This is a genomic window from Lentzea sp. HUAS TT2 (assembly GCF_051853195.1).
Lineage (GTDB): Bacteria > Actinomycetota > Actinomycetes > Mycobacteriales > Pseudonocardiaceae > Lentzea.
This window is the reverse complement of record NZ_CP196667.1, coordinates 278,315-334,322: the sequence shown is the minus strand read 5'-3', so window position 1 is coordinate 334,322 and position 56,008 is coordinate 278,315. Positions and strand designations below refer to the sequence as shown.

Here is a 56,008-nt window from a genome sequence, read left to right as displayed (position 1 = left end):
GGCTGCGGGCGTCCACGTCCGGCCTGTTCCTGCACTGGGGGATGCGGACGAACCCGGGCTACACCAGTTGCAGCGCTTGGGAAGCCGCCGTCACGGGTGGCGGGTGGAGTGCGCAGTACTGGGTCGACGAGGCGAAGAAGCTGCACGCGCAGTACCTCGTGCTGGCGTCGTTCCACAGCCGTCTCGGGTACGCGCGGGCGTGGCCGTCGGCGATTCCCGGGAGTTGCTCGACCAAGCGCGACTTCCTCGGCGAGCTGATCGACGCTGCGGACGAGGAAGGCGTGAAGGTCATCAACTACATGACCGACGACCCGCAGTGGCACGACGAGGGCGGGCACGAGTGGCTCGACTCCGCCGGGTACTCGAAGTACAAGGGCAAGTCGGTGAACCTGCAGGAGCGGCCGGGGTTCGGGCAGTTCAGCTACGACAACTTCGTCGAGGTCATGGCGCGCTACCCGAAGCTCGCCGGGTTCTGGATCGACAACGACAACGCGTACTGGGAGCAGAACGGCCTGTACGAACGGATCCGGCGCGACCGGCCGGACATGGTCCTCAGCAACAACAACGAGGACACCGCGATCATGGACACCATCAGCAACGAGCAGAAGACCGGCATGACGCCGAACTACGACTACCCGCAGGCGGTCTACACGGCGGCGCCGCGGCTCATCGAGGCGTGCTTCAAGCTGCCGAGCTCCGGTGCGTGGTGGTACTCCGGCTCGAACTCCGCCGTCGACTACAAGCTGACGCTGGGACGCCTCATCACCAACGCCGGCAGTGACGTCAAGGCGTTGATGGCCGAGACCGCGATGGTCAACGGCAGGTTCCCCTCGAACCAGGCCGCCTTCAACAACTTCACGAACACCTACCTCGGCGACATCTGGGAGTCGATCGGCGGCACGTACGGTGGCGGCTATCTCCACGGGGGCCTCAAACCGGGGTTCTGGAACGACGGCGCGCACGGCGTCACGACCGTCTCCAAGACCGACCCGAACCTGCACTACGTCCACGTGCTCACCACACCGTCCGGCAGCACGCTCAAAGTGCGCGACAACGGGTACAAGGTCAGCCGCGTCACGAACCTGCGCACCGGCGCGGACGTGACCTGGTCGCAGGCCGCCGGCACGATCACGCTCAACGGCATCTCGAACTGGGACCAGTACGACACGGTGTTCAAGGTCGAGACGGCCGGGCGTGAGGGGGTCATCCCGCCCTCGTCGTACACGATGAGCGCGTCAGCGAACGGGTCCGGCCACCCGGCCTCGCACGCGGCCGACGGCAACTACCAGACCTACTGGGACGCAACGGGTGCGGGCACCGTGTCGCTGCGCTTCGACCTGGGCTCGGCGAAGAAGGTCTCGTACGTCGCGCTGAACCAGCGCGAGGACTCGACCACCTACCCTGCGTCGAACTCCGCGCGCATCAAGAACTACAACGTCTACACGTCCGACGACGGTTCCAAGTGGACGAAGGTGAGGTCAGGGTCGCTGGCCAACCACCGCGCAGTGCAGTTCATCGACCTGCCGGCGAACACGACCACGCGGCACGTCCGGGTCGAGAAGACGTCCACGCAGGGCAAGGCGCAGCTGCGGGTCGACGAGGCGTGGCTGGGCCAGTACTAGCAGCGTGTCGCTGCTTAGTTGTGCTCCTTTTGAACCGGGCAGGTGGCTGAGCGGTGTGGTCGCTCGTCACCGAAAGCCCGGATGGTCGCGCTCTCACGCGCACGTGCAGCCGAGTTGGTGGTAGAAAACTGCTGGCGCAAGCGTTTGCTGATCACCTCAAGTACCGCCAACAGTGCAGGTGACAGCCATGAGAGCGCGATCTTCATGATCGAAGTCCGGCCACCTGCCGGCGTTCCTCCCACTCGTCGCTACTCCAAGAGACAGCTGCGACGCTCTACTGGCAGTCCAGCACCCGTTCGACGTTGTGCTCGGCGATCTCCCGCATCGCGTCCCGGTGCGGGAAGTCGCCGTCCAGCAACCGAAGCGGACCCTCCACGAGGGACAGGTGCTGTGCCAGCCGGTACAACGAGAGCCGTGCCGGGTCGAGGCCGGGCACCGGTCGGTAGTGCGGGCCGAACCGCAGCTCCAGGAACACGTGCTCCCACTCGACGTCGAAGAACATCACGCCCTCGATGTCGATCAGCACCGGCCGCCCGTCCGCCACGAGCACGTGATCAGGTCCCAGCTCGCCGTGGATCAGCCCGTACGACGCGCGCGGCTCGATCGCCGCGTGCCGTTGGCGCAGCTGGGTTTCCAGGCGTTCGCGCTCGGCCGCGATGCGTGGGACCCGTTCGCAACAGGCGTCCAGGTGCCCGAGTGCGCGCTCCAGCACCACGTCCGGCACCGGCGGCGCGTCCATAGGCTGCAACGCGCTCGGGCGGCCGTAGCGCGGGCTGGTGCGCCGGTGCATGGCCTCGAGGTCGTCCCACAACCGTTCCAGCGCCTCGGTGTCCTGGTCGAGCAGCTTCTCCAGGAACTCCGCCCCGAGGTCCTCGACCACGATCACGTCGGTGTCGACCAGCACCAGCCTCGGTACGCACATCCCGGCCTCGGACAGCGCGGTGTGCGCGGTGAGGAACAGGTCGCGCCCGCTCGCGTTGCCGAACAACGGGTCCTGCTCGTGCTCGGGCCAGTAGTCCTCGGAAGCACGCCAGACGTAGGCCACGCCCGTCGTGCCGTCGTCCAGCGTCAGCCGGTAGACGCCCTTCTTGCTGCCGCCGTGCAGTCGGGCTACGTCGATCAGCTCACGGCCGTACGCCGCCTGCGCGATGTCCGCGAGGTCGGCCATCCCCAGATGTGCCACGCTGCGGAACGTTAGTGGCAGGCGCGTGAAACTGGTGCCAACACTTCTGGGGCGGGCGGACACGTACAGACATGACGACCGAAGACGACCGCGCGTTGTGGTCGCAGGCCGCTGGGGGCAGTGCGCACGCCTTCGGAGTGCTGTTCGACCGGCACGCGAAGGCGGTCTACAACCACTGCTTCCGGCTGACGGCGTCCTGGGCAGAGGCCGAGGACCACCTGCAGGCCACCTTCCTGCTGGCGTGGCGCAAGAAGAGCCAGGTGGCGCGGCTCGAACGGGAGTCGGCGCTGCCGTGGCTGCTCACCGTGGCGACCAACGTCGTGCGCAACGAGCAGCGGTCCCTGACCCGGCGGGTGAAGAACCTGCGACGCCTTGACGAAGAGCGAGCGGTGCCCGACCACGCGGACATGGTCGCCGCACGGCTCGATGACCAGCAACGGATGAAAGAGCTGCTCAAAGCCGTGGAGAAGCTGCCGCGCAACGAACGTGAGGCGCTCGCCCTCTGCGTGTGGGCCGAGGTGTCCTACGAGGACGCCGCCGCCGTGCTCGGGATCGCAGCGGTGAGCGTGCGGGCACGGGTCAGCAAGGCGAAGGCGAAACTCCAGCAGCAAGCGCTCGTGCACGTCGGGGAGGACCGATGACCACCATGCTCCCGCCGGCACGCGACCTGCCCCCCGGCCGCCATGTCAGGATCCGCGCCCGGCTCGAACGGTCCATCCACCGGCGCCGGCTCGGCATGCGCTTCGGCACCATGGCCACGGCGCTCGCCGCGGTGGTCACCGCGGTGATGCTCGTGCTGCCCGAACAACCGGCCGGCGAGTACTGGTCGACCCGGCCCACGATCCCCGGACTGAGCGAGCAGCAGGCCGACGACATCGAGGAAGGCTGCCGGAAGGCGTCGGGGACCCCCGCCCGGCCGGTGCTGCGCCGCTACCACCAGGACGCCGCGGGAACGTTCGCGCTGCTCTACACCCCGACCGACGCGCTGGCGTGCGACCTCACCACACCGGGCAGCTACTTCTCGAACAGGTACCTGCCGGGCAGGAAGGGCTTCGACACGCGCTGGCTCAACGGGCACTTCTCGATCGACTACCAGAACCAGACGAGCGGGGACCGCGCCCGGCGGCCGGGCAGTCAGACCGTGGCGGGGCGGGTGGACTCCGAGGTCAAGCGGATGACGTGGTCGGTGCTCGGCAAGACCGTCGAGGCCGAGATCTCCGACGGCACGTTCGTCGCGCGGCTCCTGTGGCCCGCCGACTGGGACCACCCCGGCAACCAGGACCCGAGAGAGGCGCTCAGGGCCTACGACGCCGAGGGCAAGGTGCTCGGCGACACGCTCCTGGACCTGAGCTGGTGTTACGTGGACCCCGAGAACAACGTCGTCTCGGGCTGGTTCGACGCGAAGCCGGCGCTGGACGACTGCAAGCCCGCACGACCCTGGCGCTGAACGTCACTACCAACCGGTTGGCTCAAGCGACATACTGGTTGGTATGACGACTGTGGCGAACTTCGGCGGCACCAGCCACCACGCGGACCTCGACGGGCCCGTGCACTGGGTCGACTTCGGCGGACCGGAGGACGGCCCGCGCATCGTCCTCGTGCACGGGCTCGGCGGCTCGCACCTCAACTGGGTGCTGCTGGCGCCGTTGCTCGCGCAGAAGGCCCGTGTCACGGCCGTCGACCTCGCCGGGCACGGCCTGACGAACCCGGAGGGGCGCGAGACCACGGTCCAGGCCAACACGAGGCTCCTGGGCCGGTTCCTGCGCGAGGTCGTGGGGGAGCCGGCGATCCTGGTCGGCAACTCGATGGGCGGGCTGATCTCGCTCTTCCAGACCGCCTACGACCCCGCGCTGGTCAGGGGCCTGGTACTGGTCGACCCGGCGCTGCCGATGGTGTTCGGGACCCGGCCGGACCCGACGATGCTCAGCACGTTCTTCCTGTACTCGGTGCCGGGGCTCGGCGAGCGGTTCCTGGCGAAGTCGCGGTCGGTCCCTGCCCGCCGCCAGGTCGACCGCCTGCTGGAGCTGGTCTGCGCGGACCCGTCCGGCATCCCCGAGGAGCTCAAGCTCGCCAGCGAGCACCTGATCGGCGAGCGCGCCAAGGTCGACGGCCTCGACAAGGCGTTCCTCGCGGCCGCGCGCAGCGTCGTGTTCACGACGTCCAAGCGCGGCGCCTACTACGCGGCGATGTCCAAGGTCCGCGTGCCCGTGTTCCTGATGAGCGGCGACCGCGACAGGCTCGTCAACGTCGCCGCCGCCCGGTACGTCGCCCGCAAGTACCCGCACTGGCGCTACGACGAGTACGCGAACGTCGGTCACGTGCCCCAGATGGAGATCCCCGAGGTCGTGTCCGAGCGGGTCCTCGACTGGATGGACGCCAGCCGCCTGAGCACGTCCGCGAGCTGACCCAGGGTGAGCCGCTCCCGCAGCACGGGGGCGGCCCCGGTCAGCACGAAGTGGTCGTCGAGCTGCTCGACGCCCGTCAGCTCGATGCCGCGCGGCAGTTCCGGCACCGCGAACACGCGCGGGGGCAGCCACTTGTGCAGCCGCACGTGCAGCTCCGAGCCGACCAACCGGACGGTCAGCGGGAACCAACTGACCGGTTGCAACTCCGGGATGTCCGCGAAGTCCACCTCGACCCGGAACTCGACGGGCGAGGACACCAGGACCGCGGGCGGGTTCACGTGCACGTCCCGGCAGACGACGGTCGCGCGGCGGGCACGCCAGCGCGACCACCGCACGTTCTCCAGCTCGATCCGGACGTCGTCGACCTGGCCGAGAGCCAGTCCCAGGGCGCCCAGCCGCGCGTCGAGTCCCACCACGGTCAGGTGCAGGTCGTGCGCACCCGCCTGAACCGTCAGATCGTGTCTCAGGCCTGGGTCTCCGGCTTCACACCGTTGGTCGTCGTCTTGGCGGTCGCCCGCACGGGGCGGGGCTTGGGGGCGGGCTTCTTCGCCGCGGGCTTGGGAGCGGCGGGCTTGGGAGCCGCGGGCTTGGGAGCCGCGGGCTTGGGAGCCGCAGGCTTGGCCTCCACCACCGTCTGGGCCACCTCGGTCCTCTCCGCGGCCTCGGCGGCCAGCGCGACCATCTCGTCGAACCCTGCCCGGATGCCGTCCGCGAGCAGCTGCACGTCCGGCACACCGTCGAAGTCGGCGTTGATGCCGAACGTGAACCTGTCGAGGTAGGAGAAGATGCCGACGGTGATCCGGATCGTCGAGGCGACCGGCACGTACGGGAACATCTCCACCAGCGGGCGGCCGAGCATGTAGAGCGGGATGCGCGGGCCGGGCACGTTCGTGGTGACGGTCTGCAGGATCTGCTGCGGGAACCGCATCGCGGTCCGCGAGCCCAGCGCCATCAGCGTCGGCGCGGCGAAGTTCGACAGGTTCGTGATGACGTCGGCGCCGGCGGCCTGGCGCGAGCTCTTCAGGTCGTCCATCTGCGCGCGGATCGACGCGAGGCGCTTCACCGGGTCGGCCTCGCCCACGGGCAGGTTCACCAGCACGGCGCTGACGCGGTTGTTCAGCTCGTTGTGCTGGTCGGCCTTGCGCATCGACACGGGGACCATGGTCCGCACGACCATGCCCTCGGTCAGTTCGCCGCGCTTCTCCAGCAGGTCCCGGAAACCGCGCGTGATCGCCGTCAGGATGACGTCGTTGACGGTGCCACCGGCGGCGGTGCGGATCTGTTTGATCTCAGCCAGGTTCGCGCGCGCCCACACCCAGCGGCGGTGCGGTCCGATCGGACCGTTCAAGGAAGTCGCCGCACGCGTGACCAGACGCTTCGCCGTACCGGGAAGAGAACCGAGAACGGTCTTGCCGAAGTCCATGATCTCGCTCAGGGAGCGCACGTTCCGCGCCACGGCGGGCAAAGCGGACAGGTGCTGCACCGGCGTCACCACGGCGTCGCGCACCCCGTCGATGACCAGGTCCAACGTGGACGGCTGCGGCTCGGGCTTCCACTCCTTCGGCTCCGGGAGGACGCTCTCCTTCTTGAAGTCGAGGATGAGCTGCAGCATGTCCGAACCGGACACTCCGTCGATCATGCAGTGGTGGACCTTGGAGATGATCGCCCAGCGGCCGCCTTCGAGGCCCTCGACCAGCCAGGCCTCCCACAGCGGCTTCTTGTCGTCGAGCTTCTGCGCGAAGATCCGGCCGGCGAGGTTGCGCAGCTGGTCCTCCCCGCCCGGCGACGGCACCGCGGTGTGGCGCACGTGGTAGAGGATGTTGAAGTGGTCGTCGTCGACCCAGACCGGACGGCCGACGTGGAACGGCAGCGCCTTCACCTTCTGCCGGTAGCGCGGCACCTGGTCCATGCGCGCCAGGAAGAGACGGATCACGTCGCCGTAGGACGGGGCCGGCCCGTCGAAAACCAGGACGGAACCGACGTGCATGGGCACGTTCTCGTCCTCGATGAAGTAGAAGCTGGCGTCCAAACTGCTCATCCGATCCACTTGAAAAAGAGTAGAGGACGGATGCGTCTCAATCGACGTCCATGCAGGTGAGAGGCACTGCACAGCTGTGAGGTTGCCAACGTGTTACCTGCAGGTGGCGAATCGAGACTCGAAAGTACTGGCAAAAAGATCGTTCACGAAACATCATGGACCCACTGGGCAACGACGCCCAGGGCGCCGGCTCGGGGTTGTCGACGTGTGGGGAGGCTCCTATGTCTGCCGTACCTTCGGACGAAGTCTACGAAGTGCCTGCTGCTTCGCCCCTCCACCTCGTCAGAGGCTCCGCGCCCGGTTTGTTCTGGTATCTCACCGAGCCCACCCGCTGCGCGATCGACGTGAGCGAGTTCGTGGCCACGCGCTCGATGCTGCGGGGCGCGCCGTCCGGTGACGGCCACCCGGTCCTGGTGTTCCCCGGTCTCGGGGCGGCCGACTCGTCCACGGTGATGCTGCGCCGTTTCCTGTCCGGGCTGGGGTATCAGGTGAGCCCGTGGGGTCTGGGCCGCAACATCGGGCCGACGCGCAAGGCCGTGGACGGCATGCACGCGTTGGTGAAGAAGGTCTCCGACGCCTGCGGGCCGGTGTCCATCGTCGGCTGGTCGCTGGGCGGGATCTTCGCGCGCGAGATGGCGCGCGACCACCCGCACCGCGTCCGCCAGGTGATCACCATGGGGTCGCCGTACAACATGAGCGATCCCGTGCAGTCACGGGCGATGCCCGCGTTCGCGCTGTTCTCCCGGCTGCACATCCCGAAGGACGAGTTCCCGCCGCTGGAGTCGACGAGGCCGCCGATCCCGGTGCCCGCCACGTCGATCTACTCCAAGACGGACGGCATCGTCTCGTGGGAGTCGTGCGTCGAGGAACCGGGGCTGCGCAGGGAGAACGTCCAGGTGTCGTCCTCACACCTGGGATATGGCTTCAACTCCAGCGTTCTGTGGGTGGTCGCGGACCGGCTGGCACAGGCGGAGGGCACGTGGGCGCCCTTCGCCGCGCCGCCCGGGATGGCCCGCCTGTACCCGCGCGCCGCCTAGGCCCTCAGCACGGCCGTTCGTCCGAGTAGACGACCAGCGTCTGGTCGGGCTGCTCGGCGAGGTGGAACGCGGTGTAGGCGTAGTCGAGCGGCCCTCTTCCGGGGTGCCGCAAGCGTTTCCGGCCGCCGTGCCGGGGCTGCACGTCGTACTGGGGCCACCAGGAGCGCACCTCCTGGCTGGCCTCGTGCAGGTCGTCGATCAGCCGGGTGAACCGCTCGTCGGCGGGGTGCTGGCCGGCGAGCGCGCGGAGCTTGGCGAGCAGTCCGCGGGCCTCCACCTCCCAGTCGATCAGCACGTGCCGCGACCGCGGGTCCGTGAACACCCAGCGCGCGAAGCTCGGGTTTTCCTCGCCGAGATCGGGAAAGAGCTCGGCCGCGGCCTCGTTGTGGCTGAGCACGTCGTAGGTGGCGCCGATGATGAACGCCGGGTGCGGGTCCAGAAACCCAGGCACGGCAGCCACTTCCGGTGCCAGCTCGGCTTCGGGGATGTGCGGCCTGGTGTGGCCCGCGAGCCGGAACAGGTGGTCCTTTTCGGACTGACCGAGCCCGAGGGCGGCGGCGAGCGCGCCGAGCACCTGGTCGGACGCCTGGACGTCGCGGCCCTGTTCCAGGAACGTGTACCAGGTCGCGCTGATCCCGGCGAGTACGGCGAGCTCCTCGCGGCGCAGACCGGGAGTCCGGCGCCGGCCGGTGCGCGGCAGGCCCGCCTCGGCCGGGGTGAGCCGCTCGCGCCGGCTGCGCAGGAACGCACCGAGTTCGTGGCGCTGTTCGTCCGTTCGTCGCATCCTGGCACCTCCAGTACCAGAATAAAGGGGCTCTGGATACCAGGCTGAGCCTGACGCAGGCTGGGTTCATGGTTATCAAGGACGAAGTCGTGGCGATCACCGGCGCCAGCAGCGGGATCGGCGAGGCGACCGCCCTGCTGCTCGCGGAACGGGGCGCGCGCCTCGTGCTCGGCGCACGCCGGTCGGAGCGTCTCGCGGACCTCGTGGCCAGGATCGAGCAGGCAGGCGGCACGGCCGTGCACACGCGCACCGACGTGACCCGCCGCGAGGACCTGCACGCGTTGGTGGCACTGGCCCAGGAGCGTTTCGGACGGCTCGACGTGCTCGTGAGCAACGCCGGAGCCGGCCCGATCTCGCCGCTGGACGACCTGCGCGTCGACGAGTGGGACGAGATGGTCGACGTCAACATCAAGGGCGTGCTGCACGGCATCGCGGCAGCACTCCCGGTCTTCCGCGAGCAGCAGTCAGGGCACTTCATCACCACCTCCTCCACGGCCGCGTTCACCGTCGTGCCGTCCATGGCGGTCTACGCGGGCACCAAGGTCGCGGTGCGGTCGATCTGCGAGGGCCTGCGCCAGGAGGCTGGTCCGTCGGTGCGCGTGACCACGGTGTTCCCTGGCTTCGTGCACACCGGTTTCGCGGAGGCGTCGAGCAACACCGCTGTGCGGGAACGGATCGCGGGCATGCGCGACGAGATCGCGATCCCGCCGGCCTCGATCGCCCGCGCCGTCGCGTTCGCGATCGAGCAGCCGGCCGACGTCGACGTGAACGAGATCGTCGTGCGGCCGACTGCCCAGGGCTAGGACTACTTGGTCATCGGCTTGCCGTTCGCCGTGACGTTGGTGAACTTCAGGCCGTCGACGTTCTTGACGGTGTTGGTGGTGCTGCCGAGGCCGTCGAACTTCGAGTCGCGCAGGTCGAGGCCCTTGACGTGCTCCTGCGAGAGCCCGGACACGTCGAGGACCTTGGAAGCCTTGGTGCAGCTGGAGTTCGACACGGAGAACGGCCCGAACTTCGGCACGTTGCCGCCCGTCTGCGAGTTGTAGGTCGTGGTGACGTAGACGAACGCGCGCCCGAAGACGCCGGACACGCTGTCCAGGTTGATGTTCTGCGAGAACCCGCCGCGCTGGGTGTTCGACTTGACGTACAGCGCGAACTTGGTGGCGTTGACGCAGTTCAGCCGGTAGCCGTAGACGTTGCGGATGCCGCCGGTCTGCTCGGAGCCGCACGTGATGGCGCCCCAGTTGCCGTTCATGCGGCAGTTGACGACGACGATGTTCTGGCACGGCACGTTGATCCGCCGCCCGTCCTCGTCGCGGCCCGACTTGATCGCCACGTTGTCGTCGTGCGCGCCGAGGTCGCTGTTGGAGATCACGACGTGGTCGCACGACTCCGGGTCGCACGCGTCGGTGTTGTTGGCCGACGTCGTGGGATCGGTGTGCACGTCGTCGACCGTGACGTTCTTGCAGAGCGTGGGGTGGATCTGCCAGAACTTGGGGTTCTTCAGCGTGAGGCCCTGGATCAGCACCGTGTCGCAGTCGTAGGGCTCGATGAACGTCGAGCGCATGTTCTTGCCGGAGCCGGGGACCACGCGCTTCTCGGGCGGGGTTCCCTTGGCCACCAACGACTCCAGGTACGAGCGGTCGCTGCCCTTGTTCCAGCCGCCGGTGGCGCCCGCGTCGAGCGTGCCCTTGCCGGTGATGGCGATGTTGGTCTGCTTGTGCGCGTAGACCATGGGGGAGCGGTTCATGCACTCGATGCCCTCGTAGCGCGTGAGCACCGTCGGGAACTTCGAGGCGTCACCGGAGAACTTGAGCAGCACGCCGTCCTCGAGGTGGAAGTCGACGTTGCTCAGCAGGTGGATCGCACCCGTGACGTAGGTGCCCTTCGGCACCACCACGTGCCCGCCGCCCGCGGAGTTGCAGGCGGCGATGGCCTTCTTGAAGGCCTCGGTGTTGTCGGTCTTGTTGTCCCCCTTGGCGCCGTACGCCGTCGCGTCGAAATTCCGGTCTGGGAACGACGGGAGCTTCGTGTTGCGCACGATCTCGTTGGCGGCCGGCCAGGGCAGCTCCGGAACCGCGATCGCCGTCCTCGTGAGCAACGGGGTGGCGATCGCGGCCACGACGGTGGACTTCATCAACAGTCTGCGGTTGATCCTGCCGTCCATGCGACGTCCTTCTTCCGCGTCGAAGGGCACGGCGGCGGTGTTGCAGAAAATACTGTAAACGTTTGCAGCGGGTCAGCGGAAGGCGTTGCGCGTGTACGTCAGGCTGAAGGCGCCCTTGTTGGTGAAGTACCTGTCGACCACCAGCGCCGGATCGGTGGCCAGGTAGCCGCGGTAGATCGCGCCGTCGTTCTGGTCGTCCCAGCCCCACGGCGCGTTGGCCGCGTTGTCCTTGCCGTTGTCACCGCGGAACGTGCCGAACGACGAGTAGGTCTCCGCGTTGTTGCGGCGCGCCCACATCCCGCCGGCGTCCAGGGAGTTCACCAGCCGGTAGCCGACGCTGCGGTCGTTGCCGCCCGACGGCACCTCACCGGTCGCCGCGGGCTGGTAGACCACGCCGTCGCCGCCGGGGAAGTCCGCGCCGTTCCAGCGGTACAGGCCGTGGCCCTTGGCCTCCTGGAACGTGGCGGGGCGGCCGCCGACCAGCAGCAGCGTGCCGTCGATGGTCTCCGACCCGTTCCGGTACGGCGACCCGGCGGGCACGTAGGAGTAGAAGTCGCTGTGCGCCACCGTGACCGCGGCTTCGAGCGTGCCGAACCCGCTGTCCTTGCGGACGACGAACAGGGCGCCCTCCAGGTCGTTCTCGTGGGTCCTGGTGCCGAACGGGTCGGGCTGGTCGTCCCAGTCGCGCGGGTGGAAGAAGCTGTAGACGAGGAACCAGTGCGTGGACGTCTCGACCACCGAGTAGTACGCGGCGCCGGTGAGCTTCGCGAGCTGGGGCTGGTTCTCCCAGTTGTTCAGCGTGTTCCAGTCGCCGTCGAAGTCCACTGTGGACAGGTAGTCGGCGTCGTGGTCCGAGGAGTCGGTGTCCTGGTGGTGGACCGGGGCCCAGTGCAGTGCCAGGTCGTGGTCCGAGACCGCGGCCTGGGCGGGCGCGGTGAGGGCCGTGGTGAAGAGGGCGACGGCCAGCAGGGAGGCACGGATCGTTTTCACGACGCCGGAGGTTAGCTGTAGATGGTGACCGTCAGCCGGGGGTTCGAGCGAAAGTCCGTCGACTCGTAGGCAACGCGCGCGAGTGGCATCGAGCCGGCCGCCGCGGTCAGCGTCGTCTCGATCTCGTGGCGCTCGTCCTCGGTCAGGTAGGCCCAGAACGAGCTGTGCCAGACCACCGTGTACGTGCCGCGTTCCTCGGGCGGCACGAGGTTCTCGCGCAGCCACCGACCGGCAGGCGAGCGCGCCACCTTCACGCCGACCTTGGCCGCGAGCTCGATGGCGTCGTCGAGGTCCCACCGCAGCGCGTCGTGCTCCGGCGGGATGAACGAGTGCAGGATCATCGCGTGCTTGGGGTCGCCGGGATCGCGCGGCTGCAGGTCGCAGCCGGCCCTGTCGACGATCTCCAGGTTCGCCGGCTGCGGCCCGATCGCGGCCAGCCGCACCGGCGAGTCCTTGTCGCCCCACTCCCAGCCGAGGCCGAACCAGCGGTAGTGGTCGAGGATCAGGTTCAGTCCCGCGCACGCCCCGAGCTCGAGCAGCCGGACCTTCGGCGCCCCGATCATCGTCAGACCGCGCAGCAGGAACCCGGCCGTCTTCGGCTGGTGCTGCTGCACCGTGCGGTCGAGCGCGGCCAGGATCTCGCCCGCGTTCTCGACGATCGCGCGCCGTGCCGCGAGCCACGCCAGCAGCGCCGTCGAGTCGGACTCCCCGGCCATCGCGGCCGCGTGCGCACTGGCGAACCGCTGGCTGAGCTCCGGCGCCTTCCCCGACAACATCAGCAACCGCACGCCCGCGAGCGCCTGGATGCCGAACAACGGGCTGTGCACGGCGCTGTGCGAGCACAGCAGGTCCGACACCGGCCCGCCCCGGTCGAGCTCACTGGCGAGTTCGGAGAGGATGCGCGCGGACACCGGCGCGCTGGTGCGCAACCGCACCGCGAGCGTGCGCAGCGTGGAAGCACCAATGGCGGCCGCTGTCACGTTCCCTCCCTCTTCGGCAGGGCGACTTTACAAGGGCATGAACACATTGCTACCAACTGAGACCGCGCGTGCCGCCAGAAGGCGGTAGGTATCGTGCGCCGGGTGAGCGAGTTCCTGGAGCTGTCCGCGGCCGGTCCGGTCGCCACGTTGACGATCAACCGCCCGGCCAAGCGCAACGCGATGTCCTACGAGATGTGGTCGGCCATCCCGGGGCTCCTCGCGCAGGTTTCCGCAGATGAGACCACTCGGGTGCTCGTCATCCGCGGCGGCGAGCACTTCTCGGCCGGCGCCGACATCGCCGAGTTCTCGACCCTGCGCCGCGGCGCCGAGGGCGCCGCGCACTACGGCGAAGCGGTGCACAACGGCGAACGGGCTATTGCTGAGCTGGGCAAACCCACGATCGCCGCGGTCTCCGGTTTCTGCGTCGGCGGCGGCTGTGAGATCGCACTCGCCTGCGACATCCGGGTGGCTTCCGCCGAGGCCCGGTTCGGCATCACGCCCGCGAAACTCGGCATCGTCTACAACTTCACGTCCACCAAGGCGTTGGTGGACGCGGTGGGCCCGGCGTGGGCGAAGCAGATCCTGTTCTCCGCCGACCTGATCGACTCGGCCACGGCGCTGCGGATCGGACTCGTGAACGAGGTCGTGGAGTCTCTGGACGCCCGCGTGAAGGAGCTCTCCGAGCAGATCGCCGGGCGTGCGCAGGTGTCTGTGCGCGGGGCCAAGAAGATCATCAACTCGATCACGGACGGCGGGCACGAGGACGACTTCGTGCGGGCGCTGTACGCGGAGGCCGCCTCCAGCGCCGACTACGCCGAGGGCGTGACGGCGTTCCTGGAGAAGCGGCCTCCGCGGTTCTAGCCCTCCCTTAGCGGTGAAAGCGTCTGCAAGTACCACCAACTCTTGATCGAATCGCCGTTACCTACTACCAACTGAGCCGGCCGCGTTGTCGGACCGTTTCCGCGGACGCCGGAGTTGGTAGTAGGAAAACGCTGGGTGATCTTGAGTTGGTGGTACTTGCAGACGCCAGAGGCCGACCGCGAACTGGTGGCTCGCGGCGGTGGCTAGAACACCTCAGCGGCGATCGTGGTGTCCGCACCGTGCCCGGTGTGCACCACGGTCTCCCCGGGCAGCGTCAGCAGCTTCTCCCGGATCGACGCCTCGATCGTCGGCCGGTCCGAGAACGACCGCCCGGTAGCCCCGGGCCCACCCTGGAACAACGTGTCCCCGGTGAACACCGCGCCCAGCGACGGCACGTAGAAGCACACGGCGCCAGGCGAATGCCCAGGCGTGTGCAGCACGCGGATCTCCTCGCCGGCCACCGTGAGCACCTGACCGTCCTCCAACGCCAGGTGCGGGAGCACGCCGGTGTGCGTCAGGTTCCACACCACGTGGTCGGCCTGGTGCAACGCCAGCGGCGCCCCGGTCGCGTGCGCCAGATCCGGCGCGACCCGAACGTGGTCGTCGTGCGCGTGCGTCAGCAGAATCGCCACCACCCGACGCCCGTCCACGACCTTCAAAATCGCGTCCACGTCGTGCGGGGCATCGATGACCACGCACTCCGACGAGTCCCCGATGACCCAGACGTTGTTGTCGACGTCGAAGGTCTCGCCGTCCAGCGAGAAGGTGCCCGACGTGACGGTGTGGTCCACCCGAAGCGACATCAGAACACCACGACCGATCGCAGGACCTCGCCGCGGTGCATCTTCTCGAACGCGCCCTCGACGCCGTCCAGCGGGATCTCCTCGCTGACGAACGCGTCCAGGTCGAAGCGGCCCTGCTGGTACAGGTCCACCAGCATCGGGAAGTCGCGCGTCGGCAGGCAGTCGCCGTACCACGACGACTTCAGGGCGCCGCCGCGCGAGAAGAAGTCGATCAGCGGCATCTCCAGCCGCATGTCCGGCGTCGGAACACCCACCAGGACAACGGTTCCGGCGAGGTCGCGGGCGTAGAACGCCTGCTTCCACGTCTCGGGGCGGCCGACCGCGTCGATGACGACGTCCGCGCCGAACGAGTCGGTCAGGTCCTGGATCGCGGTGACCACGTCGTCGACTTCACGCGCGTTGATGGTGTGGGTGGCGCCGAATCCCTTGGCCCACTCCAGCTTCTGCGGGTCGGTGTCGACGGCGATGATCTTCGCCGCACCGCCGATGCGCGCGCCCGCGATGGCGCCGTCACCGACACCGCCACAGCCGATCACGGCCACCGAGTCGCCGCGGCCGACGCCGCCGGTGTTGAGAGCCGCGCCGACGCCGGCCATCACGCCGCAGCCCAGCAGGCCGACGGCGGCGGCGCGGGCGGACGGGTCGACCTTCGTGCACTGTCCTGAGTGGACCAGGGTCTTCTCCACGAACGCGCCGATGCCCAGCGCCGGGGAGAGCTTGGTGCCGTCCGCCAACGTCATCGGCTGCGACGCGTTGAACGTCGAGAAGCAGTACCAGGGCTTACCGCGGCGGCAGGCGCGGCACGTGCCGCAGACCGCGCGCCAGTTCAGCACGACGAAGTCACCGGGCGCCAGGTCCGAAACGCCTTCACCGACCGACTCCACGACCCCCGCGGCCTCGTGGCCCAGCAGGAACGGGAAGTCGTCGTTGATGCCGCCCTCGCGGTAGTGCAGGTCGGTGTGGCAGACGCCGCACGCCTGGATCTTCACGACTGCCTCGCCGGGGCCGGGATCGGGCACCAGCACCGAGGTCAGCTCGACGGGTTGTCCTTTGCCCCGGGCGACGATGCCCTTGACCTCTTGCGCCACTGCGACTCCGTCCTCAGTTGATCAGTGTCGTGCCTTCGAACTCGCCGAGAACTTCCCGGTAGAACTCAATCCCTACACCGTTGGGGTCGCGGATGTACAGGCTGTCCTCGACGCCGCGGTCGGGGCCCAGGTACTCGATCCCCGCCTCGTCCAGCTTGGACTTGATCTCGTCGAACCGCTCGGGGGACGTCGAGAGAGCCAGGTGCTGAACGGCACCGATCGTCTCGGAGAACGCCGGGTGGTCGTGGCCGGGGAAGTCGAAGAATCCCAGCAGGTTCTTGGCACCGAGGTCGAAGAAGAAGTGGCTGGAGCCGTTGTAGTCGCGGTTCTCCACGAGCTCGACCAGCGGGAAACCGAGGAACTCCTGGTAGAACTTGATCGTCTCCTCGACGTCCTTGCAGATCAGCGCGATGTGGTGGACCCCGCGCGTCGGCGAGCCGCCCCTCTCGGCCAGCGGCTTCACGTACTGTTCGCGCAGTTCGTCGCGCTTGGCCCGGATAGCGGCGAGCTCGTCACCCTCTGGCTGTGGCATGAGGGTCAGAGTAGTTGAGGATTCAAACGTCCGCAGGGCCTATCCGGCGACGCCCTCGAACTCCACCGCGCATCCGTCGCGCAGCTGCGCTGCCTGCAGGTATGCCACGCTCGTCCCGGGGCCCAGACGTGCCTCGACGCCGGCGAGATCACCGGGGCGCCGGGCGTAGATCTTCAACGACGACACGTCGTGCAGCCCGAACCCGTCCTCGACGCCCCACTGGGCGAGGTTCGCCGCGCTCATCAACTCCTCGGCGTCGTCGAGGGAAGGAGCCGAGAAGTACAGCTGCCCGTGCGTGTAGACCGCCCGCGCCCCGCTGGGCGAGATGATCGTGACGGGCTCGCCGGTGCGGCAGGCCAGGAGGTGGAACGCGATGCCGCCGCCGAGCGAGCCGACGACGGTGGCCGCGGCCAGACCGCTCCACGTCACCGGCCGCCGCGCGAACGCCTCCGCCTGGCCCAGCAGGAACTCCCGGTAGGTGCGGGGGCTGAGGTCCTGCAGGTAGTTCCACATCCGGAAGACGTGGGGGTACCCGAGCCTGCCGGCCAGTTCGAGCGCCGCCCGGAACGCCAGCCGCCCGGCGTAGGTGTGCTCGTCGCACGGCGGGATCCGCCCGGCGCAGAACAGGTACTCGCCGTCGTGCGCGTAGGCGATCGCCTTGTGTTCACCGGACTCGACGCCGCGCGTGGTCGTCCAGACCTCGGCGAACCCGGAACCCTCCTGCGCCAGGTGGACCGTGAGCTCCGGGTGCCCGGAGTCGACCACCGGGTTGAAGGACGTGCCGGCGAACCGCACGACGCCCAGCCGCGACCGCCCCGGATCGTCCGCGACGGCGGTCAGCGGCTCGAACGTCGAAGACAGCGCACGAGTCCGGAGCTGGCGAGTCATCACTGGCCCTTTCCCAGGGGAAGGGCCAGATTAGGACGTCACCCGATTGTGCGCATCTACCCGTCTTGATTGGACGGACAGGTGCTCAATCCTCTTCGTCGCCGGGCCATTCCCCGGTCAGCTTCTGGAAACCCTTGGCCCCGCCACGATCGATGGCGGCCTTGACCAGGCCGAAGATGGCTCCCTGCAACGCCGCGGCCATCAGCACCTCCGACCAGGCGCGGTTGCGCATCGTCGCGCTGGGCGCCTCTTTGTCGCCCGCCACGAGTTTCCAGATCTGGCCGAAGATCGCGGACGCGAGGAACCCGCCCAGCGCGCCGACCAGCATTCCCAATGGGCGGTAGAGAAACTTCACGAGGTCCTCCTGGAAATCGCCCAGATCGCCACGATGAGCGCGATCAGCGCCGCCGCGATGGCGCCGGGGTGGCGGCGTGCCTTCTCGACCTGCTCGGCGATGGGCTCGGGCAGCGAGTCGATCGCCTGGTTGGTCGCTGCGGTCATCCGCAGCCGCGTCTCCTGCGCCTGCTCCTTCACTCGGCCGGGCACGTCCACCTTGTGCGCCAACGCTTCCACCGTCTCGCCCAGCTCACGCCGGGTCCGCTCGACATCGCGCTGGAGCTCTTCCTTGGGGTCGCTCATCGGTGCGCACTCTCCTTGATCGTCGCGATGTCCTGCTGGACGTTGTCCATCGCCTGCCTCGGCACCGGGGGAGCGGCCTGCTTGACCTGCCCCTTGCCCACGAGCGCGAAGACACCCGCGAACAGCAGAAGGGCGGCCGCGACGATCAACGCGGCCGCCCACGGCGGTACTACGAGTGCCAGCAGCAGGATCAGGCCGGCGACGACGCTCAGCCCGCCCCACCACGCGAACACGCCGGCCGCGCCGAACATCCCGGCGCCGACACCGGCGTGCTTGCCCTTGTCCTTCAGCTCCGCGACGGCGAGACGGATCTCATCACGCGCGAGCCTGCTCACCTGCTCGGACAGCTGGTGGACCAGCTGTGCGGTCGACGTGTCGGTGTTCATGCACCTCGACTACCCCGAGCGGCGTATCGCCAATCAGCCCTGCTGGGCCTGGGCCTCCGCCACCTTCGCGTGGACCTCTTCCATGTTCACGTCGCGCGCCTGCTGGATCAGGTCGTTCAGCGCGGGGGCGGGCAGTGCGCCCGGCTGCGAGAACAGCACGACACCTTCGCGCACGATCATCAACGTCGGGATCGACCGGATGCCGAACGTGGCCGCGAGCTCCTGCTGCGCCTCCGTGTCGACCTTGCCGAACACGATGTCCTCGTTCTTGTCCGACGCGGCCTCGTAGGTCGGTCCGAACGCGCGGCACGGACCGCACCACTCGGCCCAGAAGTCGACCAGGACGATGCCGGAGCCGTCGGAGTCACCGACCACCTCGTCGAAGTTCTCCTTGGTCAGCTCGACCGTCGCCATGTTGGTCCTCCTAGTTCGCTGGGGGCACCCGTACCAACGGAGCGGACCTCGATGGAATTCCCCGCGTGCGCCCGGTCACGCCTGGTTTCAACTTTTTGTGGACGTCTTCAACTGGACGTTGTACGGTCCCCGCCATGAAGCCGCGCCTGCTCGTGACCTCGCTGCTCGTACTGGGGCTCGCCGCCTGCGGGTCCACGTCTGACCCCGCTCAGACGTCCACGCCGCCGTCGTCCGACCTGTCCACGGTCAAGAAGGACGACGCGCTCGCCGCGCTGCTGCCGCCCGAGATCGCCTCGGCCGGCACGTTGAAGGTCGGGTCGAACATCCAGAACCCGCCGAACAACTTCTACGACCAGGACGGCAAGACCCCGATGGGGTCCGAGGTCGACCTCATCAAGGCGATCTCCGCGAAGCTCGGGCTCAAGGCGGAGCACAGCGACATGGCGTTCAGCTCGCTGATCACGAGCCTCGAGACCGGCCGCGTCGACGTGACGATGGCCGCGATGAACGACACCGCCGAGCGCCAGCAGAAGATCGACTTCGTCGACTACTTCACCTCCGGCATCACGATCATGGTGCAGAAGGGCAACCCGCAGGGCGTCAAGACGGTCGACGACCTGTGCGGCAAGGGCATCGCCGTGAACCTGGGCAGCTCGCAGGAGCAGTTCGGCAAGGAACGGAGCCAGAAGTGCGTGGCGGCGGGCAAGGCCGAGGTGACCTTGAGCGTCACCGACAGCGACACCGGCAACCAGAACCAGCTGCGCACCGGCCGCGTCGCCGCGATCCTCAACGACCTGCCGACGGCCGTGTACGTCGCGAAGACCGCGGGTGACGGCCAGTACTTCGAGGTCGTGCCGCTCGCGCCGATCAACGGTGGCCCGTACGGCATCGGTGTCGCCAAGAAGAACGCCAAGCTGTCCGAGGCGATCAAGGGCGCGCTGCAGTCGCTGATCGACGACGGCACCTACGAGAAGATCGTCACCACCTGGGACATCAAGCAGGGTGCGATCACGAAGGCCGCGATCAATGGCAAGTGATGTCCGTGAGGAACTGGTCGTCGTGCCGCTGCGCCACCCCTGGCGGTGGTTCAGCGGCGCGGTGATCCTGCTGGTGCTCGCGGGTCTGGTCTGGGCGATGTCCGAGGCGCAGATCCAGTGGGAGGACGTGCCGGGGTTCTTCACGCACCCCGTGATGCTCGAAGGCCTGCTCAACACCATCGTGCTCGCCCTGGCGGCGCAGGGTGGCGCGATCGTCCTCGGCGTGATCGTCGCGCTGATGCGGCTCTCGGCGAACCCCGTCGCGCGGTGGTTCGCGGTCGGCTACATCTGGCTGTTCCGCGGTCTGCCGGTGCTGCTGCAGATCCTGATCTGGTTCAACCTCGCGCTGGTGTTCCAGAACATCAGCATCCCGGGGCTGTTCTCCGTGCCCACCAACGTGGTCATGACCGCGTTCGTGGCCGCGTTGCTGGGGCTCGGCCTGAACGAGAGCGCCTACATGGCCGAGATCGTCCGCGCGGGCCTGAGCAGCGTCGACGAGGGCCAGACCGAGGCGGCCAAGTCGATCGGCATGACGCCGCTGACGACGTTGCGCCGAGTCGTGCTGCCGCAGGCGATGCGCGTGATCATCCCGCCGACGGGCAACAACTTCATCAACATGATCAAGGGCACCTCGATGGCGTCGGTGATCGCCTTCCTGGAGCTCATCCACGCCGCGAACAACATCTCCTCGCGCAACCTGGAGATCATGGAGACCCTGTTCGCCGCCGCGGCCTGGTACCTCGTGATGGTGTCCGTCGCGTCGATCGGGCAGCACTACCTGGAGCGTGCTTATGGCCCTCGTTGAGGCGGTTGGGGTCCGCAAGTCGTTCGGCCACACCGAGGTGCTGAAGGGCATCGACCTGGAGGTCGAGCGCGGCGAGGTCGTCTGCCTGCTCGGCCCGTCGGGTGCGGGCAAGTCGACGTTCCTGCGCTGCGTGAACCACCTGGAGACCATCGACGCCGGCCGGATCTGGGTCGACGGCGTGCCCGTCGGGTTCCGCGCGTCGGGCGGGAAGCTCTACGAACTGCGCGAACGCGACGCGGCCCACCAGCGGCGCGACGTCGGGATGGTGTTCCAGCGGTTCAACCTCTTCCCGCACCGCACGGCGCTGGAGAACATCATGGAGGGCCCGGTCCAGGTCCTCGGCCGTGGCCGTGCGGAGGTGCGCGCGGAGGCGTTGGCGCTGCTGGAACGGGTGGGGTTGTCCGAGAAGGCCTCCGCCTACCCCGGATCGCTGTCCGGCGGTCAGCAGCAACGTGTTGCGATCGCGCGTGCTCTGGCGATGAAGCCCAAGCTGATGCTGTTCGACGAGCCCACGTCCGCGTTGGACCCGGAGCTGGTCGGCGAGGTGCTCGACGTCATGACCTCGCTGGCCCGCGACGGCATGACGATGATCGTGGTCACTCACGAGATCGGCTTCGCCCGCTCGGTCGCCGACCGCGTGGTGTTCCTCGTCGACGGCGCGGTGGTGGAGTCCGGTACACCGGCCGACGTGCTGGACAATCCGCAGCAGCCGCGCACGCAACAGTTCCTCGCAAAGGTGCTCTGAGTTGATCGACGCCTCGTACCTCGCCCAGTTCCGCGAACCGGAGGGGTATCTCGACTTCGCCCGCTTCGGCCCACCGTCCCTGGCGGTGGTGACGGCGACCTCGCGCCTGGTGGAACAGGCCTCGCTGGCCGGTCCATCCACTGTGGACACCCTGATGCGCGAGGAACAGCGGGTGAAGGCCGCCGTCGCGCGGCTCTGCCGCACCGACACCGACCACGTGGCCCTGGTGCCGAACACGTCGATCGGCCTGTTCCAGGCGGCCTTCGGCCTGTCCGGCACGGTCATGTACTCGGCAGCGGAGTTCCCGTCCAACACCTATCCGTGGGTGCGGGCGGGACTTCCGTCGGTCGTGCTGGACGGCCCGGTGCACCCCGCGGCCGTGGCGACTCATCTGACCGCTGACGTCTCCGCTCTGTCGGTGTCCGCTGTGGACTTCCGCACCGGCTACCGCGCGGACCTGTCCGTGCTGCGCGAGGTCGTCGGCGACCGCCTGCTGATCGTGGACGGCATCCAGGGCTTCGGCGTCGTGGACGAACCGTGGGAGCTCGCCGACGTGCTCGTCGTAGGCGGCCAGAAGTGGCTGCGAGCGGGGTGGAGCACCGGTTTCGTGGTGCTGTCGGACCGCGCCCTGGAACGGCTCTCGCCCGTCCTGTCCGGCTGGACCGGCGCGGTGGACGCGGGCCTGTTCGACGACTCGGTGCACGCCGCCGCCCCGGACGCCGCCTCGTGGAACATCACGAACCTCTCCCCGGTCGTGTCCGGCGCCTTCGCGGAAGCCCTGGAACTGGTCGAGCTGGCCGGCGTTCCCTCCCTGGACTCGGCTGTGCGTGAGATCGTCGCGGAGGTCGAGGAGATCGTGCTGTCGGCCGGCGGCAAGATCGTGTCCGCCCGCGAACGCCGCGCGGGCATCCTCGCCTTCACCATGCCCGAGGCCGCCTCGGTCGTCGGGGAGGCGTTGAACGCCTTCGGGATCACCGCCACGGTCCGCCCGGAGCACGTCCGCCTCTCACCCCACGCGACTACTTCGCGGGGGACGTTGGAGAGGCTGCGAGCAGCCCTGAAGTCGTTGTCCGGCACGGCTTCCTCACCGATCCCGGCCGCGCTGTCGGCGCTGGTCCCGACCATCGACAGCCTGGCCTCCGCGCTGGGCCCGGACACCGAGGTCGTCGTGCACGACCTGACCCGGCTGCCGAACTCGATCATCGCGATCGCGGGTTCGCTGACCGGCCGTCAGGTGGGCGGGCCGATGACCGACCTGTTGCTGGGCCTGGTCCGGCGCGGCACGACCACCGACATGCCCGGCTACGAGACCTACGCACCGGACGGGCGGGCGATCTGGTCGTCGACCACCTTCGTGCGGGACGCCGCCGGTGTTGCTGTCGGGTGTCTGTGTGTCAACAAGCTCGCCGCCCATGAGGCTTCCGGTCCGGTGGAGTCGTTTCCACAGGACGTGGACACGCTTCAGCGCGTGCTGGTGGAGAAGGCGATCGCCGACGTCGGCGTGCCTGTCGAGCTGATGAAGAAGGTGCATAAGTCGCAGGTCGTCCGAGTGCTGGACGAGGCCGGGTTCTTCCTCATCCGGGACTCGGTCGACCACCTGGCGGGTGTCCTGGAGGTCACCCGGTACACGATCTACAACTACCTCAACGAGAACCGAGGGACCTGAGCAGGTGCTGCCAGGCGGGGACCGAGAACGCGAGGACGTCGCCGCTCGCGTTCTTCGAGTCCCGGACCAGCGCGTTGTGGGTGAGCGAGACCTCGACGCAGTTGCCATCCTCCGCCCCGCCGCTGTAGCTGCTAGTACGCCAAGTGCGGTCCTGAGTCATCGGAGTCCTCTCGCGGTGAGCTGACGTAGTCCGCCAGCTTGCTCCGCGATTGTTCCGCACTCAAGGCGAGTTCATCCAGCAGGCCGAAGAGGAGTCGAGTGCGTGCGATGGCGCCAGGGTCTTCGACGAAGACGTTCGCGAGATTGGTCTCGCTGAAGACGAGCGGTCGCACCTTGTCGAACTCCCACATCACGAAGCTGGACGCGACGATAGGAGCGTCTTTCGGCACGATCCGGATGATGTGGGGGTTGAACAGCAGCCTGGCGTACTGATCTTCCATGACCTCGGCGTTGCCGACCTGCAGATCCAGCGCATGCTCATGGACGTAGAACACGCAAGTCGGCCGATCGTGTCGGCGTAGGATCGCCTGACGCTCGGTTCGGTACTGCACGAGGTTCGGGATCCGCTCCTCGGCGACCATCCCGGTCATCCGGTAGACGTAGGCGGCGTACTCGGGGGACTGCATGAGGCCCGGCATCGCCAACACGTCGTAACTCGTGATCGCCGTGGCTGTCGCCTCCGCCAGCACCATCGTCCGGAGGTTGTCGGACACCTGCACCCGGTACTCTTCGAAGGCGTACTGGTAGCGGCGCTTGAAGTCGTTGATGAAGTCGATGTCCTTGCCGCACATAGACAAGTACTGGATGAGGTCGACCTCGCTCGCCTTCGCCCTGCCATGCTCGACCGTTGAGACCTTGCTCGGGTCCCAGCCCAGCTTCTCGGCCATCTTGTTGCCGACGAAGCCCGTGCAGGTCTCGCGGATGCGCCGGAGCTCGTCACCCAGATCCCGGCTGTACGCGGTGGATGCAGTCATACGCCGACGCTATGGCTTGTAGTCAATACAATCAGCTGCTCGTTCGGGTGAAAACAGTCCCGGTCCGGATTCGCGTTCCGGTGGAGCCCCGGGACTTTCCCGCAACTTACGTCTTCCCTCACCGTCATCCCGGCTTTACCGTTCCAGGTGTGAGAGCGCTCTCAAAGGTGAGATGGCGGCGCGGACTGGCCGCCGTAGCGATTGCCCTGTCGTCATTGGCGACGGTCGAGGCCGCATACGCGGCCGACGACTACACGCAGAACGTGACCGCGATCGACGCGACTCAAGCCCGGATCAACTTCACGCCGACGACCCCTGCTGTCTACGTCGACGTGCACTACCTGATCTCGGGGCAGGCGCAGCAGAACTTCCGGATGACCAACAACGCCGGGACCTGGCAGAAGACCGTCGGGTCGCTGTCGTCCGGCACGGTGATCGACTACTGGTTCACCTACGAGAAGTCCGGGCCGCAGTACGACACACCGCACTTCAGCTACACCCACAACGGCGCGTCGCAACCGGTCGCGACGCCCACGTTCAGCCCGCCTGGCGGCACGTACTCGACCGCCCAGACGGTGACGATCTCGACCGCCACGTCCGGCGCGACGATCCGCTACACGATCGACGGCTCGACGCCGACCGGCAGTTCGACCCTGTACAGCGGCCCGATCTCGGTGCCCAGCAACAGGACCATCAACGCCATTGGTATCAAGTCGGGTCAGGCGAACTCGGCGGTGGGCTCCGCGTCGTACGTGATCGGCACACCGGTCGCGACGCCGACGTTCAGTCCGCCGGGTGGCGCCTACGCGTCCGCGCAGACCGTGACGATCTCGACGTCGACGAGCGGCGCGACGATCCGGTACACAGTGGACGGTTCGACGCCGACCACGTCCTCGCCGGTCTACAGCGGGCCCATCTCGGTGCCCAGCAACAGGACCATCAACGCGATCGGGATCAAGTCGGGGCTCGCGAACTCGGCCGTGGCCAGCGCGACCTACACGATCGGCACGCAGCAGGGTTGTACGCAGTCCGACAACCCGAACTTCGGGCCGAACACGCGCGTCTTCGACCCGAGCATGTCGGCGACGAGCATCCAGACGCAGCTCGACATCGACTTCAACAACCAGAAGGACACGCTGACCGCGCAGATGGCGCCGCGGCGGGTCGCGCACCTGTTCAAGCCCGGCACGTACAACGGCATCCACGACGACGTCGGCTACTACACGTCCGTCTCGGGTCTCGGTCGCAACCCCGGCGACGTCGTGATCAACGGTGACGTCACCGTGGACGCGTTCAACGAGTCGGACAAGGGTGTGGCACTGCAGAACTTCTGGCGCTCCGCCGAGAACATGGCGGTCGTCCCGAGCAGTGGCACCAACAGGTGGGCCGTCGCGCAGGCCGCGCCGTTCCGCCGCATGGACGTCCGCGGCAACCTGGCGCTCTACCCGGCGAGCTACGGGTTCGCGTCGGGCGGCTACACGGCCGACACCCGCGTGTCCGGCCAGACGGCGTCGGTCTCGCAGCAGCAGTGGTACACGCGCGATTCCAACTACGGCAGCTGGAACGGCGGCGTGTGGAACATGGTGTTCTCCGGTACGCCGGGCGCACCCGCGAACACGTTCCCGAGCCCGCCGTCGACGAACCTCGCGACGACGCCGATCTCGCGTGACGTGCCTTATCTCTACCTCGACGGCAACCAGTACCGCGTGTTCCTGCCTTCCCTGCGCACCAACGCTTCCGGTGCGTCGTGGGCCAACGGCAGCACGCCCGGCACGTCGTTGCCGATGAGCCAGTTCTACGTCGTGAAGTCCGGCGACACCGCCGCGACCATCAACGCGGCACTGGGTCAGGGCTGCAACCTGTTCTTCACGCCCGGCATCTACAACGTCGACCAGACGATCAACATCACGCGGCCCAACACCGTCGTGCTGGGCATCGGCTACGCGACGATCGTGCCGCAGAACGGCGTCACCGCGATGCAGGTCGCGGACGTCGACGGCGTGCGGATCAAGGGCATCCTGTTCGACGCGGGCACCACGCTGTCGAACTCGCTGCTGACCGTCGGCCCCGCCGGCTCCTCGGCCTCGCACGCCTCCAACCCGACCACGCTGCAGGACGTGTTCTTCCGCGTCGGCGGTGCGGTCGCGGGCAAGGCGACGAACAGCCTCGTGGTCAACAGCAACAACACGATCATCGACCACAGCTGGATCTGGCGCGCTGACCACGGCAACGCCGGCACCTGGGGCTGGAACGAGGCCATCGGTGACACCGGCCTGGTCGTGAACGGCAACGACGTGCTGGCCACCGGCCTGTTCGTCGAGCACTACCAGAAGTACCAGGTGATCTGGAACGGCAACGGCGGACGGACGATCTTCTACCAGAACGAGATGCCGTACGACGTGCCGAACCAGGCGTCCTGGATGGCACCCAACGGGGTGACGGGCTACGCGGCCTACAAGGTCGCGGACAGCGTCACCACGCACGAGGCGTGGGGGCTCGGCAGCTACTGCTTCTTCAACGTCAACCCGTCGGTGCGGGCCGAGCACGCGTTCGAGGTGCCCAACCGGTCCGGCGTGAGGCTGCACAACCTGCTGACCGTGTCGCTCAACTACCAGGGAACGATCACTCACGTGATCAACGACGTGGGAGGAGTGACACCACCGGGCACGGTGCCGGTGAACGTCATCAACTACCCGTAGTGCTGCCCTGAAGTGCGGCCCGTCACCTCCTCCTGGTGACGGGCCGCACCGCTGCCGCCACCTAAGATGCGTGGCATGTCGATCGACCGGGGTGCCGAGTTCGCCGAGTTTTGGGCTGAACGTCACCTGTGCACGCTGTCCACCGTCCGTCTCGACGGGACTCCGCACGTGGTGCCGGTCGGCGTCACGCTCGACGCCGAGGCCGGTGTCGCGCGGGTGATCACGTCCGGCGCGTCGTGGAAGGTCAAGCACGTCAGCGAGGCCGGGTACGCGGCTGTGTGCCAGGTGGACGGTCGCCGTTGGTCCACGTTGGAGGGTCCTGCGGTCGTGCGCGACGACGTGGAATCCGTGCGCGAGGCCGAGCGGCGGTATGCGTTGCGCTACAGGAAGCCGCGGGTCAACCCGGAGCGCGTCGTGATCGAGATCCAGGTGAAGCGTGTCACCGGGACCGTCTGACGTCGTTGTCGTCGGCATCGGTGCCGACGGGTGGGACGGGCTGTCGCCCGCTGCCCAGCAGGCGGTTTCCCGGTCGCGTGTGCTCATGGGGTCGCGCCGCCAGCTGGATCTGGTGCCGGGGGAGTTCGACCGGGTCGCGTGGCCGTCGCCGCTGGTACCGGCGTTGCCCGCGTTGTTCGAGAAGTACCGCGACGTGTGCGTGCTCGCGTCCGGCGACCCGATGTTCCACGGCATCGGCACCACTTTGGTCCGGTTGCTGGGAGACCGGGTGACGGTCATCCCGCATCCGTCGTCGGTGTCGCTCGCCTGTGCGCGGCTCGGGTGGGCGTTGAACGAGGTCGAGGTCGTGTCCCTGGTGGCCCGATCGGCTGACCTGCTACGCCCCGTGTTGACGCCGGGACAGCGCGTGCTCGTGCTCGGTGGTGACCCGGAGACCGTTGCGGCACTTGCTGGACCGATCATCGTGCTCGAACAGCTAGGTGGTGCCGCCGAGCGGGTTTACCCTTGGTCCGGGCAGGACTCGGACCCGCTGTGCGTGATCGCGATCGAGTACGGCGGGAGCGCTCTCTCGCGGGTTCCCGGACTGCCTGATGACGTTTACGAATCCGATGGCCAGCTGACGAAGCGAGAGGTGCGGGCTATTTCGCTGTCGAGATTGGCTCCGCTGCCGGGGCAGCTGCTGTGGGACGTCGGGGCCGGGTCCGGGTCGATCGCCATCGAGTGGGCGCGCACGCATCCGACGTGCCGTGCGATCGCCGTCGAGCAGTCGGCCGAACGCGCAGAGCGAATCGCCGGTAACGCTGCGTCTCTGGGTGTGCCGGGTGTGGAGGTCCACATCGGACGGGCGCCGGACGCGTTGGAGGGGCTGGAGAAGCCCGACGCGATCTTCATCGGTGGCGGCGTGACCGTGCCCGGCGTGCTGCAGGCCTGCTGGGACGCTTTGGCCGCGGGTGGTCGTTTGGTCGTCAACGCGGTGACTCTGGAGTCCGAGGCCGTGGTGGCGCAGTGGTACGCGCGGCTCGGCGGGGACCTGGTGCGGATCGCGGTGAACCGCGGCTCGTCGGTCGGCAAGTTCACCGGCTGGCGGCCGCACATGCCCGTGACGACGTGGAGCGTGACGAAGTGACCGTGCACTTCATCGGGGCCGGGCCTGGTGCGGCGGACCTGATCACGGTGCGGGGGCGCTCGCTGATCGAGTCGTCGCCGGTGTGCCTGTACGCGGGCGCGCTGGTTCCCGTGGAGTTGCTGGACTTCTGTCCGCCGGGCGCGCGCAAGGTCGACACGGCGCTGCTGACGCTGGACGAGATCGTCGCCGAGCTCGTGGCCGCGTCTGACCAGGGGCTGGACGTGGCCCGGCTGCATTCCGGAGACCCTGCGGTGTTCAGCGCGATGGCCGAGCAGATGCGCCGGTTGGACGCGTTGGAGATCGCCTATGACGTGACGCCGGGCGTGCCGGCCTTCGCGGCCGCGGCGGCGTCGTTGCAGCGTGAGCTGACGGTGCCGGGGGTCGGGCAGACCGTCATCCTGACGCGGACCTCGCAGCGCGCCACGCCGATGCCCGAGGGTGAGGACCTGGACACGCTGGGTCGCAGTCACGCAACCCTCGTGCTGCACCTGGCCGTGCAGCGGATCTCGGACGTGGTCGCCGAGCTGGTGCCGAACTACGGGCCGGACTGCCCGGTCGCCGTCGTCGCCTACGCGTCGCGTGAGGACGAGGTCGTGTTGCGCGGGACGCTGGACGACATCGCGGCGCAGGTCGAGGCCGCCGGGATCAAGCGGACCGCGGTGATCATCGTGGGGCAGGTGCTGGGGGCGACGCAGTTCCCGGACAGCCATCTGTACTCGGCCACGCGGGTTCGATGATCCTGATCCTCGGCGGGACGGGGGAGGCGCGCGAACTGGCTTCCCGTGTGGCTGCTGTTTCTTCGCTGGCCGGCCGGGTCAGCAAACCCGCCCTTCCTGTCGGCGAGGTCCGGATCGGCGGGTTCGGTGGCGTTGACGGTCTGGCGCAGTGGTTGCGCGCCAACGATGTCCACGCCGTGGTCGATGCGACGCACCCGTTCGCCCGGCGGATCACGTCGAACGCTTTCGAGGCTTGCGAACGGGTCGGTGTGCCGTTTCTGATCCTCCGGCGGCCTGGGTTCACGCCGCAGCCCGGATGGCGCTGGGTGGACAGCGTCGCCGAGGCCGCGCGCGATCTTCCCGGGACGCGCGTCTTCCTGACGACCGGACGGCAGGATCTGGCCGAGTTCGCCGCGTGCCCGCAGTGGTTCCTGGCGCGGATGGTCGAGCCGCCGGAACCCCCGATGCCGCAACGGATCGAGGTGCTGCTGTCGCGCGGACCGTTCACTGTGGACGGTGAGCTGGAGCTGATGCGGTCGCGCGAGATCGACGTCCTCGTCACCAAGGACAGCGGCGGCGCGATGACGTCGGCCAAGCTCGAAGCCGCGCGGCAGCGGGGCGTGCCCGTCGTGATCGTGCGTCGGCCACCGCTCCCACCAGCGGAAACGGTGGCCGACGTCGATGCTGCCGTCAGCTGGTTGGGTACCGCCGGGGCGTGAAGACGACGCCCTGGGGCGTCACGATCGTCTGCGACGAGCCGATGATCAGCAGGCAGCGCATGTCGATCGTGGCCGGGTCGAGCGCGCCGAGCGTGAGGACGCGGATCTCCTCCTCCGGGCCACCGACGTCGCGTCCGACGACGATCGGCGTCTCCGGGGCGCGGTGGCGGAGCAGCAGGTCGCGCATGTCCGCCACCTGGTGCGTGCGGGCCTTGGACGCCGGGTTGTAGATCGCGATGACCAGGTCGGCCTTGGCAGTGGCTTCGAGGCGTTCGGCGATGACGTCCCACGGCTTGAGCCGGTCGCTCAGGGAGATCACCGCGTAGTCGTGCCCGAGCGGAGCGCCCGCCTTGGCCGCCACGGCGTTCGCGGCCGTCACGCCGGGGATGACGCGCACCGGCACGTCCTGGGTCTCCGCCGCGACCTCCAGCACCGCGGTGGCCATCGCGAAGACGCCGGGGTCGCCCGACGACACGACCGCGACCCGCGCACCCTTGCGCGCCAGGTCCAGCGCGAAGGCGGCGCGTTCGGACTCGACCTGGTTGTGCGAGGAGTGCCGCTTCTGGCCGGGGCGTTCGGGAACCCGGTCGAGGTAGGTGCTGTAGCCGACCAGTTCGTCGGCGGCCTCCAGCTCCTGGCGGGCCTCCGGGGTGAGCCACGCGCGGGCGCCGGGGCCGAGGCCGACAACGACGACCTCACCCTTCGGCTTGGCGGGCCTGGACTGGCTCGGCAGCACGGCGATCGAGAAGTACGGGACGGTCTCGGGGTCGACGTCGGCCAGCGGCGCCATCTTCTGCCGGCTCGTCGTGGCGCGCTCCACGTACCAGGCGCCGTCGAGCCTGCCAGCCGCTTCGAGCGCCTCGCGGACGTTGCCGAAAGTGCGGCCCAGCTTGAGGATCGCGGCGCAGTCGGTGTCGGCGAGCCTGGACGCGAGCTCGGCGGGCGGCAGCGTGCCGGGCAGGATCGTGAGCACCTCGTCGCGTTCCACGAGCGGCGTGCCGAGGACGGCACTGGCCCCGCTCACGGACGTCACGCCGGGGACCACCTCCCACTCGTAACGGTCGGCGAGGCGTTTGTGCATGTGCATGTACGAGCCGTAGAAGAACGGGTCGCCCGCCGCGAGCACGACGACGTCACGACCGGCGTCGAGGTGCGCGGCCAGCGTGGCGGCGGCCTCCTCGTAGAACGCGTCGATCTCGCCCTGGTAGTCGTCCGTGTCCTCGGTGGTGACCGGGTAGACGAGCTGTTCCATGATCTGATCTTCACGGAAGTAAGGTGCCGCAATGGTCTTGGCGACCGACCTGCCGTGCCGGGCGCTGTGGAACGCCACCACGTCGGCTTCGTTGATGAGTCGCGCGGCCTTGACCGTCACGAGTTCCGGGTCGCCAGGACCCAGGCCGACGCCGTAGAGCTTGCCCGTCATTCTTCCTCGCTCGCGATCGCGTTGATGGCCGCCGCCGTCATGGCACTGCCGCCGCGCCGGCCGCGCACCACGAGGTGCTCCAGATCCGTTGCGGACAAAGCTTCCTTGGACTCCGCCGCCCCGATGAACCCGACCGGGATGCCCAGGACCGCCGCGGGCCGCGGGGCTCCGGCGGCGATCAGGTCGAGGAGGTGGAACAACGCGGTGGGGGCGTTGCCGATCGCGATCACCGCGCCGTCGAAGCGGTCAGCGAGCAGTTCGAGTGCGGCGGCACTGCGCGTGTTGCCGATCTCCTGCGCTCGTGACGGCGTGCGCGGATCCTGCAGGTAGCAAAGGACTTCGTTGTCCTTCGGCAGACGGCGGCGGGTCACGCCGGACGCGACCATGTTGGCGTCGCACAGGATCGGGGCGCCGCCCCGCAACGCCTCCCTGGCGTCGCGCACGACGTTCGGGGAGAACGCGACGTCGTCGGGCAGGTCGGTCATGCCGCACGCGTGGATCATGCGGACGACGACTTTCGCGACGTCCGCCGGGAACCTGGTGAGGTCCGACTCCGCGCGAATGGTGGCGAAGGACTGGCGGTAGATCTCCGCCCCGTCCTTGATGTACTGCGTCACCTGATCTCCTCGTAGCCGTCGCCGGTCGCGACGAACTCGATCACATCGCCGGCGGGACGGCCGCAGCGGCGTGCACAGCCCGACCAGTGAACGGGCCGGTCGTGCGGGGTTCCGAGCCACGCGCGGGCGTCGGCCCGCACGTCGGAGAGCGACTTCGCGCAGCCGGGGCGCCCGGTGCAGGCGCTCACGCCGTGCCAGGGGGATTCCGGGTCCGTGATCAGGCCGGAGGTGTCGGTGCCGGCGGGGACGACCAGGCTGCGCCACGGGGTCAGGCGGAGGGGCACGCCGGGGAGCTGGTGGGCGTCGAGGCGGCCGAGCGGGACCCCTGGCGTCAAAGGTGAAGGTGCGACAGGAGTCACAACCGGGGTGAGGCGCGGGGCGTCGGTGGCGCCGAAGTGAGCGGTGATCTTTCGCACACCGTCGTCCACTTCGGACAGGCGCCAGGCCGGGCCGCGGAGCTGCTGGAAGAGGCGGGCGGCGGTGAGGACGGCGGAGACGGGGTCGGCGACGCGGATGCCGGTGTCGCGGCCTGCGAGCAGCAGAACGTCGCTGACCAGCCCGAAGTCGCCGCCCAGCCCACTCACCGAAGCACCCACCGTCACCAGGAAACGCCCTGGCAGCGAGGCCAGCAGAGGGTCCGCGCACAGAGCCGCGTCGATCTCGTCGACCAGCGCCTGGTTGTCCTCCAGCGGCGCCGCGATGATGTTGCGGATCCGCTCGTGCGACGCCGACGGCAACAGCCCGGCCGCGGCCAGCCGCGCCCCCAGCTCCACCCCGTCCGCGAGCCCCCTGATCTGGAGGTTCGCCCGCGAGGTCAGCTCCACCGAACCGTTCCCCAGCTCAGCCGCGGCCGTCCGCACCACATCCCACTGAGCAGCGGAAAGAGTGCCGCCCGGCACCCGGATGCGCGCCAGCCCGCCGTCGGCCGCGGCGTGCAGCTCGACGGCGCCGGGGCAGGCGTCCGGGTGACTACGCATAGGTCGGACTGTAACCCGCCGGTTAGGGTGAGCCCGAACGACGAAGCGCAGGAGGAAGCCGGTGCGAATCCGGCGCGGTCCCGCCACTGTGACCAGCGAACACCGCTGGGAGTCAGGAACTCCGCTTCCGAGTCACCCGCACTTTGGGGCGAGGACCCCACGAGGGATGGAGCCTGCGTGATCCTGCTGCTGTCGACCTCCGACACCGACCTGCTGTCGGCGCGTGCGAGCGGAGCCGAGTACCGGCTCGGCAACCCGGCGCGACTGACGACCGACGACCTGCCCGCGTTGATGCAGGACGTCAGCCTCGTGCTCGTGCGCATCCTCGGTGGGCGCCGGATGTGGGAGGAAGGGCTCGACTGGCTGCTGGCCAGCGGGCTGCCGGTGGTGGTGCTCGGTGGTGAGCAGCAGCCGGACGCGGCGCTGATGGAGCTGTCGACGGTGCCCGGCGGGGTCTGCGCGGAGGCGCACCTCTACCTCGCGCACGGCGGTCCGGCGAACCTCACCGAGCTGCACAAGTTCCTCTCCGACACCGTGCTGCTGACCGGCCACGGCTTCGAGGCCCCCACGGCCACCCCCACCTGGGGTGTGCTGGAACGCGAGACCGCTCCAGAAGGTCCGACGGTCGCGGTCCTCTACTACCGCGCCCACCACGTGGCCGGGAACACGGCGTTCGTCCACGCCCTGTGCGACGCGATCGAGGCCAAGGGCGGCAAGCCACTGCCGGTCTACTGCTCCTCGCTGCGCACCGCCGAGCCCGAGCTGCTCGACACGCTGCGCCAGGCCGACGCGCTCGTCGTGACGGTGCTCGCCGCCGGTGGCACGAACCCCGCGAAGGCTTCGGCGGGTGGCGACGACGACGCGTGGGACGTCGGTGCGCTGGCCGCGCTCGACGTGCCGATCCTGCAAGGGTTGTGCCTCACGTCGAGCCGCGCGTCGTGGGACGAGAACGACGACGGACTGTCTCCTTTGGACACCGCGACCCAGGTCGCGATCCCGGAGTTCGACGGCCGTATCATCACGGTCCCGTTCTCCTTCAAGGAGATCGACGAGGACGGCCTCACCGTCTACGTCGCCGACCCCGAACGGGCGCTGCGCGTCGCGGGCATCGCGGTCCGGCACGGCAGGTTGCGGCACATCCCGGTCGCGGAGCGCAAGATCGCGGTCATGCTGTCGGCGTACCCGACCAAGCACTCCCGCATCGGCAACGCGGTCGGCCTGGACACGCCGGCGTCGACCGTGCGGCTGCTGAAGGCCATGCAGGAGCACGGGTACGACATCGGCGACGCGCTGCCGGGTGTGCAGGAACTGGACGGCGACGCGTTGATCCACGCGTTGATCGCGGCCGGTGGCCAGGACGCCGACTGGCTGACGCAGGAGCAGTTCGAGAGCAACCCCGTGCGCATCGCGGCCGCGGACTACCGGGAGTTCTACGAGACGCTGCCCGAGGAATTCCGCGAGTCGATGCAGGAGCACTGGGGCGAGGCGCCCGGCACGCTCTTCGTCGACCACTCCAAGTCCAAGGACGGCGAGATCGTGCTGGCCGCGTTGCGGTCCAACAACGTCGTCGTGATCGTGCAGCCGCCGCGCGGGTTCGGCGAGAACCCGATCGCGATCTACCACGACCCGGACCTGCCGCCGTCGCACCACTACCTCGCGGCGTACCGGTGGATCGAGTCGAACTTCGGCGCGGACGCGGTCGTGCACGTCGGCAAGCACGGCAACCTGGAGTGGTTGCCCGGCAAGACCGTCGGCATGTCGGCATCCTGCGGCACGGACGCGGCGCTCGGCGATCTGCCGCTGGTGTACCCGTTCCTCGTCAACGACCCGGGCGAGGGCACCCAGGCCAAGCGCCGTGCGCACGCCACGCTGGTCGACCACCTCGTGCCGCCGATGGCCCGCGCCGACAGCTACGGCGACATCGCGCGCCTGGAGCAGTTGCTCGACGAATACGGCAACATCTCCGCGATGGACCCGGCGAAGGTGCCGGCGATCCGCGCGCAGATCTGGACGCTGATCCAGGCAGCCAAGCTCGACCACGACCTAGGCCTGGAGGACCGGCCGCACGACGCGGAGTTCGACGAGTTCATCCTGCACGTCGACGGCTGGCTCTGCGAGGTCAAGGACGTTCAGATCCGCGACGGCCTGCACGTCCTGGGCGAGGCGCCGACCGGGAGCGTCCGCGTCAACCTCGTGCTCGCCATGTTGCAGGCACGGCAGATGTGGGGCGGTCAGGTCGCCGCGCTGCCCGGTCTGCGCGAGGCGCTCGGCCTCACGACCACGGGTCGCGAGGACGTCGACGCGATCGAGGAGATCGCGCGCGGACTCGTTCAGGCCATGGAGGACGCGGGCTGGGACCGGGAGGTGGCCAAGACCCTGCACGAGTCCGAGGACGTGCAGAAGATCCTGGAGTTCGCCGCCGTCGAGGTCGTGCCCAGGCTCGCGCGCACCACGGACGAGATGACGAACGTCCTGCACGCGCTGGACGGCGGCTACATCCCGGCCGGCCCGTCCGGTTCCCCGTTGCGCGGCCTGGTGAACGTGCTGCCGACCGGCCGCAACTTCTACTCGGTCGACCCGAAGGCCATCCCGTCGCGGCTCGCGTGGGAGACCGGTCAGGCGATGGCCGACTCGCTGCTGGAGCGCTACCGGGCCGAGAACGACGGCGAGTGGCCGCCCTCGGTCGGCCTGTCGGTCTGGGGCACGTCCGCGATGCGCACCGCCGGCGACGACATCGCCGAGGTGTTCTCGCTGCTGGGCGTGCGGCCGGTGTGGGACGACCAGTCCCGCCGCGTGACGGGGCTGGAGGTCATCACGCTCGACGAGCTGGACAGGCCGCGCGTCGACGTCACGATCCGCATCTCCGGCTTCTTCCGGGACGCCTTCCCGCACGTCGTGTCCATGTTGGACGATGCGGTGCAGCTGGTTGCCGCGCTGGACGAGCCCGCGGAGCAGAACTTCGTGCGGGCGCACATGCTCAAGGACCTGGAGGAGCACGGAGACCAGCGCCGGGCCACGTTGCGCGTCTTCGGTTCGAAGCCGGGCGCGTACGGCGCGGGCGTGCTGCCGTTGATCGACAGCCGCAACTGGCGCGACTCGTCCGACATCGCCGAGGTCTACGCGGTGTGGGGCGGCTACGCGTACGGGCGCGGGGTCGACGGTGTGGCGGCCCGCGCGGACATGGAGTCGGCGTACCGGCGGATCGCGGTGGCGGCCAAGAACATCGACACCCGCGAGCACGACATCGCCGACTCGGACGACTACTTCCAGTACCACGGTGGCATGGTCACGATGGTGAAGGCGTTGACGGGCAAGGCACCCGCCGCGTACGTCGGTGACAGCACGCGCCCGGAGGCCGTCCGCACGCGCACGCTGACCGAGGAGACCTCCCGGATCTTCCGCGCCCGCGTGGTGAACCCGCGCTGGATCGGGGCGATGCGCAACCACGGCTACAAGGGCGCGTTCGAGCTGCAGGCGACGGTCGAGTACCTGTTCGGCTACGACGCCACGACCGGCGTCGTCGCGGACTGGATGTACGAGAAGCTGACCGAGTCGTACGTGCTCGACCCGGAGACCAGGAAGTTCCTGCAGACCAGCAACCCGTGGGCGTTGCACGGCATCGCCGAGCGCCTGCTGGAGGCGGCGGAGCGCAAGATGTGGGAGCACCCCGAGGAGTCCACTTTGGACGCGCTGCGGGCCGCCTACCTCGAGACCGAGGGCGACCTGGAGGACGGCGCCTGACTGATCTTCACCCGTCCGGCCCAACCTTATGTCGCACGCGGGGCCCCTACGTACCTTCTGACGGTACGCGGGGTCCCCGCGTACCGTTCGGAAACACGGATGGGGCGGATTTTGTTGGGGGAGGTGACGGAGCGGGGTCGGGGCTGGGCGATGTCGTCCGGTGGGCGCGTTCAGGCCGCCTGAACAGGTCCGAACACGTAGGAGCCGGCCGCGGAAGGGTTGTCGCCGGCCCAGAACTCGGCCCACAGCGTCGTGAACTCGTTGCGCGACAACCTGCCGTCGCCGTCCAGGTCCAGCCTGGCGAAGTCGGTCGCCTCCACGTGGCCCAGCCAGGCCTCGATCATCAGCCGGTACTCCGCCTCGGAGACGTAGTCGTCGCTGTCCGAGTCCACGGCACCGAACATCGCGTCCGCCGTTCCCAGCACCGGCTCGATGTTGTCCGGCAGCACGTCCACGACGTTCAGAACATCCTCCAGCGTCACCTGGTCCGCGCCTCCCGCTGCCGACTGCAGGGTGGCCCACCAGCCCAGCATCACCTGCGTCAGCAGCGCCTCGTCACTGCCGCGCAGTGCCGCCCAGCGCTGGGCGAGCAGCTCGAAGTCCTCCTTGTTCAGGCAGCCGTTGCCGTCGGAGTCCAACGCGCCGAAGACCAGATCGACCTTGCTCCGCTGAAATTCGCTCGCCATGCGCAGGACGATAGGGCCGAAAGTCGTAACCCAACTATCGGCCGAACGGGTCCGAACTAGTCCACGAACAGAGCATCCGCGAGCTGCAAACGGCCTGAGACACCGAGCTTCCGGTAGATCCCGGAGAGCACGCCTTCCACGCCGTCCGCGGGCATGAGCAGCGTCGATGCGATCTCGTCGTCGGAACGGCCCCGCGCCGCCAGTTCCGCCACCTGGTGCTCCGTCGGGGTGAGCGCGGTCGGCCCTGTCTGCCGCATCCGCCGAGGTCCGGCGCTCGTCGCCACCAGTTCGGAGTAGGCCCGCGCCGACATCGCGGCCGATCCGCACTTCTGCGCCAGGTCCAGGGCGTCACGCAGGCACGTGCGCGCGAACGCCGTGTCGCCCTGGCGGCGCACCACCACGCCGAGGTCGACCAACGCGCGTGCCAGCTCCAGGCGGGCGGGGGAGCCGCGCAGCACCCGCACGGCCTCCTCCAGCAACGTCCGGCCGGCCGCACCCGCGGTCACCCGGCCCTCCGCGCGCAACGCCATGCCCAACGCCCTGGGGGCGCCCCAGATCCGGGCGAGTGCGACCTCCTCCTGGGCCAGTTCACGTGCTCGTTCGCCGTCGCCCATCGCCGCGCACGCCAGCGCCGCCCCGGAACGCCACGACAACGCCGCCGGGTTGCGGTACGGCCAGGCGGCGCAGTGCCGTCCGGCGGCCAGGAACGCTTCCAGGGCCTCGTGATCGTCGCCTCTGGCGGTCAGCACTCGTCCGCGCACGGTCAGCACGCCGCCGAACGACCACGTGCGCCGCGCTTCGTCCGTCGAGGCTTCGGCGATCACCGAGGCGGCCTCGTCCAGGCGGCCCTCCTCGAGCAGGATGTCGGCGAGCAGTGCTGCGTGCCAGGTCGACACGGCGTGCCAGCGCCGGTCCTGGCGCAGGTGATCAGCAGCTACCGCCAGGTCGGCGCGGGCGGAGGCGAGATCTCCCTTGCGGCGCTGGACGTTCGCCCGCATGACGTTCGTCAGCGCGCGCAACGCCGGGGCCTGGGCGCGGTCGACCTCGTCCAGCACGGCCAGCGCCTCGTCCAGCGAGTCGGCGAGGTTCAGCGTCATCGCGGACGTCAGTGACGAAAGAACGTCCGTGGCGGACACCAGCGGCACGGCCTCGGCGGCGCTGATGTCCCCGACCATCACGCGGTGCAGCACCCCGGCGGGAGTGCCGAGCGACACCGACGACGGCACGGCCTCCTGCCACACCAGGCCGTGCACGGCCAGGTGTGCCTGGGCCCAGGGTGATCCGCCCAGAACGAGGGGGATCTCGGCCGGGTTGCCGTCGGCGTGCAGGGCGTAGGACAGCGCGACCGCGGACTCGTCATCGTCCACATCGGACTGGAGGGCCTCGCGCAACCGGGTCGTCGCACCCGGCAGGTTGCCGACCAGCTCGGCGATCCCCAGCAGCCGCAACGCCCGCGACGGGTTCGCCACCGGCTCGCGCAACGCCCGCCACAGCAACCGCGCGGCACCGGACGTGTCGCCCTGGTGCACCGCCTCCTGCGCGGCCCGGTCGAGCACCTCGCCCGCCCACGGCTCCAGGCCGGGCGAGGTCTCCAGCAGGTGGTCGGCCACCGCGCGGTCCGCGGCCCCGTGCGCCCGCAACGACCGCGCGGCCCGCAGGTGCAGCGCCGCCCGTGCCGGAGCGGGCATGTCGCCGAGCACCGCGGGCCCGGCCACGCCGAGCAGTTCGACGGTGCGCACGGCCTCCGCGAGCTCCACCGGGCTCAGCCGCGTCAGTTCCGCCAGCACGCCGGGATGCGGCGACGGACCGAGCGCGGCCAGGCAGTGCGCGGTGGTCACGACGGACGAGGGACGGCGGCGCAGCCGAGCCGCCATGATCTCCCCGGACACCTCCGCGCCGTGCCTCGCCACCCGCCACGCGGCGTCGGCGGTGGGCGGGACGTCGTCGTCCGCCAGGGCTTTGACCAGCCGCGTCACCGCCAGCGGGTTGCCGCCGGTCGCTTCGAAGCACGCGGTGGAGAACTCGGGCGCGGCCTCACCCAGCGCCCCGGAGACGACCCTGCCCGTCTCGGCGGAGGTGAAGTTGTCGAGCGTGATCCGCTGGCAGGACGTCATGATCTCGCCGAACGACGGGTCGTCACACCGCTCGCCCAGACCCACGGCCAGCACCACGGCGATGCGCAGCCGGCGCACCCTCAACGCCAGATAAGCCAGCCAGCGAAGGGAAGCGGCGTCCGCCCAGTGCGCGTCGTCCACGACGACAAGCAGGTCACCGCGTGCGGCGAGCGCGGCTGCCAGCCGGTAGACGCCGTGCAGCACCGGGAAGTCCGCCGTCGCCGCCGTCAGCTGCAGAGCGCCCGTCGCCTCCGCGGGCACGAGATCAGGGTCGACCAGGTCGAAGAGCTGAGCCACGATCCCGAACGGCAGGTCGCCCTCCAGTGCGCTGCCCCGTGCCCGGACGACGTTCCTGCCCGCCGCCTCCCAGTGCGTGGCGAGGTCGTCGAGCGCCGCCGTCTTGCCCGTGCCGGGTGCGCCTTCCACCACCGTGGTCGTGCCCGGCGCCGCCTGATCGCCGATTCCGGCGCACCACACTTTCAGCCGGTTTTCCAAGATCTCTCCACAATCCGCCGCTGAAAGCTCAGCGGAATTGATGCTAGGAGAAAGCGCTCCACTTGCCCAGGTAAAGGTTCCTGGGCTATGGGCGTCTCAACAGGAGTGCGGACCGTATGATCCCGCGGGCAACTACTCGAATGGGTAGTGCAGCTCGGACACGGCCCTTCAAGGTCATCCCGACGGCCTGGAGGGGGGCCACTCGGGGCTGGTCGTGCCACGGGGGCTTGTGGTATTGCAGCGCTTCTTCTCCGCCGCCGCGGAGCGAAAGGAAAATTAGTGTCGGGGAATCGGGACTGTGTGTTCCGCGGCCGCGAGGGAGAACGGGAGCTCCTGAGCGGTGTGCTGAACGAGGGCACCGGTGTGGTGCTGATCGACGGGGCGGCGGGCACCGGGAAGACGCGGCTGCTGGCCGAGACCGCCGCCGTCGCCGCCGGACGCGGCTTCGAGGTCGCCACCGCGCGCGACGAGCTCGACCAGCCGTTCCTGCTGGCCCGCCTGGCCGAACGCCACCCGGACGGCCCGACGCTGGTCGTGCTGGACGACCTCCACCTGGCGGAGCCCGGCACCCTGGCCGCCCTGCGCGCACTGTTACCCGCCTCCACCCACGAGAAGGTGGTGTGGCTGCTCGCCCGCCGCCGCGGCGAGGGCGCGGACCGCCTGTTCGCCGCCGCCGCGGGCCGTGGTGCCACCAGGATCGAGCTGCGGCCGTTGGCGGACAACGCGGTCGTGGACCTCGTCACCGATCTCGCCGGTGGTTTTCCCGACCACGACCTGAAAGCGCTTGCTGCCACCGCGCAGGGTCATCCCGCCGCACTCGCCGCGCTCTTCGCGGCACTGCACGAGGACGACCTGGTGGTGGTCACCGCCGAACACGCCTCGATCAGGGCCGACCGGCCGGCGCGCGCCACCGAGGCGCTGCTGCGTGACCGCGTGAACGCGTTGAGCGGCAAGGCGAGGCACCTGCTGCAGGTCGCCTCCGTGCTCGGGCCGCGCTTCGAACCCGGTGACGTGGCGGAGATGCTGGCGTCGAGCACCGCGATCCTGTTGCCCGCCTTGGACGAGGTCATCGGCGCGGGCGTCGTGACGTCCCTGGACGACCGGCTGGCGTTCCGTCACGAGCTGCTGTGGCGCCTGGTCGCCGACTCCGTGCCCCCGCCCGTGCGGCGCGCGCTGCACCGCGAGGCCGGCGAGATGCTGCTGGGACGCGGCGACAGCGCCGTCCTCGCCGCGAGGCACCTGCTGCACGGTGCCCAGCGCGGCGACGCCCGGTCGGTCGACGGACTCGTCGCGGCCGCGAAAGCCGTGCTGTGGAACGCTCCCGAGGCCGCCGCCGAGCTCGCCGTGCGCGCGCTCGAACTGACCGACCAAGCGTCTGCTTCGCTGGTCCACCGCACGGTCATGGCCGTGCGGGCGCTCACCGCCGCCGGCAGGCTGACTGCCGCGCAGGAGCTCGCCGGGGAAGCGTTGTCCCGTCAGGTGTCCCCGGAGCCCGCCGCCAAACTCCGGCACCTCGTGGCCACGACGACGTTGCTGGGCGCCCGGCACGCGGAGTCGCTGGAGATCTCCGAGGCGTTGCTGCGCGAACCCGACCTGGCGCCGGAACTCGCGCCCTGGGTGGAGATCACCCGGCTGATGGCGTTGCTCGGCCACGACCGGCGCCGCGCGGAGGAGCTGGCAGAGGCCGTCGTGCGGGGTCACCAGGGACCACCGGACGACGTGCTGGCAACGGCTCTGGCAGTGCTGGCCGCGATCGCGCGGGACACCGGCAGGCCCGGCGCCGCACTGGAACTGGCCCGCGAGGCCGCCCGGTCGAGCACCTCGCACGACCTCGGCGCGTACCCGCAGCTGCTGCTCGCGACCCTGCTCGCAGGGCTGCGGGAGTTCGCCGACGCCGACAACGTGGTGCGCCGGGTGCGCAGCGGGCCTTCCGCCGTGGTCACCAGGGAGGTCATGACCGCGGTCGTGCAGGCCAGGATCCTGTTGCAGTCCGGTCGGATGGAGGAGGCCGCCGCCGAGGCGCGCGCCGCGCTGACCGTGGCGGAGGAGACCGGGCACGAGACGGTGGTCGCGCCGGCGCTGGCGGTGCTCGCGATGGTCGCGATCCACACCGGCGACCTGCCCGCCGCGATCGAGCACGTCGGGCGCTTCCGCCACCAGGTCCCGGCCGACGAGATCATCTTCTCCCGCGCCTACTACCAGTGGGCCGACGTGCTCGTCACCTACGTCGGCTCCGGGCTCGAGAAGGCGCTGGCGCTGCTCACCGACGAGTACCCGGGCCTGATGGCGTCGGGCCTGTTCGCCGAGGAGCCCCGCGCCGCCGGCTGGTTCGTGCGCAGGGCGAGGGAAGCCGGGAACGAACGGCTGGCGAAGACCGTCGTCGACCGCGCGGAACGGCTGGCGGAGGAACACCCCGGCTTCCCGGCGGTGGGAGCGGCCGCGGTGCACGCGCGGGGCCTGTTCGACGCCGACGCGGGCCTGCTGGAGCTGGCCGCGCGGCAGCACCGCGACCTGTGGGCACGGGCGAACGCGGCCGAGGACCTCGGCACGCTGCTGGCAGGGGCGACGGACCGGGCCGAGTCGGTGAAGGCCCTGGAGAACGCGCTCGGGCTCTACCGGGAGATCGGCGCGTCACGGGACAGCGCACGCGTCCTGGGCCGGCTGCGCAAGCTCGGCAGGCGCCGCAGGGCCACCTCGGCGCGGCCCGAGTCCGGGTGGTCGAGCCTGGACGACACCGAACGGGCGATCGCCAACCTGGTGGCCAAGGGTCAGACGAACCGGCAGATCTCCACGCAGCTGTTCATGTCACCGCACACGGTGAACTTCCACCTGCGCAAGATCTTCCGCAAGCTCGGGATCAGCTCTCGCGTCGAGCTGGTGCTGAGGTCGAGGGACGACCGATAGGCGTCGCGGTCCGCTTGGCCTGACGGCGCAGCTGCAGGATGCGGGCGGCGCCGACGACCGCGACCAGCAACGCACCGCCGATCGCGCCGAACAGCAGCGCCACGCCCAGGGGAAGGCTGAACTCACCCCACAGGAAGTGGATCGTCGCGTTGTCGCCGTTCTGCAGGATGAAGATGAGCAGGAAGATCAGGACGACGATCGCCACCAGCACGGCGATCCAGGTGCCGCTGATCCGGGTCGGCCGCAGCTTCTTCGGTGCGGCCGCTGCCGGAGCAGCGGGGATCGGCTCGGTGACCGGCGTCTTGGGGGACTCGTCGCTCGGGGTAGCCACGATCCACATTATCGGCGCGCGAGGGCGGTCCCGCGCGCTGGCGAACGGTTACAACTTGCGCAGACCCGCGAGCACGCGTTCGAGCAGCGCGACGTTCGGCTTGTCGCTCGGCTCGTGCACGGCGACCAGGTTGAGCGTGATCAGGTCGCTCAGCAGCACTCGCGTGACGCCGAGCGGGATCTTCATCAGCGCCGAGATCTCGGCGACCGACCGCGGCTGCAGACACAGGCGCATCATCGCCGCCTGGTCGTTGGTCGCGCGGTAGAGCCGTTCCTCCTCGGTGGAGAGCAGCGTCTCCAGACGCAGGTCGTGGCGGGCCGTCGTGCGGCCGCCGGTGCGGGCGTAGGGACGGATGAGGGAGCTGTCCCTAGCGGGGGCGTGGGTCGGTTCTTCTTCTTGCACAGGCCACTCCGGTGGCGGTTCCGGTGGGCGTTGGCGCAACGGTTGCTGACGGGGCAGTTGTTGCGTCTCGGCGCCGTTGAAGTCTTCACTTCCGTCGGCGCGTAGCCGTCTACGGGTCGCCGGAGACCCGAAACGCGCCCCCGTGTAACCGATTGCCGTCGCTTCCTCGTCGTGCACGTGCTCAAGCTATAACGAACACGCCCAAATGTATGTGGATCACGTTGCCTTTTTGTCAGTCAGGTCGAATCTGACTTGGATTGCAGTGCCCGAAGACGTCGTTTGGGTGCGCACGAGGTCCGCCAAACGGTTGACAAGCAACAGACCGCGACCGCCTGGTTCGTTTGCGTGAACCGGCGTACGGCCAGCCAGAACATCGGTGATGTGTCCGTTGTCGTTGACTTGGCAAACAATACTTCTGCTTTCCGCCCAGACGCGGACCGTGCTCTCGCCGCCGCCGTGCCGCACGCTGTTGGTCGCCAGCTCGGTGACCGCGAGCGCGAAGTCGTCGACCCGGTCGTGGCCCAGACCGAGCTTCACGGCCTGCTCACGTGCGAACGTCCGCACCGCCGCCATCGCACCGGCGCCGACGGACGTGCTCGCCGCGTCGGACGGGATGGCCAGCGGCAGCGAGTGGGCGGCGACGACCACCCGTGCGGGGTGGAAGTGGTCGCTGGGGCGGTGGCCGCTCGCGTCGATCACGACCGGGTGGGTCTTCTCGGCGTCGGCCAGCACGTCGTGGTTGAGGGTGGTGGTGTTGTAGGGGCACAGGATGCTCAGGTCGCGTCCGCTGAACGCGTAGTTGACCAGCGCCTCGTGCAGCGCGCACGCCGGGTACTCGACGTCGGTGCGACGGTCCCACACCGGCTCGCTGATGATGCGGACGGCCCCGCGGTGCCGGTCGGCGAACGCGCGGAGCTCGGGGATGATCCGGCCGGGGTTGCGGCCGGTGTCCGCCATGTCGATGAACGTCACGAGGTGAGCGAACCCGCTCAGCGCCTCTTTGAGCAGCTCCAGGTTCCCCGCCGGCACCGCTACGGCGACCGGTTCGGCGCTCGCCAGACCCTCCATGACGAACGGGACGGTCCCGTCGATGTAGGAGTCCTCATCGGAGTAGAAGAGCGCCGGATGTGCGAACGTCATGTGCCACCTCTCGTCAACGTCCCAGGATGCGCACCCGGTGCGTTGCTCAAACCATCATTTCTTGACCCTCACACCGTGTCAGCCCCTACACAGGAACAGTCATGTTCACCATCGGAGACTTCGCCCATCTGGGGCGCGTGTCGGTGCGGATGCTGCGCCATTACGACGCCGTAGGCCTGCTCCTGCCGGCCCACGTCGACCCGTCCAGCGGCTACCGCTTCTACACCGCCGCCCAACTGCAACGACTGAACCGCCTGGTCGCGCTGAAGGACCTCGGTCTGACGCTCGACCAGGTGCGCGTGGTGCTCGACGAGCAGCTTTCCGTCGAACAGTTGCACGGCATGTTGTCGTTGCGGCGGGCCGAGCTGCGGCAGCAGATCCTCGCGGACGAGTCGCGGCTGCGCCGGGTCGAGGCACGTCTCCGCGCCATCGAGAGGGAAGGCACCATGCCCACCGACGAGATCGTCGTGAAGCCCGTTCCCGCCGTCCGGGTCGCCCGGCTGACCGCGACCGCGGCCTCCTACGGGCCGGAGGACATCGGCCCGGTCATCCAGCCGCTGTACCCGCAGTTGATGGAACGACTGGGGCGCGCGGGTGTCACGCCGTCCGGCTGCGGAATCGCCACCTACGAACCCGCCGCCGGGGACGAGGTCGTGGTGCACGCCGGGATCACCGTGGCCGTCGAGCCGTCGCCCGCCTACGAGTTCGAGGTCGTCGACCTGCCCGCGATCGCCGAGGCGGCGACCGTCGTGCACCGCGGCGCCATGGACGACGTCGACGTGACCTACCAGGCCGTGGCGGCGTGGATCGAGGCGCACGGGTACAAGCAGAACGGGTTCGCCCGGGAGGTGTACCTGAACTACGGCGAGGGTGACCCCGCCGACTGGGTGACCGAGCTGCAGCTGGAGATCAGCAAGCCGTAGTGCGCGAGCCCGCCGAGTCCTGTGTGGACTCGGCGGGCTAGTCCTGGTGAATGCGCCTGTGCAACGACTCCATCCGGTCGTCCAGCTGCGCCGCGATCATCGCCGTCGACATCAGCTCGCCCACGAAGTCCGCGGGCGGGCTGTCGTCGTACTTGTAGAACAGCTTGTGCTCCAGCGTGGCCCAGAAGTCCATCGCGATGGTCCGCAGCTGCACCTCGACCTTCACGTGCTCGACGCGGTCCGACAGGAACACCGGGATCCGGATGATCAGGTGCAGGCTGCGGTAGCCGTTCGGCTTCGGCGAGGCGATGTAGTCCTTGGTGTGCAGGATCTCCACGTCGTGCTGGCGCGCGAGCATCGCCTTCACGCGGTAGACGTCCGAGACGAACGGGCAGACCACCCGCACGCCCGCGATGTCGTCGAGCCAGTCGCCGATCGAGTCGAGGTCGAGCGGGAAGCCCTTGCGCCGCAGCTTCTCCAGGATGCCTTCTGGCTTCTTCACGCGGTTGGTGATGTGCTCGATCGGGTCGTGCTGGTGGACCGAGTCGAACTCCTCGCTGAGGATGCGGAGCTTCGTCATCAGCTCTTCGATCGCGAACTTGTAGACGAGCAACCGCCGCTCGAGGTCGCGCAGCAGGCTCAGGTCGTCGGCCAGATCGGTCACCACACCAGAGTACTGATCACGCAGGGTCAGAACTGCGCGACCGCTTCCGGCGCGTATCCGTAGAAGCCGGGAAGACCACCCGTGTGGAGGAACACGACGGGCACATCGCCGGCAGGGGCGATCTCGCGGAACTTCACCGCGGCCTTGCCGGTGTAGACAGGGTCGAGGATCACGCCCTCGGTCTGCGCGAACAGCTTCAGCACGCTCCACATCTCCGGCGTCGGCACGCCGTAGCCCGCTCCGATGGTGTCGTCGGTGACGGTGACGTGGCCGAGCTTCGGGGCGGGTTCGCCCAGGAGGGTGGCGGCGTCGGTGGCGAGGGTGCGGAGCTCCTGCTCGGCGTCGGCCGCGGTGTGCGAGACGCTCGCGGCGTGGACCGTGCCGGGCCAGCCGAGCAGTTCGGTGCCGAGCGCGATGCCCGCCGCCGTGGCGCCGCTGCCGTCCGGGACGACGATGGTGGCGTTGCCGATGCCGCGGTCGTCGAGCTGGCCGACCAGTTCCACGGCCGCCGCGACGTAGCCGAGCGTTCCGAGGCCGTTCGAGCCGCCCACGGGGAGTGTGGCGGCCTTGTCGTGGTTGATCTTCTCGTACGCCTTCACGGTCTCGTCGGCGTCCGCGCAGACGTGCACGTTCGCCCCGAACATGTGGTCCAGCACGACGTTGCCGGACCTCTCGTACGCGTCGCCCTTCATCGGCACCTTGGCCGTCAGCACGAGCTCACAGCGCAGGCCGAGCTTCGCGCACGCCGCCGCGGTCTGCCGGCCGTGGTTGGTCTGCAGCGCGCCGAACGTGATGATCGTGTCCGCGCCCTGGTCGATGGCCGCGCCGAGCAGGAACTCGAGTTTGCGCAGCTTGTTGCCGCCCGCGCCGAGCCCGTTGACGTCGTCGCGCTTGATCAGGACCGGAGGGCCGCCGAGCGCGGACGTGAGCCTCGGGGCGTCTTCCAGCGGAGTCGGCCAGGTGCCCAGGGAGACTCGGGGGAACGCGCTCAGGTCCATGGGCCGAGCTTAATTGCGGTGTTTTGAACGAGTAACCAGTACAGGGAGGGAGCTGCCCGGAGGAGCTCCTTCGTCGCCCCATTCGATGCCGTGCAGGACGTGGGCGAGGACCTCGATTCCGCGCACCACCCGTGGGCCGGGCCGGTTGAAGTAGGACGGCCCGTCCAGCACCCACGTCTCAGGTAGCTGCTGGTCAGGGAGTTCCCGGAGCGTTCGTTCAGGAGGGAAACCGCAGGGCATCAGCAGGACCACGTCGGGTTTGGCGTCGTGGACGGCCTCCCAGGTGATGGGCCTGGTGTGCTCGCCCTTCCCGGCGAGGAGCGGGACGCCACCGGCCGCGGTGATCTGCTCCGGGACCCAGTGCCCGGCGGGCCAGCACGGGTCGAGCCACTCGATCGCGGCCACGCGCGGCCGGGCCAGGTCCCTGGTCTGCCGCTCAACCTCATGGACGCGGTGGCGGAGTGCGGCGATCCGGTCCGCGCTGTCGACGCCGAGCACGTCTCCCACGGTCTTCAGACAGCCGAGCACCTCGTCCAGCGTGGAGGGTTCGAGGCTCAGCACGGTCGGGCCGACGTCCATCACCCGGACCGTGTCGGTGACCTTGCGGTACGAGACGGCGCAGACGTCGCACAGGTCCTGGGTGAGGATCACGTCCGGCGCGAGGTCGTTCAGCAGGTCCGCGTCCAGTCCGTACAGCGACGACCCGCGGTGCACGGTCGAGTTGATCTCGCGGCTGCTCAGCGCGTCCTGGTCGATGCCGGTGCTCGTGACGACGGGCACGCCCTCGATCCCCGGCGGCCAGTCGCACTCGTGGGTGCGTCCCACGAGGTGGTCGGCGAGTCCCAGTTCGGCGACGACGTCGGTGGCCGCGGGCAGCAGCGAGACGATCCGCATCAGACCTCCCTGCCGAACTCGGCGTACCGCGTGGAACCGCTCTCAAGCGCCGCCACGGCGAGCGTGAGGCGGCGGTGGAGCGACGGGTAGATCCGGGGCCTCGCGTCCTCCAGCGTGAGGTACAGGACGCCTTCCAGCTCGGGATCGCACGCCACGGCACCGTCCACGACACCACCGTCAAACACGAACTGGTGGCAGTCGCGCCAGACGCCGTTGCGCGGCGTCCAGTCCACGACCAGCAGCGGTCCCAGCGTCACGGTGAGGCCGAGCTCCTCGCGGATCTCCCGCAGCGTCGCGGCCTTCGGCGACTCGTCGTCCTCGGTCATGCCACCCGGGATGTCCAGCACCGCCTTGTACGTCGGCACGACGAACAGCACGCGTCCGGTGGAATCACGGATCAACGCGCCTCCCGCGCACGTCTTGGTGGGCCGCTGGGACGCCACTCCGGGCACGTACTCCAGTTCGGCCGGACCCTCGTCGAGAACGTCGGCGGCGAATGATGCGGGGTCCCCCGCGTGCAGTGCGGACACCGGCCGATGATCACACCACTGAGTGAATTGCGCACCCGTTGTGCACCGGTTTCCTGCAGGTGGGCGGATGTCCGGAAGATGACGGTCTGCAACCAAACGATCGGGGAGTACGCTGGGCCCTGTAACTCCGTGCGATCAATCGCCGATGTCCACGTCAACATCGGTGGAGGTGACGCCAATGGGGGCAACCGGTGCCGCCAAGCGCAGACATGACGGTAGTTCGGCCCCGTGGTCGGTGGTCGGTCTGACTGTCGTGTTCGTCGTGGTGGCCCAGGTCCAGTTCGCCATCGCGGTCGCGGAATCGGTCTGGTGGCCGGCCGCGCTCGGGGTGCTGCTGCTGGTAGCGGCGGTCGCGTTCGTGAAGACGGCGCGCAGGCTGCGGTGGGAGGACAGCGACTCGTACGAGGCACCGCCCGAGGTGGCCCAGCCGCTTCCGGCGCAGTACGAGGCGCACGTCGACGCCGACGGGAGCCTGGCACGCGCGGTCGGCGAAGTCGTCCACGCATCACGGCGCTGGAGGGCCTGACAGCCTCACAACGCGGAGACCGGGCCAGCGGGTGGCCCGGTCATTTCGCCGTTCCGTCCAGCAGAATGTTGCCCATGCCGACGTCTGCCGAGTGGCTCGAAGTGCGCGCCCACCTGCTCGAACACCGTCACGCGCTCGCGCTGAAGGCCGTCTCCGAGTACCCGGACGTGCCCAGGGTCGCCGGCACGCCGTTGCTCACGTCACCGCACTGGATGCCGGCCGCGCCGATCCCGCTGGCCGACCTCTCGCTGGAGCTGACGGCGTCCACCGCACTGCCCGAGGTGACGGACTCCCTGCTGCCGGACGGGTTCGGCAGCTACTCGAAGGCCATGGCCGCGCTCGCGGCGCCGACGGTGTTCCAGAACCGCGAGACCTACCGGCTGCTGGACTTCACCGGGCGGCACCTGACGTTCGGGATCGGCACCTACTTCGACGGCATCGACGTGGGCGAGGCCAGTGCGCACGAGTACGCGGCGCGCGAGGCCGGCCGGATCGACGCGTTGCCGTTGCGCGCGCAGGTCGGCGATCCGTGCGATCCCCGGCAGCGGCCCGTCAACGTCGCCGTCAGCACGCTGACCCTGCGCCACGACGAGGCTTCCGGGGAGGCGACGTTCTTCCTGCACTGGCGCGACCCGAAGCGCGTCGGGCACGCGGGCGGCATGTTCCAGGTGCTGCCGGTCGGGGTGTTCCAGGGCGTGTCCGAGGCCGACTTCTCGTTGTGGCACTGCATGATCCGCGAGTTCGCCGAGGAGATGCTCGGGGCTGAGGAGATCCACGAGGTCGACTACGCGGCCTGGCCGTTCGCGCGGCGGCTGACGGAGGCCGCGCGGGTGTTCTACCTCGGCATGGGCGTCGACCCGCTGACGTTCGCCACCGACATGCTGACCGTGGCGGTGATCGAGGCCGGGGAGTTCGACGAGTTGTTCGGCGATCTGGTGTCGCACAACGAGGAGGGCCAGGTGCTGCGCCCGCTCGCGTTCACCGCCGAGAACGTCGAACGGTTCGTGCACCACGAACCGACGCAGGCCGCGGGTGCCGCCTTGCTGTCGCTGGCCTGGGAACACCGTTCGGCGTTGCTCAGCGCCTGAACGGGTTCGGCAGGTAGGCCCACCGCGTGGTCGAAGGGTCGAGCCGCATCAGGGTGAGAGGCTTGGCGGGCAACGGGTCGTGCAGCAGCGCGTGCCGGTCCGGCGTGCCCGGGACGGCTTTCGCCACCACGTCCCACAGGTCGGCGGCCGGAGCGTCGAGCGTGCCGATCAACCCGGTCAGGGCGGTCGCGAAGAACGTCGCGAACGTCTTGGCGCGCAAGGCCTCCGGGCTCGCGTGCAGACGGGTGGGCAGCCCGGCGCGCGGGCTGACGCGGATGTCGGCGAGGTCGCGGTAGATCACCCGGCTCGGCCTGCCGTTCACGAGACCCACGAGGAGGTTCTGCTCGTGCGCCTCCAACGCCACCCCGCGCGCGAGCAGCGTCATCAACGGCGGCACGGTCAGCTCGGCGAACTCCGCGAGCCAGCGGACGGGATCCGGGATGTGCCAGTTTCCCAGCGCGGCCAGGGGCAGCAGGGTTTCTCCCTGACGTGGCAACGGTGTGTCGCGCAGGATCACGCCGAGCCGCCTGTCCGGTTCGCCGTCGGTGAGCACGGCGGCCGATGCCCGGTTGTGCTGCAGTTCGATGCCCTCGACCACCGTGCCCAGGAAGTCGGAGACCGTGGTCGCCGTCGCGATCGAGCCGCCGGAGATGTCCCGCACGGCCGAGGTGATCTGGGCGCTCAGCGTCGTCTTGACGTGCCAGGAGCCGGTCGAGAGGGTCCGCAACGCCATCAGCGGGCTCGCGTCCAGGGTGCCCTCGGTGTGCACCGCCAGCCGGTCCGCCTGCCACGGATGCACCGGGAGCAGGATCCGCTCGCCGTCGCGGAGCTCGTCGGGCCAGTCGCCGAACACCACGTGGTTCGCCGCGGAGTGCAGGCGCAACGGAACGACCGGGCGGTGTTCGGGGCCGTACGCGAGGTGGTCCAGGGCGGTGAACCCGGTGCGGTTGCGGCAGCACGGGTGCAGCGGATGGCCGTCGACCACGCTCTGCTCGTGCTCCTCCAGCGACCTGTCCAGGAACGGGGTCGTGAGCGGGCTCGTCGTGCGCGACAGGGCCAGTCCGGCGACGCTGTGGGCGACCTCGGTGACGAGGCTCTCAGAGTGCTGCCAGCGCAGTGCGGTGAGGAGGTCGACAGGGTGGAGGTACTCGGCCGGATCCACGCTGACCTGCGGCAACGGCTCGATCGCGAACGCACGGCGCAGGCGCGCGAGGATCGCCGCACGGGCTCCCGGCAACGCCGCGATGAAGCTTTCGGCGCGTCTTTCGTCCAGCGCTGCGGCGAAGGCGGACTCGACCGGTGTCTGCGTCAGAATGATCTGATCCTGACACATCGCCAGAGGGAAGCGGACACCGGTGGAATCGATCACTGATCCCGACGGCATCACGACGACGGCCCTGCTCAACTGCCTGCGCCGCGAGGTGGGGGAGTGGGCGGACGGCACGCTCCGGCTGCCCCGCACCGGCGTCCTGCTGCGCGTGCGGGAGGGGCGCTGGCTGTCGGACCCCGAGGTGTTCACCGGATCGTGGCAGCCGCTGTCGTGGCACGAGCTCGCCGTGCTGATCACGAAGGAGCTCGGCGACCCGCCGGTCGGGTTCCTGGACGAGATCGCCGGGTCGCGGTCGGCCATCGCCGCCGTCCTCGACGCCCGCGCCGCCGCGCCCGCCGACCTCTACCAGCGCTCCGAGCAGGCGTTGATCGCCGGCCATCGCTACCACCCCGCACCGAAGGGCCGCGGTGGGCTGCCCGCGGCGGAGTGGCTGCCGTACTCGCCCGAGGTGCACGCGAGCTTCTCGTTGGCACGCCTGGAAGGCACGTTCGTCGACGACGGCGAGGTGCCGTTTCCCGCCGGTGTGCTGCCCGCGCACCCGTGGCAGCTCTCGTTGCTGGGCCTGACGGGTGAGGCGACCGACCACGAGGTGTGGCCGACGTCCTCGGTGCGCACGGTCTACGACCCGGCCGCCGACCTGTTCTACAAGTTCAGCCTGGACGTGCGGATCACCAACGACGTGCGCCGGTTGTGGGCCCACGACCTGCGGTGGATCCCGCCGCTCGCACGTCTGCTGAGACCGGTGTTCGCGGACATCGCCTCGGTCTTCCCCGGCGCGGCCTTCCTGATCGACCGCGGCTACCGGACGTCGCCGGACTCCTTCGAGGGCCTGGCGGTCGTGGTGCGCGACGGCATCCGGCAGCACGTCCTGCCCGGCGTGACCCCGTTGCTGGCGGCCGGGATCAGCGAGGGGTTCGACGGGAACCCGTTGGACGGCCTGGACTCCGAGAGCGCGCTGCGGTGGTTCCGGCAGTACGTCTCGGTCGTCGTTCCCCCTGTGCTGCACGCGTTCTTCGCGCACGGCGTCGTGATGGAGTGCCATCTGCAGAACGTGGTGGTGGGGGTGGACGCCGCGGGCATGCCGGTGCAGGCGATCTACCGCGATCCCGAGGGCATGCGGCTGCTGCCCCGGCACGCGGAGCTGCTGTCCTCAATGGACGGAGCGGACGGGTCGCGGGGCGTCTCCGAGGCGAAGGGGTGGGAACGGCTGCGGTACTGCCTCGTCGTCAACCACCTGATCGAGATCGCCGGTGCCGTGCTGGACCGGCATCCCGGTCTGGACGTGTGGGCCGAGGCACGGTCTGTTTTCGTTGTGTATGCAAGGGATCACGGATGTGAACAGGTGATGTCCTTGCTGGAGAACCGGTTCGTGCCCGCGAAGGCGAACCTGCTGCTGCGGTGGACGCGGGCGGAGGGTGCGGCGAGCCGGTACGTCGACTGCCCGAACCCGTTGTACCGGAACCAGCCCCTTTCGTGACACCGTTTTCATCGCGCCCATACGTTCAGTGACATGACACGTCTGCCAAGACGCGCTCGTACCTGTGGGGCACGTTCGTCTGGAACATGTTCGACTTCGCCGTCGACAGCCGTTCCGAGGGCGACACCTTGGGGCGCAACGACAAGGGCCTGGTCACCTACGACCGCGTTACCCGGAAAGACGCGTTCTGCATGTGCAGAGCGAACTGGACGAACACCCCGTTCGTGCACCTGAACAGCGCCCGGTGGACCCAGCGCACGGTCGCCGCCACCACCGTGCGCGCGTACGGCACCGTCGACAACGTCCAACTGACGTTGAACGGCGTGGCCGTCGGCGCACCCAAGCCGCCCGCCTCGGACCACATCCACACCTGGCCGATCACCCTCCGGCCGGGCGCCAACACCGTCACGATCACCGGCACGCGCGACGGACGCACTTGCACCGACACGGCAACCTGGACGCTCGCTGCCGCGTGAAGGGTGCGTGCTGTGTCTTCTCGGAGAGGTGAGCGCGGGACCGGTGGACCTGGGTGCGCCCAGGCAGCGGTGCGTCCTGGCGGCGCTGGCGGTCGACGCGGGCAAGGTCGTGCCGGTCGACCGGCTGGTCGACCGGGTCTGGGGCGTCGACGCGGCGCCGCGAGCCCGCACGACGCTGCACAGCTACGTGTCGCGGCTGCGGCGCGCGGTGGCCCAGATCGGCGGGCTCGCGATCGAGCACCGGTCGGGCGGATACGTCCTGACCGGTGACGCGATCGACCTGCTGCGGTTCCAGGACCTGCGCGCGCGTGCCCGCGGCGGTGACGCGGCGGGCTTGCTCACCGAGGCGTTGGCGCTGTGGCGGGCGGACGCGCTGACGGGCCTCGACGGCGAGTGGGTGCGCGAGGAACGCGACCGGCTGGAACAGGAACGGCTGGCGGCCTCGCACGAGCTGATCGACGCACGGCTCGCCGCGGGGGAGGGCGGGGAGCTGGTGGCCGAGCTGGCCGCACGGGTCGCCTGCCACCCGTTGAACGAACGCGTGGCGGGCCAGTACCTGCTGGCGCTGCACCGATCCGGACGCAGCAGTGACGCGCTGGAGCACTACCGGCGGGTCCGCGAACGGCTGCTGGCGGACGTGGGCACCGAGCCGTCGGCCGCGTTGCGCTCGCTGCACCAGCAGATCCTCGTGGCCGATCCCCGGCTGCGCGTCGCGGTCGCGGTGGTGCCGCGGCAGCTGCCGTCGAGGCCCGCCACGTTCCTCGGGCGGCACGAGGAGCTCCGCCGTCTCGACGACGCGGCCGGCGCCGCCGTCATCTCGGCGATCGCGGGCACCGGCGGGATCGGCAAGACCAGTCTCGCACTGCACTGGGCGCACCGGCGCGCCGACCGGTTCCCCGACGGGCAGCTGTTCGTCGACCTGCGCGGTTTCTCCCCGGCCGAGGAGCCGATGGGCGTGGACGAGGCGCTGGGAGGTCTGCTGCACGCGCTCGGCGTCGAACCGGGTCATCTGCCGGCCGGCACCCAGGCCCGGTCGGCGCTGTTCCGCTCGCTCGTGGCGGGCAGGCGGATGGTGCTGGTGCTGGACAACGCCGCGGGCACCGACCAGGTCGTGCCGCTGCTGCCGGGAAGCGACCTGTGCACCGTGATCGTCACGAGCCGCAACCGCCTGCCCGGCCTGGTCACCCGCCACGCCGTCCAGCACGTGCTGCCGGCGGAGCTCACCGTGTACGAGGCCCGCGCCCTGCTCACGGCCCGGCTCGGCGTGCGGCGGCTGCGGGCGGAGCCGGTCGCCGCGGACGAGCTGGTCGCGACGTGCGGCGGGTTCCCCCTGGCGTTGAGCATCGTCGTGGCCCACGCCCAGATCCGGCCGGGCCTGCCACTGGCCCGGCTCGCCGCCGACCTGCGTGACGCGGTCATCGACGTGCTGGACAGCGAGGAACCCTCCGCGAGCCTGCCCGCCGTGCTGTCGTGGTCGTTGCGCGCACTGTGCCCGCGGCAGCGCGAGGCGTTCGCGTTGCTGGGCGTCGCTCCCGGTCCCGACATCGGCCTGGCCGCGGCGGTCGATCTTCTCGGTGTGCCCGCTGCTCAGGCCAGACAGGTGCTGCGGGTGCTGGAAGAGGCTTCGCTGCTGCGGCAGGATGTTTCGGGCCGGTGGCGGATGCACGACCTGGTCCGCGCCTACGCCGCCAGCCTCGCCGGTGACCTGCCGGACCGCGAGGCCGCGACGCGACGAGTGCTCGGCCACTACCTCGAAGCAGCGCGAGCGGCCGACCGGATCATGGACCAGGTCCGCTGCCCGCCACCGATCGGCCACGTCGTGCAGGACGTCCACGTCGAGCCGGTGCCGGACGACGCGGCGGCGCAGGAGTGGTTCGAGGCCGAGTTCGCCTGCCTGGTCGCCGCCCAGCAGTCGGCGCTCGACCAGCGGTGGTACCCGGTTGCTTGGCTGCTGGCCTGGCACACGACGACGTTCGTGGCGCGGCGAGGCCTGGGGCACGCCAGGCTCGCGCTGTGGAGGGTCGCCGCCGAGGCCGGTGTGCATCTGCCGGAGGTCCTCGCGCACACCGAGCACATGATCGGCTCCGCCCACGTCGTCCTGGGCCGGCACGAGGACGCCGTCGACCACCTGCACCGCGCGCTGGCGTTGGCCGAGCCCGCCCACCTGGCGAGCGTCCACTACTCGCTCGGCGTCGCCTGGGGCCTTCGGGACGCTCGTCAGGCCCTTCGCCACGCCCGGCGTGCGCTCGTCGGCTACCGGAGCCTGGGCGCGCGGGAGTGGGAAGCGCGCGCCCTCGCCCAGATGGCCTGGCTCACGGCGTTCCTCGGACGGCTCGACATGGCGCGAGTCCTGAGCGGCGTCGCCCTCGCCCTGCACCGCGAGCAGGGATACCGCACGGGGGAGGCGACCATGCTGGCGTGCCTCGGTTTCGTCGCGCACGAACGCGGCTGCTACGAGGAATCCGTTGTGCACTACGAACAAGCCATCGCCGCGGTGCGCTCGTTGGGGCAC

The 56,008-nt window shown here is 69.5% G+C and carries 54 protein-coding genes and 1 riboswitch (2 of these 55 cut by a window edge); of the genes, 24 read left to right on the top strand and 30 right to left on the bottom strand.

Translation table 11 applies throughout. The features are described 5' to 3' along the window. Positions 1-1,622, top strand: partial view of a discoidin domain-containing protein gene (locus ACSHWB_RS01700; protein ID WP_439660318.1) — the 3' portion only. 73 nt of this gene lie to the left of the window's left edge; the window shows 1,622 of its 1,695 coding nt (coding positions 74-1,695); its start codon lies beyond the left edge, outside the window; its stop codon occupies positions 1,620-1,622. 274 nt (positions 1,623-1,896) lie between these two features. Here the strand turns inward: ACSHWB_RS01700 and ACSHWB_RS01695 are convergent, their stop codons facing one another. After that, entirely contained in the window at positions 1,897-2,805 is a 909-nt protein-coding gene (locus ACSHWB_RS01695) for a phosphotransferase (RefSeq protein WP_439660317.1), read from the bottom strand. A gap of 71 nt (positions 2,806-2,876) precedes the next feature. Between ACSHWB_RS01695 and ACSHWB_RS01690 the strand changes: the two genes are divergently transcribed. From ACSHWB_RS01690 to ACSHWB_RS01680, 3 genes are read left to right on the top strand one after another with little or no spacing between them, the layout of a single operon-like run. Continuing rightward, the gene (locus ACSHWB_RS01690) at positions 2,877-3,446 is read left to right on the top strand and encodes an RNA polymerase sigma factor (protein WP_439660316.1); all 570 of its coding nucleotides are present in this window, start codon (positions 2,877-2,879) and stop codon (positions 3,444-3,446) included. Continuing rightward, positions 3,443-4,252, top strand: coding sequence for a hypothetical protein (locus ACSHWB_RS01685; RefSeq protein WP_439660315.1), 810 nt, complete (start codon positions 3,443-3,445; stop codon positions 4,250-4,252). Before ACSHWB_RS01690 ends, ACSHWB_RS01685 begins: the two co-directional genes overlap by 4 nt. 43 nt (positions 4,253-4,295) lie before the next feature. Then, positions 4,296-5,210 carry an alpha/beta fold hydrolase gene (locus ACSHWB_RS01680; protein ID WP_439660314.1) on the top strand — a complete coding sequence of 305 codons (915 nt, stop codon included), beginning with the start codon at positions 4,296-4,298 and terminating at the stop codon, positions 5,208-5,210. On the opposite strand, the gene ACSHWB_RS01675 is transcribed toward ACSHWB_RS01680, so the two are convergent. Both ACSHWB_RS01675 and ACSHWB_RS01670 read right to left on the bottom strand, forming a co-directional pair. Then, complete coding sequence (locus tag ACSHWB_RS01675) at positions 5,120-5,623, bottom strand: hypothetical protein (protein WP_439660313.1); 504 nt, start codon at positions 5,621-5,623, stop codon at positions 5,120-5,122. The genes ACSHWB_RS01680 and ACSHWB_RS01675 overlap by 91 nt on opposite strands. Before the next feature lie 50 nt (positions 5,624-5,673). Continuing rightward, on the bottom strand, positions 5,674-7,248 hold the full coding sequence (locus tag ACSHWB_RS01670) for a WS/DGAT/MGAT family O-acyltransferase (protein ID WP_439660312.1): 1,575 nt from the start codon (positions 7,246-7,248) through the stop codon (positions 5,674-5,676). A gap of 344 nt (positions 7,249-7,592) precedes the next feature. Between ACSHWB_RS01670 and ACSHWB_RS01665 the strand changes: the two genes are divergently transcribed. Beyond that, a complete protein-coding gene (locus ACSHWB_RS01665; RefSeq protein ID WP_439660311.1) occupies positions 7,593-8,285 on the top strand; it encodes an esterase/lipase family protein in 693 nt (230 codons plus the stop codon). Between the two features lie 4 nt (positions 8,286-8,289). On the opposite strand, the gene ACSHWB_RS01660 is transcribed toward ACSHWB_RS01665, so the two are convergent. Then, a complete protein-coding gene (locus ACSHWB_RS01660) occupies positions 8,290-9,069 on the bottom strand; it encodes a helix-turn-helix transcriptional regulator (RefSeq protein ID WP_439660310.1) in 780 nt (259 codons plus the stop codon). A 68-nt stretch (positions 9,070-9,137) separates the two neighbouring features. Between ACSHWB_RS01660 and ACSHWB_RS01655 the strand changes: the two genes are divergently transcribed. Further along, positions 9,138-9,872, top strand: a complete 735-nt coding sequence (locus ACSHWB_RS01655) for an SDR family oxidoreductase (protein WP_439660309.1) — start codon at positions 9,138-9,140, stop codon at positions 9,870-9,872. Between the two features lie 2 nt (positions 9,873-9,874). On the opposite strand, the gene ACSHWB_RS01650 is transcribed toward ACSHWB_RS01655, so the two are convergent. The 3 genes from ACSHWB_RS01650 to ACSHWB_RS01640 all read right to left on the bottom strand — a co-directional run bounded on the left by ACSHWB_RS01650 (position 9,875) and on the right by ACSHWB_RS01640 (position 13,206). Then, positions 9,875-11,236 (bottom strand): glycoside hydrolase family 28 protein, encoded by a 1,362-nt coding sequence (locus ACSHWB_RS01650; RefSeq protein ID WP_439660308.1) that lies wholly within the window; start codon positions 11,234-11,236, stop codon positions 9,875-9,877. A gap of 72 nt (positions 11,237-11,308) precedes the next feature. After that, complete coding sequence (locus ACSHWB_RS01645; RefSeq protein WP_439660307.1) at positions 11,309-12,226, bottom strand: hypothetical protein; 918 nt, start codon at positions 12,224-12,226, stop codon at positions 11,309-11,311. Between the two features lie 11 nt (positions 12,227-12,237). Next, entirely contained in the window at positions 12,238-13,206 is a 969-nt protein-coding gene (locus tag ACSHWB_RS01640; RefSeq protein ID WP_439660306.1) for a DUF2332 family protein, read from the bottom strand. Positions 13,207-13,308: 102 nt separating this feature from the next. Between ACSHWB_RS01640 and ACSHWB_RS01635 the strand changes: the two genes are divergently transcribed. Further along, positions 13,309-14,067 carry an enoyl-CoA hydratase/isomerase family protein gene (locus ACSHWB_RS01635; protein WP_439660305.1) on the top strand — a complete coding sequence of 253 codons (759 nt, stop codon included), beginning with the start codon at positions 13,309-13,311 and terminating at the stop codon, positions 14,065-14,067. 203 nt (positions 14,068-14,270) lie between these two features. Here ACSHWB_RS01635 and ACSHWB_RS01630 read toward each other — a convergent pair whose 3' ends face one another. The 8 genes from ACSHWB_RS01630 to trxA all read right to left on the bottom strand — a co-directional run bounded on the left by ACSHWB_RS01630 (position 14,271) and on the right by trxA (position 18,817). Next, entirely contained in the window at positions 14,271-14,870 is a 600-nt protein-coding gene (locus ACSHWB_RS01630; RefSeq protein ID WP_439660304.1) for an MBL fold metallo-hydrolase, read from the bottom strand. Continuing rightward, on the bottom strand, positions 14,870-15,958 hold the full coding sequence (locus ACSHWB_RS01625) for an S-(hydroxymethyl)mycothiol dehydrogenase (protein WP_401033201.1): 1,089 nt from the start codon (positions 15,956-15,958) through the stop codon (positions 14,870-14,872). The genes ACSHWB_RS01630 and ACSHWB_RS01625 overlap by 1 nt, the downstream gene beginning before the upstream one ends. Positions 15,959-15,971: 13 nt before the next feature. After that, on the bottom strand, positions 15,972-16,490 hold the full coding sequence (locus ACSHWB_RS01620; RefSeq protein ID WP_439660303.1) for a VOC family protein: 519 nt from the start codon (positions 16,488-16,490) through the stop codon (positions 15,972-15,974). Between the two features lie 39 nt (positions 16,491-16,529). Continuing rightward, the gene (locus ACSHWB_RS01615; protein WP_439660302.1) at positions 16,530-17,378 is read right to left on the bottom strand and encodes a hypothetical protein; all 849 of its coding nucleotides are present in this window, start codon (positions 17,376-17,378) and stop codon (positions 16,530-16,532) included. A gap of 85 nt (positions 17,379-17,463) precedes the next feature. Beyond that, a complete protein-coding gene (locus tag ACSHWB_RS01610; protein WP_439660301.1) occupies positions 17,464-17,733 on the bottom strand; it encodes a DUF4235 domain-containing protein in 270 nt (89 codons plus the stop codon). Further along, positions 17,730-18,017 carry a DUF3618 domain-containing protein gene (locus ACSHWB_RS01605; RefSeq protein ID WP_439660300.1) on the bottom strand — a complete coding sequence of 96 codons (288 nt, stop codon included), beginning with the start codon at positions 18,015-18,017 and terminating at the stop codon, positions 17,730-17,732. The genes ACSHWB_RS01610 and ACSHWB_RS01605 overlap by 4 nt, the downstream gene beginning before the upstream one ends. Next, entirely contained in the window at positions 18,014-18,403 is a 390-nt protein-coding gene (locus ACSHWB_RS01600) for a phage holin family protein (protein ID WP_439660299.1), read from the bottom strand. Before ACSHWB_RS01600 ends, ACSHWB_RS01605 begins: the two co-directional genes overlap by 4 nt. Positions 18,404-18,436: 33 nt before the next feature. Then, a complete protein-coding gene (gene trxA, locus ACSHWB_RS01595; protein WP_093600792.1) occupies positions 18,437-18,817 on the bottom strand; it encodes a thioredoxin in 381 nt (126 codons plus the stop codon). Between the two features lie 134 nt (positions 18,818-18,951). Between trxA and ACSHWB_RS01590 the strand changes: the two genes are divergently transcribed. The 4 genes from ACSHWB_RS01590 to ACSHWB_RS01575 are packed head-to-tail and all read left to right on the top strand — an operon-like array spanning position 18,952 to position 23,070. Further along, on the top strand, positions 18,952-19,854 hold the full coding sequence (locus ACSHWB_RS01590) for an ABC transporter substrate-binding protein (RefSeq protein WP_439660298.1): 903 nt from the start codon (positions 18,952-18,954) through the stop codon (positions 19,852-19,854). Then, positions 19,844-20,659 carry an amino acid ABC transporter permease gene (locus ACSHWB_RS01585; protein ID WP_439660297.1) on the top strand — a complete coding sequence of 272 codons (816 nt, stop codon included), beginning with the start codon at positions 19,844-19,846 and terminating at the stop codon, positions 20,657-20,659. Before ACSHWB_RS01590 ends, ACSHWB_RS01585 begins: the two co-directional genes overlap by 11 nt. Then, positions 20,646-21,404 carry an amino acid ABC transporter ATP-binding protein gene (locus ACSHWB_RS01580; protein ID WP_439660296.1) on the top strand — a complete coding sequence of 253 codons (759 nt, stop codon included), beginning with the start codon at positions 20,646-20,648 and terminating at the stop codon, positions 21,402-21,404. Before ACSHWB_RS01585 ends, ACSHWB_RS01580 begins: the two co-directional genes overlap by 14 nt. A 1-nt stretch (position 21,405) precedes the next feature. After that, the gene (locus tag ACSHWB_RS01575) at positions 21,406-23,070 is read left to right on the top strand and encodes an aminotransferase class V-fold PLP-dependent enzyme (protein ID WP_439660295.1); all 1,665 of its coding nucleotides are present in this window, start codon (positions 21,406-21,408) and stop codon (positions 23,068-23,070) included. On the opposite strand, the gene ACSHWB_RS01570 is transcribed toward ACSHWB_RS01575, so the two are convergent. Together ACSHWB_RS01570 and ACSHWB_RS01565 are read right to left on the bottom strand one after the other, a co-directional pair. Continuing rightward, complete coding sequence (locus tag ACSHWB_RS01570; RefSeq protein WP_439660294.1) at positions 23,048-23,230, bottom strand: DUF397 domain-containing protein; 183 nt, start codon at positions 23,228-23,230, stop codon at positions 23,048-23,050. The genes ACSHWB_RS01575 and ACSHWB_RS01570 overlap by 23 nt on opposite strands. Then, the gene (locus tag ACSHWB_RS01565; RefSeq protein WP_439660293.1) at positions 23,202-24,044 is read right to left on the bottom strand and encodes a helix-turn-helix domain-containing protein; all 843 of its coding nucleotides are present in this window, start codon (positions 24,042-24,044) and stop codon (positions 23,202-23,204) included. Before ACSHWB_RS01565 ends, ACSHWB_RS01570 begins: the two co-directional genes overlap by 29 nt. Positions 24,045-24,193: 149 nt before the next feature. On the opposite strand from ACSHWB_RS01565, the gene ACSHWB_RS01560 reads away from it, so the two are divergent. The 5 genes from ACSHWB_RS01560 (at position 24,194) to ACSHWB_RS01540 (ending at position 29,760) form a co-directional block, all read left to right on the top strand. Next, positions 24,194-26,743: a chitobiase/beta-hexosaminidase C-terminal domain-containing protein gene (locus ACSHWB_RS01560; protein WP_439660292.1), complete on the top strand. Its 2,550-nt coding sequence runs from the start codon at positions 24,194-24,196 to the stop codon at positions 26,741-26,743. Positions 26,744-26,809: 66 nt separating this feature from the next. Then, positions 26,810-27,199, top strand: coding sequence for a pyridoxamine 5'-phosphate oxidase family protein (locus ACSHWB_RS01555; protein ID WP_439660291.1), 390 nt, complete (start codon positions 26,810-26,812; stop codon positions 27,197-27,199). Continuing rightward, positions 27,180-28,325: a precorrin-6y C5,15-methyltransferase (decarboxylating) subunit CbiE gene (cbiE, locus tag ACSHWB_RS01550; RefSeq protein WP_439660290.1), complete on the top strand. Its 1,146-nt coding sequence runs from the start codon at positions 27,180-27,182 to the stop codon at positions 28,323-28,325. The genes ACSHWB_RS01555 and cbiE overlap by 20 nt, the downstream gene beginning before the upstream one ends. Then, a complete protein-coding gene (gene cobM / locus ACSHWB_RS01545; RefSeq protein ID WP_439660289.1) occupies positions 28,322-29,062 on the top strand; it encodes a precorrin-4 C(11)-methyltransferase in 741 nt (246 codons plus the stop codon). Before cbiE ends, cobM begins: the two co-directional genes overlap by 4 nt. Further along, positions 29,059-29,760 (top strand): cobalt-precorrin-6A reductase, encoded by a 702-nt coding sequence (locus ACSHWB_RS01540; protein WP_439660288.1) that lies wholly within the window; start codon positions 29,059-29,061, stop codon positions 29,758-29,760. The genes cobM and ACSHWB_RS01540 overlap by 4 nt, the downstream gene beginning before the upstream one ends. Here ACSHWB_RS01540 and ACSHWB_RS01535 read toward each other — a convergent pair. Genes ACSHWB_RS01535 through ACSHWB_RS01525 form a run of 3 tightly spaced genes read right to left on the bottom strand, consistent with a single transcriptional unit; the run spans position 29,732 to position 32,777 of the window. Then, on the bottom strand, positions 29,732-31,183 hold the full coding sequence (locus ACSHWB_RS01535) for a precorrin-2 C(20)-methyltransferase (protein WP_439660287.1): 1,452 nt from the start codon (positions 31,181-31,183) through the stop codon (positions 29,732-29,734). The two genes, ACSHWB_RS01540 and ACSHWB_RS01535, sit on opposite strands and share 29 nt — an antisense overlap. Then, a complete protein-coding gene (locus ACSHWB_RS01530; protein WP_439660286.1) occupies positions 31,180-31,800 on the bottom strand; it encodes a precorrin-8X methylmutase in 621 nt (206 codons plus the stop codon). The genes ACSHWB_RS01535 and ACSHWB_RS01530 overlap by 4 nt, the downstream gene beginning before the upstream one ends. Further along, on the bottom strand, positions 31,797-32,777 hold the full coding sequence (locus ACSHWB_RS01525) for a hypothetical protein (RefSeq protein ID WP_439660285.1): 981 nt from the start codon (positions 32,775-32,777) through the stop codon (positions 31,797-31,799). The genes ACSHWB_RS01530 and ACSHWB_RS01525 overlap by 4 nt, the downstream gene beginning before the upstream one ends. An 11-nt stretch (positions 32,778-32,788) precedes the next feature. Continuing rightward, a riboswitch (cobalamin riboswitch) is annotated at positions 32,789-32,919 on the top strand. A 35-nt stretch (positions 32,920-32,954) separates the two neighbouring features. On the opposite strand from ACSHWB_RS01525, the gene cobN reads away from it, so the two are divergent. Then, positions 32,955-36,518 carry a cobaltochelatase subunit CobN gene (gene cobN / locus ACSHWB_RS01520; RefSeq protein ID WP_439660284.1) on the top strand — a complete coding sequence of 1,188 codons (3,564 nt, stop codon included), beginning with the start codon at positions 32,955-32,957 and terminating at the stop codon, positions 36,516-36,518. 170 nt (positions 36,519-36,688) lie between these two features. Here the strand turns inward: cobN and ACSHWB_RS01515 are convergent, their stop codons facing one another. Then, positions 36,689-37,204: an EF-hand domain-containing protein gene (locus tag ACSHWB_RS01515; RefSeq protein ID WP_439660283.1), complete on the bottom strand. Its 516-nt coding sequence runs from the start codon at positions 37,202-37,204 to the stop codon at positions 36,689-36,691. A 56-nt stretch (positions 37,205-37,260) separates the two neighbouring features. Beyond that, the gene (locus tag ACSHWB_RS01510) at positions 37,261-39,813 is read right to left on the bottom strand and encodes an AAA family ATPase (protein ID WP_439660282.1); all 2,553 of its coding nucleotides are present in this window, start codon (positions 39,811-39,813) and stop codon (positions 37,261-37,263) included. A gap of 300 nt (positions 39,814-40,113) precedes the next feature. Between ACSHWB_RS01510 and ACSHWB_RS01505 the strand changes: the two genes are divergently transcribed. After that, positions 40,114-42,717: a LuxR C-terminal-related transcriptional regulator gene (locus ACSHWB_RS01505; RefSeq protein WP_439660281.1), complete on the top strand. Its 2,604-nt coding sequence runs from the start codon at positions 40,114-40,116 to the stop codon at positions 42,715-42,717. On the opposite strand, the gene ACSHWB_RS01500 is transcribed toward ACSHWB_RS01505, so the two are convergent. From ACSHWB_RS01500 to ACSHWB_RS01490, 3 genes are all read right to left on the bottom strand, one after another. Next, the gene (locus ACSHWB_RS01500; RefSeq protein WP_439660280.1) at positions 42,671-43,048 is read right to left on the bottom strand and encodes a LapA family protein; all 378 of its coding nucleotides are present in this window, start codon (positions 43,046-43,048) and stop codon (positions 42,671-42,673) included. The two genes, ACSHWB_RS01505 and ACSHWB_RS01500, sit on opposite strands and share 47 nt — an antisense overlap. Before the next feature lie 48 nt (positions 43,049-43,096). Further along, the gene (locus ACSHWB_RS01495) at positions 43,097-43,450 is read right to left on the bottom strand and encodes a DUF742 domain-containing protein (protein ID WP_439660279.1); all 354 of its coding nucleotides are present in this window, start codon (positions 43,448-43,450) and stop codon (positions 43,097-43,099) included. A gap of 216 nt (positions 43,451-43,666) precedes the next feature. After that, positions 43,667-44,590 carry an anti-sigma factor RsbA family regulatory protein gene (locus ACSHWB_RS01490; RefSeq protein ID WP_439660278.1) on the bottom strand — a complete coding sequence of 308 codons (924 nt, stop codon included), beginning with the start codon at positions 44,588-44,590 and terminating at the stop codon, positions 43,667-43,669. A gap of 101 nt (positions 44,591-44,691) precedes the next feature. Here ACSHWB_RS01490 and ACSHWB_RS01485 point away from each other — a divergent pair, with 101 nt between their 5' ends. Beyond that, complete coding sequence (locus tag ACSHWB_RS01485) at positions 44,692-45,513, top strand: MerR family transcriptional regulator (protein WP_439660277.1); 822 nt, start codon at positions 44,692-44,694, stop codon at positions 45,511-45,513. Positions 45,514-45,550: 37 nt separating this feature from the next. Here ACSHWB_RS01485 and ACSHWB_RS01480 read toward each other — a convergent pair whose 3' ends face one another. Genes ACSHWB_RS01480 through ACSHWB_RS01465 form a run of 4 tightly spaced genes read right to left on the bottom strand, consistent with a single transcriptional unit; the run spans position 45,551 to position 48,599 of the window. Beyond that, positions 45,551-46,177 carry a GTP pyrophosphokinase gene (locus ACSHWB_RS01480; RefSeq protein WP_439660276.1) on the bottom strand — a complete coding sequence of 209 codons (627 nt, stop codon included), beginning with the start codon at positions 46,175-46,177 and terminating at the stop codon, positions 45,551-45,553. A gap of 26 nt (positions 46,178-46,203) precedes the next feature. Then, positions 46,204-47,175, bottom strand: a complete 972-nt coding sequence (locus ACSHWB_RS01475) for a D-cysteine desulfhydrase family protein (protein ID WP_439660275.1) — start codon at positions 47,173-47,175, stop codon at positions 46,204-46,206. Between the two features lie 9 nt (positions 47,176-47,184). Next, on the bottom strand, positions 47,185-48,069 hold the full coding sequence (locus tag ACSHWB_RS01470) for a cobalamin-binding protein (RefSeq protein WP_439660274.1): 885 nt from the start codon (positions 48,067-48,069) through the stop codon (positions 47,185-47,187). Then, entirely contained in the window at positions 48,069-48,599 is a 531-nt protein-coding gene (locus tag ACSHWB_RS01465; RefSeq protein WP_439660273.1) for an NUDIX domain-containing protein, read from the bottom strand. Before ACSHWB_RS01465 ends, ACSHWB_RS01470 begins: the two co-directional genes overlap by 1 nt. A 178-nt stretch (positions 48,600-48,777) precedes the next feature. Between ACSHWB_RS01465 and ACSHWB_RS01460 the strand changes: the two genes are divergently transcribed. Both ACSHWB_RS01460 and ACSHWB_RS01455 read left to right on the top strand, forming a co-directional pair. Next, a complete protein-coding gene (locus tag ACSHWB_RS01460; RefSeq protein WP_439660272.1) occupies positions 48,778-49,125 on the top strand; it encodes a hypothetical protein in 348 nt (115 codons plus the stop codon). A 74-nt stretch (positions 49,126-49,199) separates the two neighbouring features. Beyond that, positions 49,200-50,213 carry a hypothetical protein gene (locus tag ACSHWB_RS01455; RefSeq protein WP_439660271.1) on the top strand — a complete coding sequence of 338 codons (1,014 nt, stop codon included), beginning with the start codon at positions 49,200-49,202 and terminating at the stop codon, positions 50,211-50,213. Here the strand turns inward: ACSHWB_RS01455 and ACSHWB_RS01450 are convergent. Beyond that, positions 50,203-51,546, bottom strand: a complete 1,344-nt coding sequence (locus ACSHWB_RS01450; RefSeq protein ID WP_439660270.1) for an IucA/IucC family protein — start codon at positions 51,544-51,546, stop codon at positions 50,203-50,205. The genes ACSHWB_RS01455 and ACSHWB_RS01450 overlap by 11 nt on opposite strands. A 22-nt stretch (positions 51,547-51,568) precedes the next feature. Here ACSHWB_RS01450 and ACSHWB_RS01445 point away from each other — a divergent pair, with 22 nt between their 5' ends. From ACSHWB_RS01445 to ACSHWB_RS01435, 3 genes are all read left to right on the top strand, one after another. Continuing rightward, the gene (locus tag ACSHWB_RS01445; RefSeq protein ID WP_439660269.1) at positions 51,569-53,020 is read left to right on the top strand and encodes an IucA/IucC family protein; all 1,452 of its coding nucleotides are present in this window, start codon (positions 51,569-51,571) and stop codon (positions 53,018-53,020) included. An 86-nt stretch (positions 53,021-53,106) separates the two neighbouring features. Next, positions 53,107-53,496, top strand: a complete 390-nt coding sequence (locus ACSHWB_RS01440; protein WP_439660268.1) for a hypothetical protein — start codon at positions 53,107-53,109, stop codon at positions 53,494-53,496. A 28-nt stretch (positions 53,497-53,524) separates the two neighbouring features. Continuing rightward, a protein-coding gene (locus ACSHWB_RS01435; protein ID WP_439660267.1) for a BTAD domain-containing putative transcriptional regulator crosses the window boundary here: on the top strand, positions 53,525-56,008 show its 5' portion. 162 nt of this gene lie beyond the right edge of the window; 2,484 of the gene's 2,646 nt are visible here — the first part of the coding sequence; the start codon lies at positions 53,525-53,527; its stop codon lies off the right edge, out of view.

Bases quoted from the DNA above. Each gene is read 5' to 3' on its own strand.
- ACSHWB_RS01690 (WP_439660316.1), top strand. From the start codon at position 2,877: ATGACGACCGAAGACGACCGCGCGTTGTGGTCGCAGGCCGCTGGGGGC.
- ACSHWB_RS01685 (WP_439660315.1), top strand. From the start codon at position 3,443: ATGACCACCATGCTCCCGCCGGCACGCGACCTGCCCCCCGGCCGCCAT.
- ACSHWB_RS01680 (WP_439660314.1), top strand. From the start codon at position 4,296: ATGACGACTGTGGCGAACTTCGGCGGCACCAGCCACCACGCGGACCTC.
- ACSHWB_RS01670 (WP_439660312.1), bottom strand. From the start codon at position 7,248: ATGAGCAGTTTGGACGCCAGCTTCTACTTCATCGAGGACGAGAACGTG.
- ACSHWB_RS01660 (WP_439660310.1), bottom strand. From the start codon at position 9,069: ATGCGACGAACGGACGAACAGCGCCACGAACTCGGTGCGTTCCTGCGC.
- ACSHWB_RS01655 (WP_439660309.1), top strand. From the start codon at position 9,138: ATGGTTATCAAGGACGAAGTCGTGGCGATCACCGGCGCCAGCAGCGGG.
- ACSHWB_RS01650 (WP_439660308.1), bottom strand. From the start codon at position 11,236: ATGGACGGCAGGATCAACCGCAGACTGTTGATGAAGTCCACCGTCGTG.
- ACSHWB_RS01630 (WP_439660304.1), bottom strand. From the start codon at position 14,870: ATGTCGCTTCGGGTGGACCACACCGTCACGTCGGGCACCTTCTCGCTG.
- ACSHWB_RS01620 (WP_439660303.1), bottom strand. From the start codon at position 16,490: ATGCCACAGCCAGAGGGTGACGAGCTCGCCGCTATCCGGGCCAAGCGC.
- ACSHWB_RS01615 (WP_439660302.1), bottom strand. From the start codon at position 17,378: ATGACTCGCCAGCTCCGGACTCGTGCGCTGTCTTCGACGTTCGAGCCG.
- ACSHWB_RS01605 (WP_439660300.1), bottom strand. From the start codon at position 18,017: ATGAGCGACCCCAAGGAAGAGCTCCAGCGCGATGTCGAGCGGACCCGG.
- ACSHWB_RS01600 (WP_439660299.1), bottom strand. From the start codon at position 18,403: ATGAACACCGACACGTCGACCGCACAGCTGGTCCACCAGCTGTCCGAG.
- trxA (WP_093600792.1), bottom strand. From the start codon at position 18,817: ATGGCGACGGTCGAGCTGACCAAGGAGAACTTCGACGAGGTGGTCGGT.
- ACSHWB_RS01590 (WP_439660298.1), top strand. From the start codon at position 18,952: ATGAAGCCGCGCCTGCTCGTGACCTCGCTGCTCGTACTGGGGCTCGCC.
- ACSHWB_RS01585 (WP_439660297.1), top strand. From the start codon at position 19,844: ATGGCAAGTGATGTCCGTGAGGAACTGGTCGTCGTGCCGCTGCGCCAC.
- ACSHWB_RS01580 (WP_439660296.1), top strand. From the start codon at position 20,646: ATGGCCCTCGTTGAGGCGGTTGGGGTCCGCAAGTCGTTCGGCCACACC.
- ACSHWB_RS01570 (WP_439660294.1), bottom strand. From the start codon at position 23,230: ATGACTCAGGACCGCACTTGGCGTACTAGCAGCTACAGCGGCGGGGCG.
- ACSHWB_RS01565 (WP_439660293.1), bottom strand. From the start codon at position 24,044: ATGACTGCATCCACCGCGTACAGCCGGGATCTGGGTGACGAGCTCCGG.
- ACSHWB_RS01555 (WP_439660291.1), top strand. From the start codon at position 26,810: ATGCGTGGCATGTCGATCGACCGGGGTGCCGAGTTCGCCGAGTTTTGG.
- ACSHWB_RS01540 (WP_439660288.1), top strand. From the start codon at position 29,059: ATGATCCTGATCCTCGGCGGGACGGGGGAGGCGCGCGAACTGGCTTCC.
- ACSHWB_RS01535 (WP_439660287.1), bottom strand. From the start codon at position 31,183: ATGACGGGCAAGCTCTACGGCGTCGGCCTGGGTCCTGGCGACCCGGAA.
- ACSHWB_RS01525 (WP_439660285.1), bottom strand. From the start codon at position 32,777: ATGCGTAGTCACCCGGACGCCTGCCCCGGCGCCGTCGAGCTGCACGCC.
- ACSHWB_RS01515 (WP_439660283.1), bottom strand. From the start codon at position 37,204: ATGGCGAGCGAATTTCAGCGGAGCAAGGTCGATCTGGTCTTCGGCGCG.
- ACSHWB_RS01490 (WP_439660278.1), bottom strand. From the start codon at position 44,590: ATGACGTTCGCACATCCGGCGCTCTTCTACTCCGATGAGGACTCCTAC.
- ACSHWB_RS01485 (WP_439660277.1), top strand. From the start codon at position 44,692: ATGTTCACCATCGGAGACTTCGCCCATCTGGGGCGCGTGTCGGTGCGG.
- ACSHWB_RS01475 (WP_439660275.1), bottom strand. From the start codon at position 47,175: ATGGACCTGAGCGCGTTCCCCCGAGTCTCCCTGGGCACCTGGCCGACT.
- ACSHWB_RS01470 (WP_439660274.1), bottom strand. From the start codon at position 48,069: ATGCGGATCGTCTCGCTGCTGCCCGCGGCCACCGACGTCGTCGCCGAA.
- ACSHWB_RS01460 (WP_439660272.1), top strand. From the start codon at position 48,778: ATGGGGGCAACCGGTGCCGCCAAGCGCAGACATGACGGTAGTTCGGCC.
- ACSHWB_RS01455 (WP_439660271.1), top strand. From the start codon at position 49,200: ATGCCGACGTCTGCCGAGTGGCTCGAAGTGCGCGCCCACCTGCTCGAA.
- ACSHWB_RS01450 (WP_439660270.1), bottom strand. From the start codon at position 51,546: ATGTGTCAGGATCAGATCATTCTGACGCAGACACCGGTCGAGTCCGCC.
- ACSHWB_RS01440 (WP_439660268.1), top strand. From the start codon at position 53,107: ATGTTCGACTTCGCCGTCGACAGCCGTTCCGAGGGCGACACCTTGGGG.